The sequence below is a fragment of the Mesorhizobium sp. WSM4822 genome (assembly GCF_055811155.1).
This window is the reverse complement of record NZ_JBVVQM010000001.1, coordinates 333979-390777: the sequence shown is the minus strand read 5'-3', so window position 1 is coordinate 390777 and position 56799 is coordinate 333979. Positions and strand designations below refer to the sequence as shown.

Genomic DNA, 56799 nt, shown 5'->3' with positions numbered 1-56799 from the left:
TGGACTACGACAGCACGGCAAACAGGCTGGAACAACCGGCTAAGTGGCGGCGCGACGAGAAAGCATTTTTCGATCCTGGCGGACGAAAAAAAATTGATCGGTCGCTAAAGGACACCGCTCACTTCCGGCAGGTAAGCACCTGGGCAATTCTGCAGAATACGCTTGATTTCTTCGAGAGTCCGGCAGGCCTTGGCCGGCGCATCTCTTGGGCGTTCGAAGGAACGCGGCTCCTCGTTGCCCCGAATGCCGGCTACGGAGCAAACGCCTACTATGACCGCCAGAGCAAGTCCCTGCAGTTTTACTATTTTGACAATGCCAAAGGACATCGCATTTATACGTGCCTTTCGAGCGACATCGTCAATCACGAGCTCGGGCACGCACTTCTAGATGGCATCAGGCCATACTATCTCGAAGCGGTGTCGCCGCAGACCGCAGCCTTCCACGAATTCCTGGGCGACCTCACCGCAATCCTGATGACCCTGCGCAACAATTCGTTTCGAAGGGAACTCGCAAGAAGGACTGAGGGCGATCTAAGAACCAAATCTGGACAAGAGCTGCTCGCGGCCGTAGCCACCGAATTCGGCAATGCGGTTTCGGACCAGCCTTATCTCCGCAGCGCGGCGAACCCGCATACCTTGAGCGACTTCAAGGACAAGATCGAGCCACACGATCTTTCTCAGGTTATGACCGGGGCAATGTTCGATATCTTCGTGGCCCTGACCGAACAGTACCTAAAGAGGAAGCGGACTAGCGGAAAAACGCACAGCCCGGCTCAATCGCTGCAATATGCCGCGGCACGAATGCAAGTCATAGCAATCCAGGCGCTCGACCTCCTGCCGCCAGTGGAGGTGACGTTCAACGATTATGCGCGGGCTGTTTTGCGCAATTTGGCGATAGCAGACCCTACAGACCCTCATAATTACCGAGCTATGATCGCTGACATCTTCGTCAAGCGGGAGATCATGGCCGCTGACGAAACCAGCAAGCTGCTCGAGCCCGCTCCATTGTACGATCGCATGCCGGGTGCAATTGCCCACGATGCCGAGTTGATCGGAAGTTCGCGTGCCGAGGCCTACCGATATCTCGACGACAACCGCGACAAGCTTTTCATCCCGGACCGCGTCGACATTATCGTGGATGAGGTGTTCGCTGCTGACAAGATGATTGGGATGGGCCTCTTCCAGCCAAAGCAGATCATTCTTCAATATCTGTGGCGTGAGGAACTGGTGCTCGATGGCAGCCGCTTTGGCACATTCAACGGGAAGACAACGAGTCTGCTCTGCGGCGGAACCTTGGTGTTCGATGTCAATCGCAGCATGCTCTACTGGACGCGCAAGGCCGGTAGCGAACCTTCGGCGACTGCGATCGCGGCCAAGGAAAAGCGCGCCAGGGGCAAGGATCTTTTCGAAACCGAGAAGGAAGCGTTGGCAGAGCAGGACGCCGGTGAGGAGCGAAGGCGGCAATACTTGGATGCACTCGCCCGGCGCATTGAAGAAGGCATGGTCGGTGAGGAGCTCGCTGGACCGGACGGGATTGTCGGCAAGCTAGCGCCTCCCCTGATCGCTCGTGAAGTCGACGGGTCCGTCCACTTTGAGCTTTCACCGCACTTTCATATCCACGACGAGGATGACGCCGGGCAAGGAGAGGTGAGATGGCAAACCAGCTCCTGATCCGCCTCTACGATGTTGGCCTGGGCGACTGCATCTATGTCCGAATACCCGGAAAAACCGAAAAGGTCGAAGACGCATTCCATATGCTGATCGACTGCGGCACCTGGAGCGAGGAAAAGCTCCTCGCCGCGGCGATGAAGCAGCTCCACACGGAGCTGCCGGCAACGGCGAATGGCAGGAAGCGTCTTGATCTGGTGGTTGTGACGCATGAGCACAAAGACCACATTGCCGGGTTCGATCCCAGGCTGTTTGAGAATATCGATGTTGGCGCGGTCTGGATGAATTGCGCCATGAACCCGGATCATCGACAGGCCAAGAAGACGCGGAAGCTGCGCGCCGTTGCCGTGAAGGCCATGGAGAGGGCCGCAGCCCTTGGCCCAAATCTCAGCCCCAGGCTCAGCGAACTTTTGTCTGTCTTCCAGATCAACAACGCAGGCGCCATGAACACGCTGCGCAAGACACTTCTGAACGGCCGGCGGCCAACCTATGTGCAAGCCGGCGAAACGAATGAAACGCACGGCATCAAGCTCTTCAAGGCGAAGATTCATGTCCTTGGCCCGGAAGAGGACTTCGACCGCTTCTATCTGGGCGCAAGCGCGCAGCGAGCCTTGAAGGGTGTGATCGGCGCTGCCGCTTTTGATGCGGATGATGGGGATGTGAGCGCCAAAGCGGCTTCCACAAAGCCGGAGAGTGTACCCTACCCTCAAAACATCAGCCCAGCCGCTTTCCGCGCGCTACGCGCGCGTATGCAGTCGTCCGCACTGGCCTTCGCCGAACTGGACGGGAAGCTGAAGAACAATTCGAGCGTGGTGCTGCTTATTGAATGGAACAAGAAGCGGCTGCTCTTCGTCGGCGACGCCGAATGGCACGGCGACTTCAAACCTGGCAAGATGAATGGCTCATGGAACGTGATGTGGAACGAGCGCAAGAAACTTCTCGGCAAGCCCGTCGATTTCCTCAAGATCGGTCATCACGGCAGCGAGAACAGCACCCCATGGGGCATGGGCAAGAACAAACGGACGGAAGCGGTTGACATACTTGACGCGATCCTTCCGGTGCCGCGCGACGGAGAGCAGCCTAGCGCCAGGGCTGTCGTGTCGACTGAACGCGGCAAGTATCCGACCATCCCGCGGATGTTGTTGTTGACCGAAATCGCGCGACGGGTCGGCGGCACCCGCGCATACAAGAACGAACTGAAGCGCTTCAAACCCCAAAACCCCGCAAACTTCGAGACCTATGAGCGGGACTGGTTTGGCGAGGCTCAGCCCCTACGAACCGATTTCGAACGGATACGGGAGAGCAAGGGATTTGTTGACGTGATCTTCGAGTGACGACTGAGCTTGCCTAGCGCGGGCCAATAACACGGAGGGGCAGTCATGGTGCCAAACGCGCGCTTTGAGGAACTCCTCAGAGACATCGAGCCTAAGCAAGGCATCAAGGATGCGGCCTCTGAGGCGCATTATTCTATACGGGATTATCTGAGGGCTCATCCCGTGTTTTCTGAGCGCTTGAAATTCGATTTCCTTGCAGGAAGCTATTCGCGCCACACTGCAATCCGCCCGAGCTCTGTGGATGGAGAGAAGTTCAGGCCGGATGTCGATGTGTATGTCGAGCTCAGATACGGTTTTAGAGCCGATGCTCGACAAATTTTGAGCAACTTAGCGCGCGTTCTCAAACACGATTTTGACGTCGAAAGAACGAACAGGCGATCCGTTCGTGTGCGAACGCCGCTTATCGACGTCGACGTGGTCCCCCTTAGAAGCGTTGGCAACGGGTTCAGCATACCAGACCGGCTAAGTCAGGAATGGACGCAAACAAATCCGCTTTTCCATAACGGCTGGAGCGCGGGCATGAATGAAGAATTCGGGAACAGATTCAAGCCACTCGTGAAGCTTATCAAATGGTGGCGGCGGGTGAACTTTGGCTGCAGCCGCCCGAAAGGCTTCGCCCTGGAAATCCTAGCCGCCGAGCAAGCTCCTTGCGACGAAAGTCATTATGGTGAAGCGTTCGCCCAGTTTCTCGAGAACATTGAGGAAGAGTACGGGGACAACCTGGATGAAAGGCCAACGCTTGACGATCCGGCAGTGCCCGGCAACAACATTTTGTCCAAAGTGTCGCTTGCTGACTGGAGAGACTTTATGGGCCTGGCGAGTGAGCACGCGCGTACCGCACGTTTGGCCCAGGAGATTGACGACGAACGTCTTGCCATGCGTCTTTGGCGTCGCGTTCTGGGCCCAAGGTTCGGCTTGGGCTACTCCGCCTGAGCAGCAACACAGGGAGACTGCTTGATGATGGAATGGTCCCTGTCAACCCTCCTCTCCTCCCTTCATGACGACATTCAGCAGCGTCTTTCCAGGGTCCGGCGATCGTTCGAGCATCCTGGCACCATGGGGGACGCCAGCGAAAACGTCTGGATGAGTCTACTCGAGACATATCTGCCCAAGCGCTATCAGGCGGCCAAAGCGCATGTGGTCGACAGCCTAGGCAACTTCAGCCAGCAGATCGACGTGGTGATATTCGACAGACAGTATTCGCCCTTTATTTTCACCTACGAGAACCAGACCATCATCCCGGCCGAGAGCGTATACGCCGCTTTCGAGGCAAAGCAGACTGTTGATGCACAGCTGGTCGGATACGCCCAGGAAAAGTTAAGAACAAGAATGCGATTTCATCGATGCGGAATCTCGTTGTGATTCATCTCCCGAGCAATAGGTTTTTGGGAAATCACGGGCAGATAGGAGTGAAGGCAAGATGAGCAGTCCTTGGACCACCTCCGTCAAGAACTTAAAGCCTGTAGGCCACGTCGAGCCGCCCTCCAATACCGTTGTCGGAAGTTTTGGCCCGCCGAGCCTGGGGCGTGTCAGTATCGCTCCAGCTGACCTCTTCAAAAGCATCGCACGTTGTTCTGCCCTCTCACGCTCATCCGCTTCCCTGGTTGCAGCTGTTGTTGCCAGCAGCCAAGCACTTCTGGAGTTTCTCGTTGACGACGCGACCTCAGTCATCGCTTTCCTCGACGAGGTGGCGGACCTTGCTGACGCTGAGCGAACGGCGCTTTCCGGCAGGGTCGGAGCGGGGATCACCGACCAGACCATGGACATGCTGGGCTTTGTCTGGAGAGAGTTGGCGGAACAGCTTGTCAGTTCTTCAAAACCGTTGGCAGACTATGTCTATGAAGGTGCCACTGGCACCCTCGTTCTTGCGGAGGCAAAGGGCTCTATCTCTAGCGCAGCCGCACAGAGCGGGGCCAACACGCGCGCGCGAAATGCCTATCGCCGGCAAGTCGACCCGTACGTCTTCACACGACCGCCCGCGCCTGGCGGCGGTGCATCGATTGGATTGATTGAACATGGTTATGCAGTTGCTTTTGCCGCGCTGCCTGGGCCTGCGGTCGCAATATCGCCAGCAATTGGTGCAGGTGCCTTTCTCGCCGTGGCAGAGACGGATCGCTCGTCTGGCGGATCACTACCTGGAGGGCCAAGCACCAGCGGCGGAGGAACGACCGGCTCCTCTACTGGACCTGCCGGCTCACCCTCACTCAATCCAACAACTGCGGCATTGAGGCTCGGCAATTATCGAGCCGTTTTCTTGCTGGCGAATGCCCCCGCTGTCGTCGAGACGGTCGATGTCGCTCTTGGGAGACTTCCCCTTGAATATCGCCAGCAGGAATTTTTGCAGGTGCAATGTGGCGGCAACGAATTCCTCGTCGGACGTACGCCGGTTTATCACGAAATCAGCTCACTTGAGAGCTACCTCCATGGCTGGGTCTTCGCGATCGCCCTCGCCTCGGCGGAGGCTTTTCTTCAACAGCTCGCCAATCAATCCTTCCTCACCGGCCTGCCCATTCAAGCTCTTGTGCGGGCGGCTAGTAAAAAACTGCCACCGTTTCTGCTGTCACCGGACGGCTTTGCCATGCTCCGCCGTGATGCGGCCATGGTAACGCATGACGCTACATGGGACGCGAAAGCCGGTCTCAGCAGGCGTCCCGTTGCGCATCGAGCCCTATAGCAATGCATCGCGTCCTGGATCTAGCACTGCTTCCGATTCTTCTGCTCCAAGGAACAGGCGTGAACGTCTCACCTCGGGAGGTAGTCTAGCCTGCGAAGCTGCTTAGGACACCAAGGCAGACAAAACGAGGCTATCCACGTTGCCCGGCAAGGCCTTTACTGCATCCTAATCTTGTCAATAACGATGACGGAACTATCGCCTTTGCAGAGCGCCAAGCAATGCTGAGCGGAAGAAACGCCATCGGTCGCTTTCAGTATGCTGTTGGTGTTGGTGTCCCAGCGGTAGCCGCCGACCCATGAGTTGACTGTTCCGCTGGCCGAACCCCCCAGGGCTTGCGCGGCGCTGAATTCTGCTGCCGCGGATGTCCGGCCCATAGTCGTTGAAATCACCCTTTTTGAACACATAGGTGTCATTGCCTGCGCCCCTTGAGTGGCCCGGTGCCGACGTACGCGCCGATGTGCTTGTCGATCGCCTTCCATGGCGAGGTGTTGGACATAAGGAGCAGATGGCGCGGAAGCGAAGGGAAGGTCTTCGCCTTCCTCAAACGATCTTGCCGCGTTGGGATTGTGTCAGCGAGGTCTTGGGGATTGCAAATATTATGCCTGCGGGTAAACAAGCACAATTGTATAGTATGTCCAGAAAACAAGAGGAGAGCCCATGACCGTTTCCCGCGATCAGGAAGACCGTAGCGACCTCGTATCGATTGCCGCCGATATAGTCTCCGCCTATGTGTCGAACAATCCGCTGCCGGTCGGTGAGTTGCCGAAGCTGATCGGCGATATTTATGCTACGCTTCAAGGGGTCGGCACGCCATCGACTGACCCGGTGGTCAAGCAGGAACCCGCAGTGTCAATCAGGAGGTCGGTGACGACGGACTACATTATCTGCCTGGAAGACGGAAAAAAGTTTAAGTCCCTGAAGCGCCATATCGGAGTCCACTACAATTTGAGCCCTGACGAATACCGACAGAAGTGGAATCTGCCGACCGACTATCCGATGGTGGCGCCGAGCTACTCGGCCACCCGCTCGGCCATGGCGAAATCAATAGGACTCGGGCGCAAGGCAGTGGTGCCCAAACCTACACCGGCAGCAAAATCGAAACGACCTGCTCGGGCGGCTGCTGCCGCAACAATCCCAACGGCACTCAAGTCGTCGATGAAGACAGCGCGCAAGAAATCCGTCAAAGCGTAGCGTACTGAGCTGAGGTGCAGGGATATAGCGCGCCCGATCATGGTGAATCCTTGCCAGGCTTTTACCCCGGATGGTTTCTGTTGCGCCGGCTGCGGGACAAAGCCGTGAAGCATAACGCCGCGCTGACCGGGCTATCCATGGGCATGACCGGAGACTTCGAGGAAGCCATAGAGGAAGGCGCCACTGTCGTGCGCGTTGGTCAGGCCATCTTCGGCAAGCGGCCGACGCCTGACGGCCACTACTGGCCGGGTGTCGCCCCCACCGATCGAGGAATTGAACCATGATTTTTCGCAAACGGCCTGTCTGCTCTTTCGATTACCTACGCGTCAGGGAAACGGGTCAGCCGGCTGATCGCGGCTGAGGTCGCTTCCCGCGGTCTGCCAGCCCACGCAATCGTGCGACGCAAGCGACTTTCTGAGCGTCCCGCGCAAGCTTATAGTCACTTGGGCGGATTTCGACATGGCCGCCGCGCACCTATGGTACGACCTGCATTGAGGATCAGGGCAAGCTGGTCTCGAATTCCATCGGGCCACAGCACGCCGCCGATGTCCAGGGCGTGTTCGCCGTCCGATCAATCACCGTGATGGATGTCGCCGCACTCTGCTGGAACGATTCTGGTTTCCGCTCTGGAGCTGGCGAGCGCCATGGCCGTCCTACGTGAGCAAGTCCCTCGGATATTTCAGGTGAACCTGGCCCAGCTCTACGAGCGCGTGATCCAAGACCCAATGGATGGCCCGGTCCTCCATCCCGTCCTCGAACACGGCGAGGCAGTATGAGATGAGCAACGTCGGCCCGATCATCGGGACCGTCACGCGCGCACTTCGCCGAGACGATCACGTTCATTCGGCAAGCCGAGAATCCGAGCGATGAGGACCTGGATTCCGGGACTACATGAATTCACCCGACGTGGAGCCATGCAAAGGGTTAACCGTGAGCGAAGAGGACAGGTCCAAACAGCCCAAGAGGCAGAAGGCCTTCGAGACGCAGTCGCGAAGTCGGTGTGCTCGTGAGCAAGACCTAGGCTTGCCGACCATCGCAAAGCTCGCCGGTTGGTCAAAAGGAGACGATGTGGTCGTAATTGAGAGCTATACTCAGATTGGAGCAGATGCGCGATCATTGGCCCGAAGGAGCCCTTCGGTATGCAAATGGTCAAACGGCAGAAGCAAACTCAACGCGAAAGCTGCCTAGAGGCCGCGCCAGCGGATCGCCCCCTTCCGGTTCTACCGCACATTGAGGCGCGACAGGTCGTGCGAACTGTTCGCCGATCGCAATTGCGAGAAATCGTCCCGCTATCGGACACGACCATTTTTGAAATGGAACAGCGAGGCGAGTTCCCCCGACGGTTCAATCTGACCCCCCGCTGCGTCGTTTGGGACCTAGGAGAAGTCGAAGCCTGGATTCAGGAACGGCGGAACGCGTCCTTTGCTGGTTCGATCGAACTGGCCCCGGCACCAGACGTGCGGTCGCGGAAAACGAGGCCGGTCAAATCGGATCGAGGATGACGGCTGCCCCGGAAATCGGCTGCAGTGTGGGTGCGTGTTTATTGCCAGCTGCCCACGCCTCAATCATGTCGGCCCATTCCTGCAGCATGTGGCGCCGCTGCGGTTCGTATTCAGCCTTGTTATAAACGCCGCGGGAGGAGCGACTGTCCTCGTGTGCAAGGCATTTTTCGATCCAGTCGCGATTGAATCCGATCTCGTTTAGGAGCGTGGAGCCGGTCCGCCGTAGATCGTGCACCGTAAACGGAGCAAGCGGCAGATTTTGTTGTTTTGCGCGGTCCACGATCGCCATCGTAATCCGATTGAAGGTCGCGCGCGACATGGGTTCGTCGGCGTCATATCGAGATGGAAGCACGTATCGAGAGTTCGCAGCGCAAGTCTTGAGCGCAATCATGATGTCGAGGGACTGGCGGGACAGGTAGACGTTATGTGGCTTCTTCCGCTTCATTCGCCCTTTGGGAATGCTCCATACCGCGTTCTCGAAGTCGACCTCATCCCACGTCGCGTCCAGAAGCTCACTCTTCCGAACCATCGTGAGCAGGATCAGCTTTAGGCCCAGCCGAATAGTCGGCAAAGTCGGCACATTCTCCAACTCTTTCAGCATGATTCGAATTTCTACGGGTGACAACCCCCGGTCTTTCGCTTCGAAGGTGGCTATCGAAGATGGCCCGACCTCGTCTGCCGGATTGGCGATCTTCTCGCCGTGCAGAATGGCATAGCCATAGACCTGCTTAACAATATCCCGGACATGAATGGCGGTTGCTGGTGCGCCACGGTCCCGCACCTTTGCGCACAGCGCCCGCAAATCGTCCGATGTTATTTCTGTGAGGAGCCTTTTGTCCCAAATTGGCAAGATGTCTCGATCGAAGACGGCTTTGCGCATGGAGCGCGTGCTGTCCGCCATCTTCGCCTCTTTAAACCATCTTCTGCCGGCATCGCCGAACGTGCTCGTCTCAGACAGGCGCCTCTTGTCACGCTGCTTTTCCTGGGCTGGCGATTTTCCGGCTGCCACCATTTTTCGTGCGGCAAGACAGCGGTCACGCGCCTCTGCTAGCGAGATGCCTCCCTCACCATAGCGGCCAAGCGTCACTGTCTCTCGCCGACCATTCACTCGGTAGTCGTATCGGAACGATATCTGCCCTGTGGGAGCCACGGTCGCGTACATACCGTCACGATCAGTGACTTTGTATATTTTCTCTTTTGATTTCAGATTCTTAAGTGCGATGTCTGTGAGCATAGGAGGAGACGGACGGGCGCCTAGGATTGTGAAATGCCTAATTTACCGTCATTCGTTTTACCGTCAAGGCTCTGGGACAGCCCACTGAACTCAATGCCTTACCCCGAAATATGCCAACATGCTTGAGTCCGGCGCACTGACGGCATCAGTCTGCAGCGAAGATGACGCGAAAAGGAATGCCGTCAGGTATACCGTCAAATGATTCCGCTTAGGGGCGATAGTCAGCGATAGACGTAGCGAGAAAAGCAGATAAGATTCAGACGTTTAATGAAGTTTGTTCGATAGTCGCCGAATGCTGGCGAAAGACCGACCTTTATTCCCACTCGATTGTTCCCGGCGGCTTCGACGTCACGTCGTAGACGACACGGTTGATGCCGCGGACTTCGTTGATGATGCGGGTGGCGGCGGCGCCGAGGAAGGCCATGTCGTAGTGGTAGAAATCCGCTGTCATGCCGTCGACCGAGGTGACGGCACGCAACGCGCAGACGAACTCATAGGTGCGGCCGTCGCCCATCACGCCGACCGTCTGCACCGGCAGCAGCACGGCAAAGGCCTGCCAGATGGCGTCGTAGAGGCCGGCTTTGCGTATCTCGTCGAGATAGATGGCGTCGGCCTCGCGCAGGATCTCCAGCTTTTCGCGGGTGATCCCGCCTGGGCAGCGGATGGCGAGGCCTGGGCCGGGGAATGGATGGCGGCCGATAAAGCTTTCGGGCAGGCCGAGCTCCTTGCCGAGCGCCCTCACCTCGTCCTTGAACAGTTCGCGCAGCGGCTCGACCAGCTGCATGTTCATGCGCGCGGGCAGGCCGCCGACATTGTGGTGCGACTTGATCGTCACCGACGGGCCGCCGGTGAAGGAGACGCTTTCAATGACGTCGGGATAGAGCGTGCCCTGCGCCAGGAATTCGGCGCCGCCGAGTTTCTTGGCCTCTTCCTCGAACACCTCGATGAACAGCCGGCCGATGGTCTTGCGTTTTTTTTCCGGGTCCGACTCGCCCTCGAGGGCGTCGATGAAACGGTCCGAAGCGTTCACCAGAATGAGCGGCAAATTGTAATGCTCGCGGAACATCGCCACCACGCCCGCGGCCTCGTCCTTGCGCATCAGGCCGTGGTCGACAAGGATGCAGGTCAGCTGGTCGCCGACCGCTTCGTGGATCAACAGCGCCGCAACGGAAGAATCGACGCCGCCCGACAGCGCGCAGATGACCTTGCCCTTGCCAACCTGCTTGCGGATCGTCTCGACCGCGTGCTCGCGGTAGGCGCGCATGGTCCAGTCGCCCTCGATGCCGGCGATGTTGTGGACGAAATTCCTGAGCAGCCGGGCGCCGTCGGGCGTATGCACCACCTCGGGATGGAACATGATGCCGTACATCTTGCGCTCGATGTTGCCGAAGATGGCGAAGGGCGAGCCCTCGGACTTGCCGAACACTTCGAAGCCCTTGGGCAAGGAGATGACGCGATCGCCATGGCTCATCCACACCTGATGGCGCTGGCCGGGCGCCCACAGGCCCTCGAACAGCGGGCTGTCCTTTTGTATCTCGACGAAGGCGCGGCCGAACTCGCGATGGTCGGAGCTTTCGGCGACGCCGCCCATCTGCACGCACATGGCCATCTGGCCGTAGCAGATGCCGAGCACCGGCACGCCGGAATCGAAGACGATCTGCGGCGCGCGCGGGCTGCCGATATCGCCGGTAGAAGCCGGGCCGCCGGAGAGGATCACGGCTTTCGGATTGATGCGCTTGAATGCCGCTTCGGCCGACTGGAACGGCACGATCTCGGAAAACACGCCGGCCTCGCGGATGCGGCGGGCGATGAGCTGGGTGAACTGGCTGCCGAAATCGACAATCAGGACGGTGTCGGGATGATTGGCTGTTTTCATGGCGAGCGTTTAGAGAAAGAAACGAGTCGACGCAATGGGTTGCGTAGCCCGACTTTCAGGCTGGTCCGGCATCTTCATGGGGTGGTTCCGTCCGAAGGGCGCCGTCGCCGATCGCCCGTTCGAGCCGCATGACGGCGTCCGCCAGCTTCTCGTCGATGACTTCAAGATATTCGGTCCAGTCGCCGACATGCCTGAGATCCGCCGCCCCGTCGGAAATGCCGCGCAGACCGATCAGCGGAATGTCGAACAGCTGGCAGGCGCGCAGGCAGGCGAAGGTCTCCATGTCGACCATGTCGGCGCTAACAGCATCATACGCCGCGCCAGTGATGATCGCGCCGCCGGTCGACAGGGTCGCCTGCTTGATGTCCGGTATCTTGAAGGGCAATGGCACGGTTACCGGCAGGTCGAGGAAGGGGGTGGCGCCCTTCTCGAAGCCGAGCGGCGAAGCGTCGATGTCACGGTAGCTGACCGAAACCGCCTGGTAGATTTCCGTCTGCTGCAGCGTCCGACTGCCGGCTGAACCGAGCGAAACAACGAGATCCGGCAGTGCTTTTTGCGATTTCAGCCAGGAGAGTTCAGCACCCAGCCTGACGCCGGCCTCGACCGGACCGACACCGGTCATCAGCGGCGTGAACAGCTGCTTGAGGTGCGGGCCGTATTCGGCCTGCGCCGCCATAACGAAGAGGACGTCCTTGCCCGACAGGCGGGAGATTTTATCGGCCATGATGATTTATTCCTCTCCGCCCGATCATCTGCTTATCTGCACCGCCGCTCGCCGGGACCCGCTGCCTCCGGCAGCTCCCGGCGTTCGTGGCCTTTCATCGTGCCACCGGCACGATGAATTCGCCTGCGGCGAACCGGCCACTCACCCTTCAATCCCATCACGGCCAACCACCGTCATCATGGTGCCGGTCATGGTGGCGATCAGCTTGGCCTCGCCGTCGGCGGCAAAGGCGTAGGCCTGGCCGTCGGCGACGATGATGGTGCGGCCTGGCTTGGTCACCGAGCCGCGGAACAGGAAGCGCTCGCCCCTGCCCGGCGCCAGGAGGTTGACCTTGAACTCGATGGTCAGCACGCCGGAATTTTCCGGCATCAGCGAAAAGGCGGCATAGCCGCAGGCCGAGTCCAGCGCCGTCGAAATGACACCGGCATGGAGGAAGCCGTGCTGCTGGGTCAATGCCGCCGAATAGGGCATCTCGATCTCGATGATACCGGGCGTCACCAGCGTCAGTTCGGCGCCGATCGTGGCCATCGCCTTCTGACGCGCGAAGGAGGTCCTGACGCGATCCTCATAGTCCGGGGCGGGTACGATCTTTGCTGCCATTGCCGCTGCCTTCCTTTACGCGGATAAGCTTATTGCAGAGGCATGGACGGCAGGCAAATGCTTTTGCTGCACTGCACAATCGACCTGGCCTGCCGGCCGGCGCAACGCATCCGTCGGGAATTGGATTCAGGCCGATCTGCGTAACGCACAGAGATAAAACCCATCGGTGCCGCTGAGCGCCGGCGACAGCGAGATGTCGCCTTTGGCGCCGATACGTGCGGCTGCCTCATGGCCGGGAAAACGGCTGTCCCAGAGCTGGCGGTGGTCGACGGAAACAAAGCCGCTGTTACGGTTCCGAAAGGCCGCGATCTGCTCACCGTTTTCCTCATCAAACACCGAGCAGGTGATGTAGACCAGCAGGCCGCCTGGTTTGACATAGACTTTGGCCGCATCGAGGATCGCCGACTGCTCGCCCTTGCGTGCATCGAGCTGCCTCTGCGTCAGCCGCCATTTGGCATCGGGACGGCGCCGCCAGGTGCCGCTGCCGGTGCAAGGCGCGTCGACCAGCACGATGTCCATGTGGTTGCCGAGCGGCGCGAGTTCGGCCGGCTTGGTGACGATCTGGACATTGCGGTTTTCAGAGCGGCGGATGCGGTCGAAGATGGGCGCCAGCCGTGCTTTTTCGGCATCATGGGCAAAGATCTGGCCGCGATTTTCCATCGAAGCCGACAGTGCCAGCGTCTTGCCGCCGGCGCCGGCGCAAAAATCCAGCACCTGCATGCCGGCTTCGGCCCCGGCAAGGGCGGCCGCGATCTGCGAGCCTTCGTCCTGGACCTCGAACCAGCCCTTCTGGAAAGCCGGCTCGGCCTGCACGTTCGGGTGCCGGCCGTCGCCGTCGATCGGCGGGATGCGGATGCCGTGTGGCGCGATTGCCGAGGGTTTCGCGCCGGTTCCCGTCAGTTCGGCCAGCACCTTGTCGCGGTTGGCCTGCAAGGTGTTGACCCTGAGGTCGAGCGGCGGGCGCGTTGCCAGCGCGGCGCCCTCGTCGGCCCAGGTCGAGCCAAAGGCTCGCTCGAAAAGCGGCGCGCACCAGTCCGGAACATCCGCTCGCACCGCGGCCGGCGCATCGTCAAGCCGGCGTTCGGCGATGGCCTGAAGCTCGGCGGCGGTCAGCAGCGGCGGTGCGAACTTGTCGCCATCGAGCGCCTCGTTGAGCGATTGTGCCGTCTGGCGCCATTCGAGCAGCAGCGCGCCGAAGCCGATGGCGCGCGGCGTGTCCTGCCCCAGCAGCCAGCCGGCGGAACGCTTGTGGCGCAAGGCGTCATAGACGATGTTGCCGATCGCCGCACGGTCGCCGCCGCCGGCGAAGCGATGCGACAGGCCCCAATCCTTCAGCGCGTCCGCCACCGGCCGGTGACGCCGGCCGATGTCTTCCAGCACTTCGATGGCCGCAGCCAGCCGTCCGCCCAGTCGCATGGTCTTGTTCCGTCACGCAGAAAATTATTCCGGCCCTGCTCTAGAGCGCGCAACCGGCGCGCACAAGCAGGTCGGCCTGCACAACCGCTCTGCTTTCCAACTTTTCTGGTTGCGAATACTCTTCCGGTTGTGATTCGCGGCGCGCAAAAGGTGGACCGGCGGATCGACACGAGGAGAGGGCAATGAAGACTTATCTGGCGGAAGTTCTAGGCACATTTCTATTGGTGTTCATCGGTACGGCTTCTGTGGTGACGGGCGGCTTCGGCGGCGCGCTGCCGCTCGGCCAGGAAGGCATCGGTCTGGCGTTCGGCATCGGCCTCATCGCGGCGGCCTATGCGATCGGCCCCATTTCGGGCGCGCATCTCAACCCGGCGGTGACGCTCGGCGTCTTCCTTGCCGGCCGGCTGCCGGCCAAGGACGTGATCCCCTACTGGATCGCGCAGGTCATCGGCGGCGTCCTTGCTTCGCTGGCGTTGTGGATCATCGTTTCCGGCCAGGTTGGCGGACACACCACCGGCTTCGGCGCCAATGGCTGGGATGTGACGAAATGGGGTGTCAGCTCGGCATTCCTGTGGGAAGTGATCGGCACCTTCACCTTCGTCACCGTGATCCTTGGCGTCACGGCTGAAAAGCACTCGACGGCGTTCGCCGGACTGGTCATCGGCCTGACGCTGGCAGGATTGCACTTCGCCATCATCCCGGTGACCGGCACGTCGCTCAACCCGGCCCGCTCGATCGGTCCGGCACTGTTTTCGGGAACTGCCGCGATCGGCCAGCTCTGGCTGTTCATCGTTGCACCGCTGATCGGTGGCGCCATTGCCGGTGTCGTCGCCAAGGCGCGCATCTTCGAGAAGGACTGAGCTCTTTGGAAGGCTGAATATGAAAAGGCGCGGGCCATGGCCCGCGCCTTCGTGCTTGGCATAATGGAACCGCCAAGTCTTCTATTCCCCAATGACGACTTAAATAGGCTCGGCCTTAGATGGCAACTTTGTGCAGCATCGCTGACGTTGCGACCAGCTTTGCCATTTCTTGAACCGGCCATTGCATGAGTGCCGCAGATTGATTGGGACCGTAGACGGGCGCTGAGCTTGCTCGGATGCTCGGTTGCAGTCGTGTATGTGCTTTTCCGTGATCGCGTAAGTGAAGCTCCGGATTTTCAGGTGTTGAAGCCGCATTTGCGTAGGGCGACGGATAAGCCGGATTAGACCATTGCGAAGCGATTTCGCCGCCATGACTGAAACGGCTTTTCGACGAAGGTCCAAGACAGTGCGGCGATCGCAAGCGAAAGTACAAGCGTCACGACAAGGACCATGCGCCAGTCGTTGGTGTACATCAACGCCGCTCTGGAAATCGGATAGTGCCATAGATAGACCGAATACGAGATGATGCCGATATAGACGATCGGCCTCCATGCAAAAGCACGGGCTATCATCGTTTCATTGTTGAGCAGCGACACGACGAGGCCGGCCGACGCCATGTCGATAAGCGGTTGCAGATAGGCGGTCGATACAGGCTCTTGTGTTGCCACGAACGCAAGAACCACAAGCGCACCCAAAGACGACAGCCCTACGATATTGGCGTGCCGACCCTTGAGGCTGATGCCCGAAACAGACACTAATGCGCCCAACAGCAGACCAGAGAGCCGAGTGTCGAAACGGAAAGCAGTCATCTCGAACTCGGTGTAGTGATAAGCATTGCCCAGCCGCCAAAGCGTTGCCACGACGAACGCTATCGCAAGCGCCTTGATCCTTGACCTTTGGGCGAGCTTTGCCAGCCCCAGCACCGCCATCGGCCAGATCAGGTAGAAATGCTCCTCGACCGCAAGCGACCATGTGTGACCAAGCAGGGGAATGACGCCATGGAGCGCACTTACATAGTCCGCGAGATACAGAATCGAGATAGCGACGATCAGCCCAATAGGGACGTCCGGCCAGAATAGCGGCCCGATTATCAGGGCTGCGGCAAGCAACATAACAAGGGGCGGCATCAGCCTAACTGAGCGGCGCAGCAGAAACGCTCCGATCGCGATGGTGCCCGTACTGTCGGCCTCTCGCATCAAGAGCGACGTGATCAAAAATCCGCTCAAGACAAAGAAGATGTCAACGCCGATGAAGCCGCCAGGCATCCATGGGCTCTGGGAGTGATGCACGACAACCAGCATCGCGGCGAGTGCCCTGACGCCGTCTAAAGCTGGATTTCGTATCACTCAAGCATTACTCCCGCCAAGAAGACTTTAATCCTACCTTAGAACATCACGGCGGACCAGCCTTCTATGGCTGTCCGGCACCCTAAAAAGCAGGTTGCTTTCGCCCTACGACATTAGCTTTAACTAACTTAACAGATCGTTCAATGTGGAAAATTTTTCTGCATCTCCTTAGTATAGTTTTAAATGGTTCTCGATATTCACTTCGGACATCACCGTTCGAGTGCAAGGCATGCGCGGAATTCCTGCGGTTTCTTCCAGGCCAATCGCATCATTGGTTAGCGCCGCGACGGTGGGCTCGCTCACCTGGCTCGTATCGCTAATCAATCTCTCGGAGAAAAGGCTGCTTGTCATCCTTGGCCTTTGCGCTCTGTGGGCGCTTCTGTTGCTGGACCAGCAAAGCGCCAAGACAGATCAGCCAAGACGCAGGTGGTTCAGCATCTATCTATCGCTCATCCCCTGCTTCCTGTTTCTTGTCTATGTCTATCTCGAAAGCGTTTTCGGCTATTTCGATTGGGCTGCGATGTTCATGCATGTCGGTGCCGGGGTTCTTACCCCCGGCGTCGTTCTTGAATGTTTGATGAACACCGGAAACACGATACTGGTCATCTTGGTCGTGCTTCTCGGTCTCGGCGCGCTAAAGGCGCGCGGCACACTGACAAGGAGATTAGACGTCGCCCTGATGGCGTTCTTCCTGGCGGCAAACCCGATGCTGACGCGCCCGATCGCGGCGGCGGTCCATCTCAACCCGCTGCATGATTTCCTGTCCAAGCACTTCGTCGATATTACCTCGTTGACGAAACCGGCCGCGGGGGCGTCCGTGACCGCCGTGCCGAAGAACCTCATACATATCTTCATCGAGAGCGCCGAACGCACCTACATGAACGAGGCGACGTTTGGCGATGTCATGGGTCCGCTGCTCGAGTTCGACAGGCGTAGCCTCTCAGCGACCAACATGGTGCAGCTGGCCTACACCAACAATTCCATCGCGGGCATGGTCGCCGCGAATTGTGGAACGCCGCTGCTGATGTCGTATTTCACAACCCGCGAGTATCTGGAGGAGAATTCGCAGTTCCTGCCAGGCTTGACCTGCTTGGGCGACGTCCTGAAGTCGCGGGGCTATCGGCAGAGCTTCGTTTCCGGTTGGCCACTCGGCTTCACCGGTCAGGGGGCATTCTATGCCACCCATGGCTACTCATCGCTTTTTGGGGGATCGGAAGTCGTCGCTGCCGTCGCCGGGTCTGGCAGCACTTTTGGCGCCAGCGACGCCCAGGTTCTGGATATGAGTTTCGACATTTTGCGGCGCGCGCAGCGAGACGGCAAACCGCTCGCGCTGACGATCGCCGTCAGTGGTGGGCACGCGATGGACGGCTATCTGACGGACAAATGCATCGGCAAGACCGGACTTTCTCCGCAAACCCCCAATATTCTCCATGCCGTCAAATGCACGAACATGCTCATCGCGGACTTCATTCACAAAGCCGAGGCAGAAGGGCTGATGGCGAATACCGTTCTGGTGCTGCAAAGCGATCACCTCAGCGCGCCGAGCACGGTGACGGATCAGTTGAACAGGTTTGAAAGACGCAACTTTTTCTCCCTGTCGGGCGATGGCATTCGCCCCCGCACATATACCGGACTTTCGAGCGTGGTCGATATATTCCCGACTATTTTGGACGCTCTAGGCGTGCCGCTCCCGAATGGCAAGGCTGCATTTGGCGTCTCGCTGCTCGGGGATCGACCGACAATGGTCCAAGCGCTTGGGCAGGCCCAACTCGATGACGCGATCTATGCCGACGATGTTCTCGTCAGATCATTCTGGCAACTGAAGCCGGCACGGACGGCTGCGGCGTCCGAGGCTGAACCTCGCTAATGCGAAGCACATGCCGGCTGAGCACTCGACATCGGTTCGCCTCTTAGTGCTCCCCGTATTGAAACCGGACGTTCCACGATGTGCATCCAGCCGTCGGCATCATCCCCTCGCGGGTCTTGTTGTCGTCAAGGCTACCCGGACCAGCCGTCCCGATTGCCGTCACCTCAGTAACCTGACCGGGCGGGAAAGGAACTTCGAAGCCATTGCAGGATTGACTGGAGCCGCATGTCCTTCAGTCTCCGGAACCGTGCTAGAGATTGCTACCGATTGAATAGCGCCTGCTGTTTCGAGGTCCCCCTGCTGGTTCGAGGTCCCATTGACAAAACGGCTATCGGATTTCGACATTGGCTTGCTGCTGACACTCGACGCGCTGTTGAAGCACCAGAACGTCACCCATGCGGCGGCGAGATTGAACATTACCCAATCGGCTTTGTCGGCCCGCCTGACGCGGCTGCGTCAATTGCTGAACGACCCCCTCTTCACAACGGCGGCGTCCGGACGGGGAATGATCCCGACGCCTCACGCTCTGGCACTTGAGCCCGAACTCACCCGGCTGCTCGAACGGTTGAGCGATTTCGTGAATACTGCTCATCTGTTCGACCCCGCGACAAGCAAACGTGTCTATCGCATTGCCGCAACGGACAATCCGGCAGCGATCCTGGCGCCGGACCTCATTCCGCGGTTCAAATCCCAAGCTCCCAACGCAAAGGTCGCCTTTACGGTGCCCAACAAGCCGAGGATCGTCGAGCATCTGGAGCAGGGCGACATCGATCTCTTCATCGGAGCCGCGGAAGACGGTTCGAGTGGTCTGATCGGGCAGAAGCTGTTCGAAGAAGAATTCGTTACCGCCCAGCGGCACGGCCATCCGCGTGGCAAGGGGTCAATCACCCTGGACGAATTCTGTGCCCTCGACCATCTGCTCATTTCGACGAGCGGCGGGCATTTTGCAGGGATGATCGACGACGCGCTTGCCGAGATCAGCCGCTCGCGCAATGTGACGGTCTCCATCCAGAGCTACGCACTGGCCCCGCTCGTTCTGGAAAACAGCGATCTGATCTGCACCCTGCCCCGGCGATTCCTGAGGCGCTTCGCTCAAGTCCTCGATCTGTTCGAAGCCCCCTTGGAGCTCTCGCCGTTCGCAATGAACCTGTTCTGGCACCCACGAATGCGCAGCGACCCCGCCCACATATGGCTGCGCAAACTGGTGGTACAGAGCGCTCGCAGCGGTCACGAGGGGTAGTGGCCGAACACCACGCAATCGTTCCGGCTACCACATGCCGTGCAATCAGAGCTTCTGAAGCAGGTAGTCGCCAACCTTGTCGGCAGCCGGATCGAACAGCGTGTCGAGCCGCGAATTCAGTACGTAGACATCGTCGCCCAAGATCGCCGCGGCCGTCGGCATCGACATGATGCTGCGCTCCTGCCGGACGATCGTCGCCGATGCCCACCCGTCGGCGGATACCAGTTCGACGGTGCGATCTGCGCCCAGGTTCTGCACCACGATGAGGTGCTGGTCATCGATCAACTGAATGCCGTCGGCACCCGTGAGGGCCTCGGGCAGTTTAACCGGATCGATCTTGCGGGGGTCGGCGATACTGACGCGAAACAGCTCACCCGTATTGTATTTGCCCACGAGCAGATAGCCATCCTTGTGCCAGGCGATGCCGTTCAGCTTGAAGCCGTCGCCATTCGTGAAGCGTGGATCCTGCGCAAAGATCGCCGCCTCGCCCGCTGTGTCGATCCGATAGACGATCGGAGCAAAACTGTCGGTCACATAAGCGTTTCCGTCGGCATCGAGCGCGATGTCATTGGCAAAATGCGTACCTTCGCTGAGGCTGCCGAGATCGTAATAGGCCCGAGGCTGGCCGGTCGTGGCATCGTAGGTGGCCACCGCCGCAAGCTTGCCCTTGCTCGCCGCACCGGTGCGATCGCCGACGCCCGGATCGGAGTTCGTCACCCAAAGCGTGTTGCGCTTGTCGTCGACGAGCAGACCCGCCGTGGAAACCAGCCTCGCATCGTGCACGAACACCGTGTACTTCCCGGTTTTGTCGACCTTGGCCACCAGGCCATGACGCACCGAGCCGACCATAAAGGTGTCCTGCCTGGCCGACCATGTCATGCTCTCCGGTTAACTCTGGTCGGAGGCGAACGAAATCCCCTGAGCCGTGCTGCCGGCCATCGATGGCGATACAATGTTGAAGAGAATCATGGCTGCGACGCCAGACATTAGAGAACGAGAGATCATGATTGGTTCCTTTCGGTCGGTTGATGTCACCGCTCTAGAACTCTGAGCGCGCCTCGAGAAATCGCGTTTCACGATGAGACGAATCGATCGCGTTCATGGGTTTGGGACTTGTTAAAATCCAAACCCGTCCGATCGCCCGACCTGCCATGAACGGGCTCGATGCCACCAATCCGCAAGATCGATTGGCGTGTTGGCGGGCAGGCCAGCATGTTTCAGGCGCTCAACATCAGCAGACGCCGATCGGGCGGACTGGGTGGATGTTCAACGATGGAACAGAAAAAGATGCTCAATCTGTATTTTCACGCCACGCCGAATTCGATGAAGGTGGCGGTGCTGCTGCAAGAGCTGGAATTGCCCTTCGACGTCTCGCCGGTCGATATCTTCAAAGGCGAGCAGCACACGCCGGAATTCAGGGAGATCAATCCAAATGGCAAGGTGCCGGCGATGGTTGACGGGGAGGTGACGATATTCGACTCCCACGCCATCCTCCTCTACCTCGCCGAGAAGCACGGAAAATTCATTCCGGGCGAACTGAAGGCCAAGGCTTTGATGCTGTCATGGCTTCAGTTCGTGGCAACGGGCCTATCGCCGTTTTCCGGCCAGGCAATCCACTTTCTGCATTACGCGCCGGAAGATATCGCCTATGCGAAAAATCGTTACGTGAAGGAGCTCGAGCGCCACTACGCGGTTCTGGACCGTCGGCTTGGAAAGGCCCGCTATCTGGCCGGCGACGAGTACACGATCGCCGACATGGCGCTTTGGGGCTGGGCCGCCTCCGCCGGATATGCATTCGGCGAGAAGGGTCTTGGCGACTATCCCAATGTCGTGCGCTTCATGGACGAGGCGACCAAGCGCCCTGCGGTCCAGCGAGCCCTGGACATGAAGGCAAGGCATACCTTCAAGGCTGATCTCGATGCGGAATCACGTCGCGCCATGTTCCCGCAAAACGAGGCAGATGCCGTATGACCCGTGCCACCGGCAGTTTCTGCTGCCGGTGGATTCGAGCACCGCTGGCGGCCGGGTTCAGTGCGATGCTCGGATGCCCAACCAATGCAGTGCAATGTCAGCCTGGACGACCCAGCGCTATTAGACGCCAATCGAGTTCACGGCTCGACGTCGGCTCAGCTGCAGCGCGAGACCAGCCCTCAAGCCTTCTTCTGCGTCACCAGCCCCAGTTCCTCGACCATCGCCTCGCATCAAAAGCTTCTGCGGCTTGCTGACCGTCATCGGCAATTCGGTGCGGAAGCGGATGTGGCGCTGGATCTTGTAGTGGGCGATCTGGCCGGGCTTGAGCACGATCCGGGCAGCTTCAGCTTTTCCAGAACCGCTGAGCCGACAGCAACCGGTATCGCTCCCACTCCATCCGGGTTACGATGCGTTGCTGAGAACGGGCGCGGGCGCCTCGTCGAACCACCTACGTCAGGAGGGCAGCGTGAAGTCGCCGACAGTGAGAGTTATGGACGCAGCCGATGAAGATTCAGCGGTCGAGATAATCGTGCTGGCGTTTGCAGCGGACCCTATGGCGCGGTGGACCTGGCCGCATGCACACCCGTACCTTGCAGCCATGCCGCGAATGGCGCGTGCGTTCGGGCGCAGGGCATTCTCTAACGGAAGCGCCTTTTGCACCGACGGCTACGCCGGGACGGCGCTGTGGCTGCCGCCCGGCGTGCATTCCGACGAGGAAGAGCTTGGCGCCGTGATCGAGAGCACGGTTGAATCCTCTCTCGCCCCTGAAACCGCGGCCATATTCGAGCAGATGGCCACGTACCACCCGACCGAACCGCATTGGTACTTGCCCCTGATCGGCGTCGACCCGGCGCATCAAGGCGAAGGTCACGGCGATGCCTTGATGGCGTACGCACTCGCGCAGTGCGACCGCGATCACGCGCCGGCCTATTTGGAATCCTCGAACCCGCGTAACATATCATTCTACCAGCGGCACGGCTTCGAATCGCTCGGCGCGATCCAGGTCGGTTCGTCGCCGACGCTCATCCCGATGCTGCGGCGACCTCGTTGAGCGTCAGTTTGATCAGATAGTTTGACCCTTGGGACGTTCAGGGCGTCCACGGAGCTGTCGAGCACACCCGTCGAAGCCGCGCACCTGGCCCTTCTCGCCGGTGGGAAAGCGGATCGCGGGCACCTCTTGGCAACTGTGCCAACTTCGCGGGATGATAGGGCCGCTGCCCGCCTATAGATCAGCTTATGACAGCTATCTCGCTTGCCGCGCGGTGAACCGCCATTCTGCAGACGGCCCCCATTGAAATCACGTCACACTTGTAACTCCCATCTGGCCTCCGTCCGAAATAGCGTTTCCGGATCGCAACCGTTGGAAACGCCGAATTCGACCGAGGACCGGAAATGACGATGTTTGCAGCAACGGGGAACGCCCATGGCGGGAGACCGGCGAGGAATGGCCCGGCGTCAGCGCCTTCTTCAAGCACGCGGGCGAGGTCTTTCGCACCTACTCCACCTACGGGCGCGGCGTTGAGGTGATGATGGGCACCTACGCCATGCTCGACCTCATGCCGAAAGGCCGCAACGAGAAGGAGGGAATGGACTGGGTACGTCGCCACGATCGATACGAGTAGCCACTCCGGGAAGCCGTGGAATGACGCTCGGATGACAAATGAGCCTTTCTGCGTCACGGCTCACGGCCGGCAGCTTTGTGCGGAAGCCGCCCAAAGCCGCCAGTCCGCTCTCGGCCCGATTGAGACGTCATTACCTCGTCGCCGTCGTCGACAGTTGGCTCAAAGCAACCCAGCCGCACCGCGAAGCCAGCCCTCAAGCCGTCTTCTGCGCCACCAGCCCCAGTTGCTCCACCATCGCCTCGCGCATCAGGAACTTCTGTGGCTTGCCGGTCACGGTCATCGGCAATTCGGTGCGGAAGCGGAAACGCCATCTCAGGCAACGGGCTGCAGTTCGCTGTGGGCTTCCAGACTGAAGAACCCAAGCAGTCCGTTGACGACCAGTCGCGCCACTGTATCTAATTGCCAGCCTGGGCCAAGTTTTCATGGTACAAATATAAGAAATATATATGTAAGAAATACCACGATATGGACAGCGCCCGTCAAGAATGTTGTTCTTTCAGTGCTAAAACTCACATTGCATATGAAGAGCGCTAAAATCAAAAGCACTGTGTCAGTCGCTGGAAGCCCCAGGGTTAACCCTCTTCCCGTCAGCAGGCTGGCGGCCGCGACCGCCGGTATTGTCAAACCGATTGTGGCGCAAGCGGAACCCATCGCGACATTCAAACCGCGTTGCAGCTCATTGTTGAGTGAAGCGCGAACCGCCGAAATGGCCTCTGGCATCAAAACCAGCCCGGCGATCAATGCCCCCACAATGCTGTCAGCCTGGGTCACCTGATAGGCAACGAGCGTATCCTCGACGCTTGCGGCGACCTGCTCGGCGAGCATGACAATGCCAATCAGCCCGATCAAAAGCAGCAATGCGCCGGCAAAGACGCTTTCGTGAGGGGCAGTCCGCAGCGAAACGCCGTGGGCCTGCCCTTCGACAAAGTCTTCTCGGTGGCGGACAGTCTGCGCGAACACAAAACTTGCATAAAGCAGCACCGAAAGCACGCTCACAAAGCCAAGTTGAGCTGCCGAAAATGTGCCCGGCCCCGTAGCTTGTGTGTAGGTTGGCAGAATAAGCGTCATGATGGTCAGCGCGATCAGAACCGCGAGATATGCGCTGGTCCCTTGTCGAACAATTGCCTGCTTGCGATGACGCCAGCCGCCAAGCGCGAGACAGGTGCCGACGACGCCGGTGGATGCAATCATCACTGTTGAAAAGACAGACTCACGTGCAAGCGTAGGGTTGTTCTCTCCATGCAGCATCATGGAAACGATGATCGACACCTCGATTGCCGTCACGGCAAAAGTCAGCACCAATGTGCCGTAGGGCTCTCCTACACGCCGAGCCACCGCCTCGGCGTGGTCGAGGACCACGAAAATGGTGGTGAACATAATCGCACTCGAAAGCGCTCCGACGAGTATCCTGGCGCTCAGCGAACCTTCGTCCGCCGACAGTCCGCCGGCTCTGACGGCGACAGCCATCACCAAGGCGGCCAAGGGCATCGCATACGAAGTCACCGAACGTCCGAAACCGCTCATGCAGGCCCCTGCGCGCTGCTGCGAACCGTGGCTGCATTCGCGCACCGACAGATCGAAGCGTTCACCCGTTCACGCCGTCTTCTGCGCCACCAGCCCCAGTTCCTCCACCATCGCCTCGCGCATCAAGAACTTCTGCGGCTTGCCGGTCACCGTCATCGGCAATTCGGTGCGGAAGCGTATGTGGCGGGGGATCTTGTAATGGGCGATCTGGCCGGCGCAGAAGTTCTTGACCTCCTGCTCGGTGGCGATCTGGCCGGGCTTGAGCACGATCCAGGCGCACAGCTCCTCGCCATATTTGGCGTCGGGAATGCCGAACACCTGCACCTCCTTGAGCTTTGGATGGCGGTAGAGGAATTCCTCGACCTCCCTGGGATAGACGTTCTCGCCGCCGCGGATAACCATATCCTTGACCCGGCCGACGATGTTGCAATAGCCCTCGGCGTCTATGGTGGCGAGGTCGCCGGTGTGCATCCAGCCGTCGCTGTCGATCGCCTCGCGGGTCTTGTCGTCGTCGTCCCAGTAACCCTTCATCACCGAATAGCCGCGCGTGCAAAGCTCGCCCGGTACGCCGACCGCAACGGTAGCGCCATCGGCATCGACCGCCTTGACCTCGACATGGGGGTGAATGCGCCCGACGGTCGAGACGCGCTTTTCCAAGGGGTCGTCGACGCCGCTCTGGAACGACACCGGGCTGGTCTCGGTCATGCCGTAGGCGATGGTCACCTGTTCCATATGCATCAGCGACACCACCTTCTTCATCACCTCGATCGGGCATGGCGAGCCGGCCATGATGCCGGTGCGCAGGCTGGAGAGATCGAAGGCGGAAAAATCCGGATGATCCAGCAGGGCGACGAACATGGTCGGCACGCCATAGAGCCCGGTGCAGCGTTCCTGAGCCACCGCCTTCAACGTCGCGCCGGCATCGAAGCCCTCGCCCGGGAAAACCATCGTGGCGCCCTTCGTGACGCAGCCCATCGTGCCCATCGACATGCCGAAGCAGTGATAGAGCGGCACCGGGATGCACAGCCGGTCGTCGACGGTCAGCTTGATCGCCGAAGTGACGAAATTGCCGTTGTTGACGATGTTGTTGTGGGTCAGCGTCGCGCCCTTGGGGGCTCCCGTGGTGCCTGAGGTGAACTGGATGTTGATGGCCTCGCCCGGCTTCAGCTTCTCCGAGATGCGGTCGAGGCTGTCATGCTCGTCACGCCCGGCCATGGCCAGCACGTCGCCGAAATTGAACATGCCGGGCGAATTCTCGTCGCCCATGCGGATGACGATCTTCAGCGCCGGCAGTTTCTGCGCCTTGAGCTTGCCCGGTGTGGCCTTGGCGATCTCGGGCGCCAGCGTCTCGATCATGCCGAGATAGTCTGACGTCTTGAACTTGGCAGCGGTGACCAGCGCCTTGCAACCGACCTTGTTCAGCGCATAGTCGAGCTCGGTCAACCGATAGGCGGGGTTGATGTTGACCAGGATCAGGCCGATGCGGGCGGTGGCGAACTGCGTTACCAGCCACTCCCAGCGGTTGGGCGACCAGATGCCGACGCGATCGCCCTTTGCCAAGCCCAGCGCCAGGAAGCCGGCGGCCAGTGCGTCGACCGTGTCCGACAGTTCGCTCCAGGTGAAGCGCTTGTCCTGGTCGACGAAGACTGCGGCGTCGAGCGTGCCGTATTTGCTGACGGTGTCGGAAAACAGCGCGGGGATGGTCTTGTCGAGCAGCGGCACGCTGCGTTCGCCAGAGACATGCGCCCTGTTGTCGACGGGTGCCACGAAGACACCGCCAGCACGCGCGCCGCGTCCGCGCAGATTGCTGGCATTCTTCAGCTCGTCGAGATTGACCGGCATCGCTCTCTCCTCCCGGGACTAAGTGCGTCGCGCTGAAACAGAATCATGCGACGCGTTCTAGGTCCTTGCTTTTATGCATGTCGTTCTCCCAAAACCGAGATCACTTTGGGCGACATGCATTAGCCGAGCCTATCAGCCTGCCGGAGTGGAGGAAATCCCGCCGATGGTCGTGAAAGGGCAACGATCCGGTCAACGATGCTCCGGAGCTTCGCGTTGGCTGACGAAGCGCGCCAAAACGAAAAAACCCGCCTGGGCGGCGGGTCACCGGCGCAAATCAGCACCATGGGCAAAAATGTAGCATAGCTGCCCTCACCGGTCAAGGAAATAATTCCTATCCGGCCGCCGCCGCCATCTTCGCGGCAATGTCGCGCAAGAGCGCATCATCCGCCGCCGCCCGTGTCTTCTTCGACGCCACCAGACAGGCCTGCGAGCGCAGGACGAGGCCATCGCCCAGCACCTTGAGATGATTGGCGCGCAGCGTCGAGCCGGTGGTTGTGATGTCGACGATGACATCGGCCAGACCGGCCGCCGGCGCGCCTTCGGTAGCCCCCAGGCTCTCGACGATGCGATAGACCTGGATGCCGTGCTTCTGCGAGAAGAATTGCTGCGTCAGCCGCCAGTATTTGGTGGCGATGCGCAGCCGCCGGCCATGGCGCTGCCGAAAATCGGCGGCGACGTCGTCGAGATCGGCCATGGTGTCGACATCGAGCCAGATGTCGGGCACGGCAACCACGACATCGGCATGGCCGAAGCCGAGACGGGCGACGATTTCGGCACGAGTCTCCCAATCGGCGAGGTTTTCACGCACCAAATCCTCGCCGGTGATGCCGAGATCGACGGCGCCCTGGCCGATCTCGCCTGATATTTCGGAAGCCGACAGGAACACCACTTCGACATCGTCCAGGCCCTCGACGCGGGCGTGGTATTTGCGCTCGTCGCCGGGCAGGCTGACGGCGAGGCCGGCTTTGGCCAGTACTTCCAGCGCCTGTTCTTTCAGTCGGCCTTTCGACGGGATCGCCAGCGTGATCATGGCGCCGTCTCCCGCAATGCCTCGATGCGGTCGAGCCAGACGGAAAAGCCGACGCCGGGGATAGGCGTCTTCGCGCCAAGCAGGGTCAGCAGCCGGTCATAGCGGCCGCCGCCGACCAGCGGCCGGTCGCCATTGTCGGCCGCGATTTCGAAAACCAGGCCGGTGTAGTAATCGAGCGGGCGGCCGAAGGCGGCGTCGTAGCGGATTTTATCGGCCGGCAAGCCGTGCGCCTCGATCGCCTTGGCGCGGGCAGCGAACTTTTCCAGCGCGACATCGAGCGACAGCCCGGCGCCGGTGGCGAAGGTCTCCAGTGCCTGGGCCGCGCCATCAAGCGGAACGTCGATCGCCAGAAAATCCTTCAGCGCGGAAAAAGCCTCGCTCGACAGCCGAACGCTGCGCAATTCGGCTTTCTCGATCAGCCGCCGGGCAATGTCGGACGGCGCGCGTCCGGCGGACGCCGACAGGCCCGCCTCTTCCATGCCGCTGGCGATATGGGCGGAAAGACCGTCCAGATCACCGTCGAGGACGAGGGCGGCGACCGGACCGGAGAGCTGGCTGTTGCGCGGCGGGTTGGCGAGATCGGCGAGTGCCGCCTCAAGCATCGGCGCCGAGCCGAAGGCGCGGGCAAGGCGCATGCGCCAGCCGCGCGGCAGGCCAAGGGCGGCCAGCACCGCCTCGAAAATGGTCTGGTCGCCTAGCGTGATCGCCAGCGCCTGACCAGGCAGCACCAGCGACAGCAGCGCATGCGCGTCGGCCACCGAGCGGGCATCGGCTCCAGCGGTATCGCGGTCACCGAGATCCTCAATGCCGGCCTGGAAGAACTCGTTGCCGCCTTCGCGGCGCTGGCGAAACACCTCGCCCAGATAGGAATATCGGCGGGGTGTGCCGGCCTGCGAGCTTATGTGGTCGAGGCAGACGGGGATGGTGAATTCCGGCCGCAGGCACAGCGTCTGGCCGGTCTCGCTTTCGGTCAGGAAGATGCGGCGGCGCAAATCCTCGCCGGCCATGTCGAGGAAGGGGTCCGCCGGCTGCAATATGGCGACCTCGACGGCGTGCGTGTCGCGCGTGGCGAAGAGGTTGGTGATGTCGGTGGAGATGGCGGGGGTGCGGGAGGTCAACTTCCTGACCTCAGTGCTGCACGACCCTCTGGTCCCAAACCAGAGGCGCCAACGCGGCCTCTACTTGCCACGCGCCCTCTCCTCAGCCTGCGCCGCCAATATCTTCTTCACCTCGGCGACCAGTTCGCCCTCCGCCACCGTCACCTGCGCCGGGCGGGCGGCGCGCCATTCGGCGTTGTCGGTGATTTCGGCAGACATGCGCGCGCCTTCGATCAGGTCCTTGATCTGCAGTTCGCCCTTGGCGCGCTCGTCGCCGCCCTGGATGATGGCGACCGGGCAGCCGCGCCGGTCGGCATATTTGAGCTGCGCCTTCATGCCGGCGCCGCCGAGATACATTTCGGAACGGATGCCGGAGGCGCGCAGCTCCGCCACCATCTTCTGGTAGCGGCCGAGGCTGTCGGTGTCCTTGTCCATCACCAGCACGACGACAGGCGCGATCACGTCCGAGGCGTCGAGCTTGCCGAGGTTCTTCAGCGCCGTCATCAACCTGGAGACGCCGATGGAAAAACCGGTCGCCGGCACAGGCTCTCCACGAAAGCGCGACACCAGGCCATCATAGCGCCCGCCGCCACCGACCGAACCGAAGCGCACGATCTGGCCGTCTTCGTTGGGGATTTCGGCCAGAAGCTCTGCTTCGAGGACGGGGCCGGTGTAGTATTCGAGGCCGCGCACGACCGAGCGGTCCATGGCAATACGGTCCTCGCCATATCCCGCCGCCCTGACCAGCGCTTCAATCGTGGCGAGTTCGCCGACGCCTTCCTGGTAGATGGCGTTCGAACTGACCATGGAATCCTGGCCGGCCTGTATGGTCCTCGCGGTCGCGAGAAGAACCGCCTCGGCCTGCCCGTTGTTCAACCCGGCGCCCTTGGCGAAGTCGCCTTCGCCCTCCTTGCCGCCGTCCCAGCGGCCCGGGCCAAGCAAAAGCTTCACGCCTTCCGGGCCGAGCTTGTCCAGCTTGTCGATCGCGCGCAGGACCGTCAGCCGGCGGCCGCCATTCTCCTCACCGCCGAGGCCGATCGCCTCCAGCACGCCATCCAGCACCTTGCGGTTGTTGACGCGGATGACGTAGTCGCCGCGCTTGATGCCGAGCGCTTCCATGACGTCGGCCATCATCATCGCCATCTCGGCGTCGGCGGCCACGCCCGGCGTGCCGATCGTGTCGGCGTCGAACTGCATGAACTGGCGGAAGCGGCCGGGGCCTGGCTTCTCGTTGCGGAACACCCAGCCGGAGCGATAGCTGCGGTAAGGCTTGGGCAGGCGCTCGTAATTCTCGGCGACGAAACGGGCCGTCGGCGCGGTCAGGTCGTAGCGCAGCGACAGCCACTGGTCGTCATCGTCCTGGAAGGAGAACACGCCTTCGTTCGGCCGGTCCTGGTCGGGCAGGAATTTTCCGAGCGCATCGGTGTATTCGATCAGCGGCTGGTCTGCCGGTTCGAAACCGTAGAGCTCATAGACCGAGCGGATCGTCGCCATCATCTTCTCGACGGCGCGGATGTCCTCGGCGCTGCGGTCGGCAAAACCGCGCGGCAGTCGCGCTTTCGTCTTTTCCGATTTGTCGGCCATGAGCTGGGGTCTTTTTTGCTAAGTAATCGATGACATATTGCGAGTGGGCGTGTCCTAACCGAAGCGGCGAGGACCAGCAAGGGTTTGCACCCTCTCTACGAGGTGGCTAGGAACAGTTCGATAGCTTTGCAAGTACAGCGCCGCCCCTCATCCGCCTGCCGGCACCTTCTCCCCGTATAGTGACGGGGAGAAGAGAGCTGAACGCGGACTCGGGCATTCTCTTGCAACCTGGACGACTGGCGAAACCATCGACGAGGGCGTCCTTCTCCCCGTCGCTATACGGGGAGAAGTGCCCGGCAGGGCGATGAGGGGCGGCGCAGAACGACCAAGATTTGGGCCTACCACCCGAGCCAAGCTCTGAAACAAAACGCAGCGAAAATGAAACAATCCCGCCACGGGTACGGCATCGTGCCGACACAATCGTCGCCGATAAAGCGCGGGAAATGAGGGGTTCGCGGCCATGACCAGCACAGCAAGATTCCACGCCATCGACAGCGATGCCGAATTGCCCGCACGCCTGCGCCCGGCCGACATCAACGCCCCGAAAATGATCAGCCAGGCTGCCGGCCCGTTCGAAGTGCCCGGCGAGACCGGCAAGGGACCATCCATGCGCGACGCGTTGATGACCGGCCTGCTGGTGATCTATCCGACCGTGGCCACGGTGGTGGCGATCGTCGCCGGCCTGGTGCTGGCCAGCGCCAACGGCACCTGAGCCTATTTCGGCCGCCTGAAAGCCTTCCGCTGCTTCTCGACCTCTTTGCGGCAGACGCAGCCCTCGAGGTGGTCGTTGACCAGGCCCATGGCCTGCATGAAGGCGTAGACCGTGGTCGGGCCGACAAAGCTCCAGCCGCGTTTCTTCAGCTCCTTCGAAATCCGCACAGAGACGGCCGTTGTCGGGTTGGCGCGCAGATGGGCGAGGTCGACGATTTGCGGCCGCTCGTCCTTACCGGGTTCGAACTTCCAGAACCAAGCGGCCAGCGAGCCGAATTCGTCGGCCATTTCGCGGGCGCGCTTGGCGTTGTTGATGGTCGAGACGATCTTGCCGCGATGGCGGATGATGCCGGCATTGCCGAGCAGGCGTTCGACATCCTTGTCGGTGAAGGCGGCGACCTTGTCGAACTCGAAATTAGCGAAGGCTTCGCGAAAATTCTCCCGCTTGCGCAGGATGGTCAGCCACGACAGGCCCGACTGAAAGCCTTCGAGGCAGATCTTTTCGAACAGCCTGCGGTCGTCGGCCACAGGCCGGCCCCATTCATGATCGTGGTAGTGCAGATAGTCGGGCAGATTGCCGTGCCAGAAGCAGCGCGCGACACCGTCGGGACCGGCGAGCAGGCCGGTGTTTTCCTTGTCCATAAGCCAAAATCCGTTCGTTAACGCGCTTTTGCGCGGCATTTACTGCGGCTTTACCAGATTCCTGAACCCTGCGGTAACCACACCAAAAGGTTTACCGACAGTTCCGCATTTTACGCATTCCGATTCATGTTTCGGTTGCTGCTTGCGCGCCAATGATCGCCGAACCGGGAGGACGTTTCCACCCGTTTTGTATCAGACGATCAAGGTGCGTTACGATGAAGACAGTTCTGTTTCCCGTGCTCGGCGCCGTGGCTGTGTTTGCCGCCGGCGTCACACCCTCCACCGCCGGCGACCGCTATGCCGACAGGCCGCCGGTAATGGTGAGCCCCGACCTTTCCGCACCCTGGGTGCTGCAGCTTGGCCAGGCACCCGGCATCGTGCGCCAGAACCGCCAGGTGGTGCAGCAACAGCGGCGCCTGCGACTGGCGCAGCCCGACCGGGTGCAGACGGCGGCGGTGCAGCCGCCGGCCAAGCGCATGCTCGCGCGTCCTCAGATCAATCCGATCTACCTGCCGCAGGAAGTTGACTATGACGGAGGCCAGAAGCCGGGCACGATCGTCATCGACACCACCCAGAACTTCCTCTACCTCGTCGAGAAGAACGGCAAGGCAAGGCGCTATGGCGTCGGCACCGGCAAGCCGGGCTTCGAATGGTCGGGTACGCACAAGATCACCAACAAGCGCGAGTGGCCGGACTGGCGCCCGCCGGCGCAGATGATCAAGCGCGAAGCCGCCAAGGGCCGCTATTTGCCGACCTATCTTGCCGGCGGCGCGGAGAACCCGCTTGGCGCCCGCGCGCTCTACCTCGGCACGACCGAATACCGCATCCACGGCACCAATCAGCCGTGGACGATCGGCGGCGCGGTGTCGTCAGGCTGCATCCGCATGCGCAACGAGGACGTCGTCGACCTTTATGAGCGGGTCAATGTCGGAACCACGGTCGAGGTGATATAATAATCCTTGCGAATCACCTGGCCAGCAAAGCAGTCCGCTTTTCGGGCCGGTTTAGGGACAACGGGGGACGGGCCGTATGGGGATGCGGCCGGTCAGGAAGGGCAGCACGGGAAACCGCGCTGCCCTTTCCGTTTTTGAGCAGAAATCGAGGGCAAAGGTCACCGACGCGTCGCGCAACGGGCATAGCGGTTCGCTTTCATGCTGCCCTTTACCGCGTTCTTTTGCTATCTCGGTGGCTAGTTCCACAAAAGAGTTCACCCATGCCCCTGTCCGAAGACAGCCGTTATCTCAAGGGCGGCCCGGTCGCCCAGCGCATCATCGCCGCCGTTGCCGAGGACGCAGCGATCGCCAAAGCCGAGGGTTTTCCCCCCAAGCTGGTCTCAATCACCGTCGGAGACACCGATGCGGTGGATGTTTATGTGCGCAACCAGCGCGCCAAGGCTGAGCTCGCCGGCATCGATTTCGAGGAGCGGCGCTTTCCCGCCACCATCACGGCAGGCGAGTTGGAAGCGGCCATTCACGGCCTGAATGCCGATCCGCGCGTTACCGGCATCATCATCCAGCGGCCGGTCCCGGTGCATATCCCGATCAGGACATTGCAGGCGGCGGTGCATCCGCTGAAGGATGTCGAAGGCATGCATCCGGCCTCGATCGGCAACATCGTCTACAACCAGCTCGATCTCGCGCCTTGCACGGCGGCCGCCTCGGTCGAACTGCTCAAGGAAACCGGCCTCGACCTCAAGGGACTGGAAGTCGTCATCGTCGGCCATTCGGAAATCGTCGGCAAGCCGATCGCCTTCCTGTTGATGAGCGAAGGCGCGACGGTGACCGTGTGCCACCACATGACGCGGTCGGTCGCCGCCCATGCAAGGCGCGCCGATGCGCTGTTCGTCGCCGTCGGCAAGCCGCGGCTGATCAAGGCCGACATGGTCAAGCCGGGTGCTGCCGTCATCGACATCGGCATCAATTCCGAAATCGGCCCCGACGGCTCCAGCCGCATCGTCGGCGACGTCGACACCGAAAGCGTGCGCGAGGTCGCCTCCTGGATCACACCGGTGCCGGGCGGTGTCGGCCCGATCACGGTCGCCATCCTGCTGCGCAACACCATGGTCGCGCTCAGCCGCCAGCGTGCGCTTTATGAGGCGACCTACGGTACGGCCGACAGGCTCGCGGCGGAGTAGCTGCTTTCGTCACGTGTATTGCGGCACGTGGCATGTGATCCGGGATTCTTCGTCCCAGAAGACATAAAGCATGCCGCCGCTGCCCCAAAAGAAGCCTGCCAGTGAATCGAATTGCAGAAGAAATTTCATTTCCCGATCTGTTCCGGGAACCAACGGAAATTGCGGCCCTTGAACCCATGACGGCAGCCCGCCAAGCCGGAAGAGATTTTGCCGCGAATTGCTGATCCCCCACGACTGCCTGAGCCAGCGTGGCGGCGTAGGCGCCAGGCGGACGGTGCTCTCCTTCGAAGCCGGCTCGATTGCGGAGCCATAATCGGAATGAAACGGCGCGATCGGCGTCGGCATGCCCGCAGCATCGTGCGAATAATAGGCCGGTTCCAGCGAGCCGTCGCAGGTCTCGATGCGCAGCCGGGGAAAGGGCGGCATTATCCCGGCGCCGAACTCGTTCAGGGTGACGAGATGGACCAGCCGCCTGCCGCAAGCCGGACACAGGCCCCTTCCCTCACCGCCGATCGTGAACGGCTGTCCTGCCGTCGGCAGATGCCAGGTGGGATGATTGCGGTGCGTCGGGAACGGCGAGTCGTCTGGCGTGCCGCCTTCAAGGACGAGATGGTGACAGGCCGGCGGCAAGCGAGGATCGGCGTGGGTTTGCCAATCCTCAAAATCTGGAATGTCTGCCAACACTTCGTCCGGGAACAACTCGGGCGCCTGCAAGGCGGCGCGAGCCAACAGGTCTTCAACGTCAGCGCCGCCTTCCGCCGCATCTTGCAGGAGGGTTGCAAGGCGAGCCAGATCCGCATCGTCAAGGAACGAGACCGCGTCGTCGATAAGAGTGATCCGGTGGACGCCGGCTTCGACGGCCGCCTCGATGAGCTGAATCAAGAACGCCGATCCGTCTTTCAAATATCGGGCGATAATGACTTCGCAATCGGCATAGCGAGCCTGAAATGTCGAACGCGACTCCTCCGACAGAAGGCGAACCACGGTTTCGATATCTTGCTGTTGTGAGTTGGGCATTACGCATCGTCCTTAGCGGATGCTTCGCCGTCAACTCATTTTGGGCGGCTCGCCGCCATAGGCCCAGTCGAGCAGCTTGATCGTGTGCACCACCGGCATCTTCGCGGCGGAAGCGATCTGGGTGATGCAGCCGATGTTGCCGGTGGCGACGATCGAAGCCCCCGTCGCCTCGATGTTTTTCACCTTGCGGTCGCGCAGTTTGGCCGAGATTTCGGACTGCAGGATGTTGTAAGTGCCGGCCGAACCGCAGCAGAGATGTCCTTCACGCGGCTCTCGCACGATGAAGCCGGCCTTGGCCAGCAGTTCCTTCGGCTGGCGGGTGATCTTCTGGCCGTGCTGCATCGAACAGGCCGAGTGATAGGCGACAACCGTGCCCGGTTTGCGCACCGGTTCGGGCAGGTCGAAGGTCGAGAGATATTCGGTGATGTCCTTGGCCAGCGCCGAAACGCGCGCCGCCTTGTCGGCATAGGCTGGGTCTAGCCGCAGCATGAAACCGTAGTCCTTGATCGTCGTGCCGCAGCCGGATGCAGTGATGACGATGGCATCGAGCCCGCCCTGGTCGAGGGCGCGCGTCCAGGCGTCGACATTCTGCCTCGCCGAGGCAAGCGCGGCCTGCTCGCGCCCCATATGATGAACCAGCGCCCCGCAGCAGCCCTCGCCCGGTGGCACCACGACCTCGACGCCGAGCCGCGTCAGCAGCGAAATCGTGGTGTCGTTGATGGCGGGATCGAGCACCGATTGCGCGCAGCCGGTGAGGATGGCGACGCGGCCTCTTTTGCTCCCCTGCCCGGCATGGATGCCTGGCGAGCCCATCGGCGAAGCTGCCGGGATCGACGCCGGCGCGAGCTTGAGCATCGCACTGAGCGGCTTCAGCGTCGGAACCTTGTCGAACAAGCCCATAAACGGCTTGCCCAGCTTCGCAAGCTTGAGCGCTGCGCGAAAACGCTGGGGATAGGGCAGCACGAACGCCAGCATGGCGCGGGTCAGGCGGTCGAGCAGCGGACGCTTATAGGTCTCCTGGATATGGGCGCGGGCATGGTCGACCAGATGCATGTAGTTGACGCCCGACGGGCAGGTGGTCATGCAGGCGAGGCACGACAGGCACCGATCGATATGGGTGACGATCTCCTTATCGGCGGGACGGCCGTTTTCCAGCATGTCCTTGATCAGGTAGATGCGCCCGCGCGGTGAATCGAGCTCGTTGCCAAGCGTCACATAGGTCGGGCAGGTGGCGGTGCAGAAGCCGCAATGCACGCATTTGCGCAGGATCTTTTCCGATTCCGCGACATGCGGATCGGCAAGCTGGGCAAGCGAAAAATTGGTCTGCATCGCGTTGGATCCTAAGCCATTCGGCCGGGATTGAGGATGTTTTTGGGGTCGAATTCCTGCTTCAGGCGCTGGCTGAGTGCAGCAAGTGCGGGCGGCTGCGGTTCGAACACCGGCAGGGCGGCGCGATGCGAAGGTGCGGCGCGCACCAGCGTCGCATGGCCGCCGCCATGTTTCCTCAACAGCCCGCGCAGCAGGGCGGCTTCCGGGTCGCCTTGTTCCATGCGCAGCCACACCAGCCCGCCTTGCCAGTCATAGAAGGCGCTGACGGCGGCCTGCATGCGCAGCGTCAGGACCATCTGGTGGCTCTGTCCCGGCGTCATCGAGACACGCCAGACCGGTTTCTCGCTGTTGTCGGCGAAGGGCCTGCAATCGCGTACATCGCGCCAGATCAGCCGTGAAGCGTCACCGGCAATCTCCTGCAGCGGCCCGGCCTTGCCGAGCAGCGTTTTCAGCGCGGCGATGCGGTAGGCAACCGACGGGCCGAAGCCTTCGACACGCAGCAGCGTTGCAGCGTCGCTGCCGAGCGCGCTGCCAGCGACCCGTGCAGCGATGCGCTCCGGCAGATGGGCCGCACTCGACACTTCCGCGCTGGAACCGAGCGCCAGGGCCATGGCGGCGGCCGCGGCATCGTCGAGCAGGCCACGGATGGCGAGCGTGACTTCGGTCTCGGCTGCGGGCAGCACCTTGAAGGTGACGTCGGTGAATACGGCCAGCGTGCCCCAGCTGTTGGCCATCAGCTTCGACATGTCATAGCCGGTGACGTTCTTGACGACGCGGCCGCCCGACTTGAAGGACTCGCCACGACCGGACACCACATTGATGCCCAGGACATGATCGCGCGCAGCCCCTGCCTTGAGCCGGCGCGGCCCAGAGAGGTTTGCGGCGAGCACGCCGCCGATGGTGCCTTTGCCAGGCTCGCCACCAAGCAGCGGACCGTAGTCCATCGGCTCGAAGCCAAGTTGCTGGCCGTCTTCCGCCAGCAGCTTTTCGATCTCGGCCAGCGGCGTGCCTGCCTTGGCCGACAGCACCAGTTCAGCCGGTTCATAGAGCGTGACGCCCGAGAGTTTCGACAGGTCGAGCGTGTGTTCGGTTTGCAGCGGCCGGCCGATGCCACGCTTGGAGCCGTGGCCGAGGATTTCCAGCGGCGAGCCTTCCGCCGCTGCCCAGGCGACGGTGGAGAGAACTTCGTCTGACGTGGTTGGGGTGAAAGTAGTCAAAGCCTGTGCTCCCGAAGCCTTTCGAGCACGGCTTCGCCCCGTGGCGACAGCCGATAACCGATCTGGAGACTCTCGGTGAGTCCGAGTTCCCCAAGCTTGCGGACATCCTGCTTGAACTTCAGCTTTTCGACACCGGCCTTGTCGGCCAGGACAGCAGCCGGCACTTCCGGATGGGCGCCGATCGCCTGCAGGATCGACGGGAAGTAGCCGGGTGCCGTTTTGTCCCAGCGCGCAAAACGCTGGGTCAAGGCATGCCAGTCCTCATCGGAAAGCAAGGCGTCGCCGCGCAGGGCAACGCGTTCGTCGGGCTCGATGCCTTTGAGCTCGATGCGATAGACCGGGGTACCGTCATCGGGGCCAAGCATCTCCTGAAGGGCTCCTCGGGACGGAAAGCCGGCTGCGGTCGCGTCTTTCTCCGTCAATTCGGAGCCGCTCGCGATCGAGATGTCCCCGATCCTAACCGCACCTGACGCCGTTCTGACCCGCCCGCCGGCCTTGACGGTCGGCCGCTTCCAGCGGCGAAACGCGAGCGTCACTTCATTGCGCGCGATCTTGTCCAGCAAGGATTGTTTGAACAGCAACTCAAACCTCACTCGGGCATGGGTTCCTCGCCCCCGCAAAGCGGGGGAGAGGTGGCTCGGGCAAAGCCCGAGACGGAGAGGGGGCGAATTCTATGCCAGACGCGAGTTCGGATATGCTGAGTTCCTTGGCGCCCCCCTCTGTCCTGCCGGACATCTCCCCCTCAAGGGGAGAGATCGGATGTCGCATATGGCTTCGCCAATCTCCAATGGTGACAAAAGGGCGAGGCGCGCGAGCTGCCAATCTCCCCCCTTGAGGGGGAGATGTCCGGCAGGACAGAGGGGGGCGTTCAAGCACCGACATGTCCAGTTAAAACCTCGGAATGTCCGGAAACGGCAGCTTGCCGCCGGAAATGTGCATGCGGCCGAGTTCGGCGCATCGCCGCAGTTGCGGGAACACTTTTCCCGGGTTGAGCAGATGGTTGGGATCGAAGGCGCATTTGACGCGCATCTGCTGGTCGAGGTCGACCTGGGTGAACATTTCCGGCATCAGGTCGCGTTTTTCCACGCCCACACCGTGTTCGCCGGTCAACACGCCGCCGACCTTGACGCAGAGCCGCAATATGTCGGCGCCGAAGCTTTCGGCCTTGTCGAGTTCGCCCGGTACGTTGGCATCGTAGAGGATCAGCGGATGCAGATTGCCGTCGCCGGCGTGAAAGACATTGGCGACGCCGAGACCGTATTTTTCCGACAGCTCGCGCATGCCGGCGAGCACGCGCGGCAGCTCCTTGCGCGGGATGGTGCCGTCCATGCAGTAGTAGTCGGGCGAGATGCGGCCGACGGCCGGAAACGCCGCCTTGCGGCCGGCCCAGAAGCTCAGCCGTTCCTGTTCGGACTGCGAAATGCGGCAGGTGGTCGAGCCGTTCTTGTAGGCGATCGCCTCGACCAGACCGATCAGATGATCGACCTCGACGCCCGGCCCGTCGAGCTCGACGATCAGCAGCGCTTCGACATCCAGGGGATAGCCGGCATGGACGAAATCCTCGGCGGCGTGGATCGCCGGCCGGTCCATCATCTCCATGCCGCCCGGAATGATGCCGGCGCCGATGATGTCGGCGACGCACTGGCCGCCCTGCTCACTGGTCGGGAAGCCGATCAGCAGTGCGCGAGCCGTCTCCGGTTTCTTCAGGATGCGCACGGTGACCTCGGTGACGACGCCAAGCAGCCCTTCCGAACCCGTCATGACGCCGAGCAAGTCATAACCTTCCGCATCGAGGTGACTGCCGCCGAGCCGTACCACTTCGCCATTCATCAGCACCATCTCGATGCCGAGCACATTGTTGGCGGTAAGGCCGTATTTCAGGCAGTGCACGCCGCCGGAATTCTCCGCGACATTGCCGCCGATCGAGCAGGCGATCTGGGAGGATGGATCGGGGGCGTAGTAAAAGCCCTGCTGCTCGACGGCGGTGGTGATGCCGAGATTGGTGACGCCCGGCTGGGCAACGACGACGCGATTGGGGAAATCGATCTCGAGGATACGGTTGAAGCGGCTCATCACCAAAAGCACCGCGTCCTCGAGCGGCAGCGCGCCGCCCGACAGCGAGGTGCCGGAGCCGCGCGGCACGACGCGGATGTTGCGATCGTTGCAGTATTTCAGCACGCGCGACACCTGCGCCACGGTTTGCGGCAGAACAACAACCAGCGGCAGCTGCCGATAGGCGGTCAGGCCGTCGCTCTCGAAGGCGCGCATGGAATTGGCGGCGTCGACGACGCCCTCACCCGGCACGATGATGCGCATGTCGGCGACGATCTCGTCGCGCCGGCGCATCGTGGCGTCGTCTGGTTTCGGCATGGCCAGGCCGGACATCGGCAGCCTCATTTCGCTTGACTGGTCAAAATCTTTTACCAGTGAAGCGCGCTGGGTGCAAATCCTGTGGTGGTTGGGAATCCGGCATCAAGGCTGAGGCAAGCTTCCGCAGCGGCAATCTGCCGCTGTCTCACCCTCCCCCGCGCGGCGCTCTACGAGGACCCCGACCCCCACAAGGGGGAGGGTGAGCAGATCTATTCGCCGGGCGGCTTGCCGGGTTCGGAGTGCATCTTGCGCACGCGGCGTACGCCCCACCAGACCAGCAGGATGGCGACAGGCACCGAAGCCGCGGTAATGATCTCCGGCGCGAAGGCATGGCCGAAGATCGAGGCGCCCTTGGCGACATAGCCGACAAGGCCGACCACATAGTAGGAGACGGCGGCGACCGAGAGCCCCTCGACGGTCTGCTGCAGGCGCAGTTGCAGGCGGGCGCGGTTGTTCATCGAGGCAAGCAGGTCGCGGTTCTGCTTCTCGACCTCGACATCGACCCAGGTGCGCAGCAGTGTCGTGGCGCGGGTCAGTTTTCGCGACAGATTTTCCTGCCGCTCCTCGACCGAACGGCAGGTGCGCATTGCGGGCGCCACCCGGCGCTGCAGGAACCCGCGCCATGTGTCATAGCCGGGCACAGCCTCTTCCTCGAGCGCCTCCAGCCGTTCGCCGACGATGCCGTCATAGGCACGGCTGGCGCCGAAACGGTAAAGGCTCGACGCCGCGTCCGCCTCCAACTCCGCCGCAAGTTCGGTCAGATCGGCCAGCAAGGTCTGGCTGTCGCGAGTCCCGGCGACCTTCATCTCCAGCGTGGTCTGCGCCAGCCGGTCTTCGATGCGGCGGGCACGGCCGGACAAGGTCAACGCCAGCGGCAGGCCGAGCATGGCCAGCGTCCGATAGGTTTCGATGTCGATAAGCCGCTGCGACAACGCGCCGGTACGCGCCGGGGTCAAGCCGCGATCGAGCAGCAGCATGCGCGTCAGGCCATCGCCATCCTGGCGAAAATCGGTGACGATGGCGGCGTTTCCGCGCTCGACCAGCGAGTAGCACAGGCTGGTCGGATCGAAACCGGCTATCAGCTGCTCGCTCGCTTGCGTCCATTTGCGGATTTCGAGCCTGATGCCGGAGATGCAGGTTCCCGGCGGCGAAAACCCGTTGCCGAAGGGGGAGTCCTCCTGCGCCCTGCCGCTCTCGGAAAGCGGCCCTTCCCACAAATATGTCGAGAATTCGGTGTGCCGCTCCCAGCGCAGCGAGCCCTTGCCCCATTTCATGGCATGATGGCGGGCCTGGCGGTCGGGCGCGGCGACGCCGAGGCGCCGCGACAGTTCGGAAAGCACCGCGTGGTCGACGCCCGAGCCCCCCTCGGTCATGAAGGCGAGTTGCATCAGGACGCGTGGCTTTTCGATCAGCGGGTGCGGCCGGGCATGAACCTCGCCGAGTGCGCCGGGCCGGCCCTCATGCGCGGGAAAGCCCATCACGCTGCCCTTGGCGCGCGGCTGGAATTCGAGATCGGACGGGTCGTCTGACACGGCTTGTTCCCTGGGTTTCCTTGAACCCTCTTGCACGCGCGTCCCTCTAGTGCCAATGGCCTGATGACGCAAACGGCAAAGTTAGCCGAAGGTGATGGCATCGGGCGGAAAATCGGCCCGCTTTTGTCAATTGGATAAATAATTTGACCAGTTGGCGAGGCAGGCTCTATTCTGCGACACCGGTTCACCTTCCAGGCATTCTGTTGAGCGACATTTTTTCCAGGATCGAGCATTCGCGCACCGCCGACGAGGTGGTGCAGCAAATCGAGAGCCTCATCCTCGAAGGCGTGCTGCGCACCGGCGACCGGCTGCCGGGCGAGCGCGAGCTTGCACGCCAGTTCGACGTATCCCGGCCGATCCTGCGTGATGCGCTGAAGTCACTGGAAGGACGCGGCCTTTTGACGACAAGGCCCGGCGGCGGCACCCATATCGCCGATGTCATCGGCCAGCTCTTCACCAAACCGGTGACGGACCTGATCTCGATGCACCGCAAGGCAGTGACCGATTATCTGGAATATCGCCGCGAGATCGAAGGGGTCGCGGCTGAATACGCGGCACGGCGCGCCACTGCGGACGACATGGCGCTGCTCGACAAGATCATGGCACGTATGGACGATGCGCACCGGACCGGCGACTTCGACGACGAGGCCGAGATCGATGTCGAGTTCCACCACGCGATCTGCGAATGCGCGCACAACATCATCCTTTTGCACACGTTGCGTTCCTGTTACCGGCTGTTGTCGGAGGGCGTGTTCCAGAACCGGCTGCTGGTGTTCAGCGTGCCCGGCGCGCGCGACGCCCTGCTCGCGCAGCACCGCGCGATCCATGCGGCGGTGAAGGCCGGCGATCCGGATGCTGCCCGGCAAGCGGCGATGGACCACATCACCTATGTCGAACGGTCGATGGCGGAAGCCGAGCGCAGCGGCGACTGGCAGCGCGTTTCGCGACTGAGGCTGAAGCAGCGGGTCGAAGCCACCGATACCGAACCTGCACGCAAACGCTCCTAGCTATCGAAACGGGAAGCCCATGAGCCAGATCCTGACCATCGCCGACCTCAAGGACCTCGCCCGCCGGCGCGTGCCGAAGATGTTCTTCGACTATGCCGATTCCGGTTCGTGGACCGAAAGCACGTATCGGGCCAACGAAGAGGATTTCCAGAAGATCAAGTTCCGCCAGCGCGTGCTCGTCGATATGGACAACCGTTCGCTGGCATCGACGATGATCGGCGAAAAAGTGTCGATGCCGGTGGCATTGGCGCCAACCGGCATGACCGGCATGCAGCACGCCAATGGCGAGATGCTGGCGGCTCAGGCGGCGGAGGAATTCGGCGTGCCGTTCACCTTGTCGACGATGAGCATCTGCTCCATCGAGGATGTCGCCTCGGTAACCACGAAGCCGTTCTGGTTTCAGCTCTATGTGCTGCGTGACAAGGAGTTCGTGCTCAACCTGATCGACAGGGCAAAGGCGGCGAAATGCTCGGCGCTCGTGCTGACGCTCGATCTGCAGATTCTCGGTCAGCGCCACAAGGACATCCGCAACGGGCTTTCGGCGCCACCCAAGCTGACGCTGACGAACATCATCGACATGGCCATCCGCCCGCACTGGTGCGCCGCCATGGCCGGCACGAAGCGGCGGACCTTCCGCAACATTGTCGGCCACGCCAAGGGCGTCGGCAACATGGCCTCGCTGGCATCGTGGACGACGGAGCAGTTCGACCCGCATCTGTCGTGGAAGGACGTCGCCTGGATCAAGGAGCGCTGGGGCGGCAAGCTGATCCTCAAGGGCATTCTCGACAAGGAGGACGCGCTGATGGCGGCCAAGACCGGCGCCGACGCGATCATCGTTTCCAACCATGGCGGGCGCCAGCTCGATGGTGCGTCGTCGTCGATCGGCGTGCTGGAAGAGATTGCCGACGCGGTTGGCGACACGATCGAAGTGCATATGGATGGCGGCATCCGCTCCGGCCAGGATGTCCTGAAGGCGCTTTGCCTAGGTGCCAAGGGAACCTATATCGGCCGGCCATTTCTTTACGGCCTGGGGGCGCTTGGCAAGGAAGGGGTTACCAAGGCGTTGGAAATCATCCGCAAGGAGATGGACATTACGCTGGCCCTGTGCGGAAAGCGTCTGGTCACCGACATGGGCAAGGACCAGCTCCGGCGCTAAGCCCGTGACCGCGCGACCACGGAGACACCGAAAAATTGGCAGAACCCGGCATCCATTTTCTCGACGCGCATGGGCCGGAAGGTGTGCGTCTTTACGCGATCGGCGATGTCCACGGCCGGCTCGACCTGCTGGCCGCCATGCATCGGCGCATCAGGACCGAGATCGAGCAGGAGGCGCCTGCCGACTGGCGCGTCATCCATCTTGGCGACTATGTCGACCGCGGGCCGGACTCGAAGGGCGTCATCGATTTCCTGATCGAAGCGGAAGAGCGCGACCCTCGTCACCTGATGCTGGCCGGCAACCACGACATCGGTTTTCTCGACTTTCTCAAGACCCCTGACCCGGAAGGGCTTTTCATCCGGTTCGGCGGCATCCAGACGGCACAGTCTTACGGCGTGGCGATCAGTGAAGGCACAAGCGTGTGGTTCGGCAAGGCCGAATCGGCCGTGCGCAAAGGACATCAGGCCCTGGTCGAGGCCGTGCCGCAAAGCCACATCGACTTCCTGCGATCGCTGCCGTTCTCCGCGACTTTCGGGGACTTCTTCTTCTGTCATGCCGGCATCAGGCCGGGCAATCCTCTGGAGAAGCAAAGCCCGCAGGACCTGATCTGGATCCGCGACGTCTTCCACAACCACCCCGACCTCTATCCGAAGATCGTGGTGCACGGCCACACGCCGGTGCCGGAGGCGGAAGTGATGGCCAACCGCGTCAATGTCGACACGCTTGCCTGGCAATCAGGCATGCTGAGCGCGCTCGTCGTCGACGGCGCGGACAAACGCATCCTGACAATGACGATCAAGGAAGCTTGAGCGTCGCGCGTCGGAGGACGCGAAAGGCGCTTTCCGCCTTTAGCGCAGCGAGGCGGTGACGCCGTAACCGTCGACGGCGTTGTGGTTGTTGGCTGCGTCGGCGGCATAGATGCCGAGACCGCACAGCACGATGGCGGACAACATGGCAAAGGACAGAAGCGCTGCTTTCACGGAGGTCATCTCTTGTTGAGCTTTCTGCATCTGTGCACCAGGCGGTTACCAATGCGTTGAAACGGAGAATTCGCTTCAAAGTTTCGACGATTTTGCGCTTCTAGGCATGTTCTGTATCAACGGTGTGTCGCGCGGGTCACACAAAGGTTCATAGCCGTTGCACAGAAGATGCAGAGCGCGCGCCTTCTAGGATGGCGGGCGGACACAAGCCAAGAATGAAACGGTTTTCCCCAGGCGGTTTCACCGCCGCGTGCCAATTATGTCACGCTGGAGGGTACGGAGAGGCCAACACTCAGATGGTTGCTACCCAGGCACGGGCAATGGCGAGGCCAGCGGCATCCGCATCGGGCCCGTTGCGGGCCATTTCGCCATCGAGCTTGCCGGCCCAGTCGGGATGGCGCGCGGCAATGGTCGGGGCAAACGACGTGCTCCAGTCCTCGACCATCGGCCGGTCGGCCTCGAAATGGAACTGGAAGCCGTAGACGGCGCGGCCGACGCGAAATGCCTGGTTCTCGGCGACATCGTTGCCGGCAAGCCGCACGGCGGCCTCAGGCAGCACGAAGGTGTCGTCATGCCACTGGAAGATCGGGAATTTCTCCGGCAGCGCGCCCAGCACCGGATCGCCCTTGGCGTCCGCCGTCAGCGATACGCCGTGCCAGCCGAACTCATTGGCGCCGCCGATGCGGTTTTCGCCGCCGAAGGCACGGGCGACGAGTTGGCTGCCCAGGCAGATGCCGAGCACGGCGCGATCCTTGTCGGCAAAGTCGCGGGTCAGTTCGAGCAGTGCCGGGAAATAGGGGTACTCATCGTCGGCCAGCGCGTTCTGGCCGCCGCCGAGCACGATCATGGCATCATGCCCGGCCGCGTCATCCGGCAGGGGATCGCCTTTGTAAGGGAGACGCAGATCGAGATCGGCACCCGCCTCCGCAAGTGCTGCGCCGACCTGGCCGAGGCCGGTATTGTCGTAGTTCTGCACCACCAGCACCCGCATCACAAAACCCTGCTGACATGAAAAGATGCGAGGAGCGATATCATGCCGCTCGCATTGCAGCCAAGATGCGTGTCCGGAGAGAAAACTATGCCACTGCAGAACCGGGTCGATCCGTTCGGTACCATCCACGCTGTGCCCGATCGCGGCATGTTCACCGGCAATCGCGGCATCATCCACGATCCCGAGACCAAGACGCTCAAGAAGAAGCGCTGGGCGCTTCCGGCCTGGATCATCTGCGTCCGCCAATTCCGCGATGTGCGGCGCGAACCGATGGGCCGCAACCGGAAGGGCGGCAAAGCGGGCTGGACAGAACTGTTCTTCCTCGACGAGGTGACGGCATTGGCGGCCGGGCATCGCCCCTGCTTCTTTTGCCAGCGCGAACGGGCCAGGGATTTCGTCGGCCGCTTCGGCGACGCGTTCGGCATTGCCGAACCGCGCGCGCCGATGGTCGACAAGCGGCTGCACAAGGAGCGGCTGGCCTCGGGCGGCAGGCCGCCAGGGATTGCTGTTGAAGACCTTGCCGGCCTGCCGGACGGCGCCATGGTTGCGGATGGTCGCACTGTTTATGCCCTGCGTAGGGGCAAGACGCTGCGCTGGTCGTTTGCGGGATATGGCCCACCCGCAGATTTCGGCCTGCTCAAAGGCAGGACGCTGTCGCTGCTGACGCCGGCCACGACGCTCGCCGTGCTGCGGCATGGCTTTCGGCCGGTGTGGCATCCTACCGCCGAGGCTTGACGCCGGCGGCCGGCTCGCTCATTCCTCGGCGATGCGCGCCAATTACAAGATGCAACGTCTGTTCGTGCCCGACGATCTCGCGCCGGATGTCGAGTTCGACGCCGGCCAACAGCAGAGCCACTATCTCCTGCATGTGCTGCGGCTTGGCGAAGGCGCCGAAATCCTGGTGTTCAATGGCCGCGACGGGGAGTGGTCAGCGGCCATATCAGCGAAGACGAAAAGGGCGGTGCGGCTGAAGGTGTCAGCGCTGCAGCGGCCGCAGCCGCCGCTGCCTGATCTCGTCTACTGCTTTGCGCCACTGAAGCAGGGCCGGCTCGACTATCTCGTGCAGAAGGCGGTCGAGATGGGCGCCGGCATCCTGCAGCCGGTCATCACCCAGCACACGCAAGTGGCCAAGCCGTCGATCGATCGCCTGCGCGCCAATGTCGTCGAAGCCGCCGAACAATGCGGCATCCTGGCGGTGCCTCAGGTGCGCGAAGCCGAAAAATTCGACCGCCTGCTGACCGGTTGGGACACAGAGCGACGGCTGATCTTCTGCGATGAGGATGCTTCGACCAACAATCCGCTGGCCGCGCTGCAGGCGGTCAAGGAAAAGAAGCTTGGGCTGCTGGTCGGGCCGGAGGGCGGTTTTTCCGACGACGAGCGCAAGATGCTGCGCGCCCTGCCCTTCGTCACCGCCATTCTGCTCGGCCCGCGTATCCTGCGCGCCGACACCGCGGCGGTGGCCGCGCTCGCGGTGATGCAGGCAACTGTCGGAGACTGGTGAGACGTCATCCCTTGCAAGGGATGCAGAGTTCCAGCAACGTTCAATTCCTGTTGACCTGTGGCTCAGGATTTTTCGCTTGATCGTCTGCTGACATTTCGTCCATTTACCGCCGGCGGTCATCCGGCCGCCTCTGAGGGTACCATCATGGCGCGCGATACGACCGATTTCCGCCCGATCGAAGGTGTCGACGAACTCGTCGAGCATCTGGCCGAAGGCAACAAGCCGCGCGACAAATGGCGCATCGGCACCGAGCACGAGAAATTCCCCTTCTATGTCGACGGCAATGCACCGGTCCCCTATGGCGGTGAGCGCGGCATCCGCGCCATTCTCGAAGGCATGCAGTCAAAGCTCGGCTGGGATCCGATCGTCGATGACGGCCGCATCATCGGCCTGGTCGAGCCGACCGGTCAGGGTGCGATTTCGCTGGAACCCGGCGGCCAGTTCGAGCTTTCCGGCGCACCGCTGGAAACGATCCACCAGACCTGCCGCGAGGGCAACGCCCATCTGGCGCAGGTGCGCGAGATCGCCGAGCCGATGGGCATCCGTTTCCTCGGCCTCGGCGGCAGCCCGAAATGGTCGCTGGCCGAGACGCCGAAAATGCCGAAATCGCGCTATGAGATCATGACGCGCTACATGCCCAAGGTCGGCACCAAGGGCCTCGACATGATGTACCGCACCTGCACGATCCAGGTGAATCTCGACTTCGAGAGCGAGGCCGACATGCGCCGCAAGATGCAGGTGTCGTTGAAGCTGCAGCCGCTGTCGACGGCATTGTTCGCCAATTCGCCTTTCACCGAAAGCCACCCGAACGGCTTGCAGAGCTGGCGCGGCGATATCTGGCGCGACACCGACAACCAGCGCTCGGGCCTGCTCGAATTCTGCTTCTCGCCCGATTTCGGTTTCGCCGACTATGTCGAATGGGCGCTCGACGTGCCGATGTATTTCGTCATCCGCGACGGCCACTATCACGACATGACGCACATCACCTTCCGTCAGTTCATGGCCGGTGCCGCGCGCAATCAGGTGCCGGACGGGCTGCCGACAATGGGCGACTGGGCGAACCATCTGTCGACGCTGTTCCCGGACGTGCGGCTGAAGCGCTTCCTTGAGATGCGCGGCGCCGATGGCGGGCCATGGCGGCGCATCTGCGCGCTGCCTGCGTTCTGGGTCGGGCTGCTCTATGATGAAGCCGCACTCGATGCCGCCGAGGCGCTGACGTCGAGCTGGACGTATGAAGAAACGCTGGCGATGCGCAACGCCGTGCCGGAACAGGGCATTTCCGCACCGTTCCGCAACACCACGCTGCGCGAGATCGCGCGAGACGTGATGGTCATTTCCCGCATGGGCCTGAAGAACCGTGGCAAGAAGAACCGCGACGGCTACGACGAGACCTCGTTCCTCAACACGCTCGACGAAGTGGTGGCGCGCGGCACCACCAGCGCCGAGGAGATGCTGTCGGCCTATCACACGCGCTGGGGCGGTTCGATCGAGCCGGTGTTCATGGAATACGCCTATTAACCCTCGGATTTGACGCAGCCGATTGACCGGCAAAAGTCGCTTCAATCGGAAGTGGAAACAAACTAGGCTTCTTCGGCGAGGATTTCCGGAGGAGAGACCAATGCCTTCCTTGTTCGACATGCTGACACAGGCCCAGAACGGCAACGGCATGCAGGCGCTTGCCCAGCAATACGGGCTTTCGATGCAGCAGACGCAAGCCGCGGTTGCCGCATTGCTGCCGGCCTTTTCGCAGGGGCTGCAGCGCAACACAGCCGACCCTTACGGGCTCGGCGCCTTCATGACGGCGATGGCCAGCGGCCAGCACGCCAAGTATTTCGAGGACGCAACCCGGGCCTTCTCGCCGCAAGGCGTCGATGAGGGCAACGGCATTCTCGGGCACCTGTTCGGCTCGAAAGACCTGTCTCGCGCCGTGGCCAGCCAGGCGGCGCAAGCCAGCGGCGTCAATCAGCAGATCCTGCAGCAGATGCTGCCGGCCATCGCCTCGATGGTCATGGGCGGGCTGTTCAAGCAGACGACAAATCAGATGCAGGCCGCCGGCGGTTTTGGCGGCGGCGGCAACAATCCGCTGGGCGAGATCATCGAGCAGATGATGCGGCAAGGCGGCGGCATGCAGGCCCCGGCGCCGCAGCCGCGCCAGGCGCCGGCACCCCAGAACCCGATGGACAACCCGCTCGGCAAGGTATTGCAGGACATGTTCGGCGGCGGTGCGCCTCAGCCACAGCCGCAAAGCCAGCCGCAGCCGCAGCCCAATCCCTACGGCGAAAATCCACTTGGCAAGGTGCTGCAGGACATGTTCGGCGGTGGCGCGCCTCAGCCGCAGCCGCAAGGGCGGGCGCAGCCGCAGCAGACACAAAGCCCCTACGGAGACAATCCGCTGGGGAAAATCTTCGAGGAGATGCTGCGGCAAGGTGGCGGTGGCTTAGGCGGCATCCCTGGCGGACAGCCGGCGCCGCAACAGCCTCAAGCGCCCCCACAGCAGCGTCAGGCACCGCAGCCACAGGCCAATCCGAGCGGCAGGCCGAAAAACCCGTTCGACGACCTGTTCGGCAAGATGTTCGAGACCGGCGCCCAGCAGCGTGACGACTACCAGAAGGGCGTGGAGACGATCTTCGACCAGTTCAAGCGCGATATGGATCGGCGGTAAGACATGATGGACAGACTTGAATATCCGGTCGTCATTGCGCCACTTTCTGCAGAGGATGGAGGCGGTTTTTCGGCTTTGGTGCCTGATCTGCCAGGTTGCGTGAGTGATGGCGACACTCCTGAAGAGGCCATCGCTAATGTCCAGGACGCCATAGCATCTTGGATAGAGGCCGCGCATGAGCTCGGCAGATCGATACCAAGGCCATCGCGAAAGCTGGCATTCGCCTGACAGCCAAAGGAAAAGCCCGGTCCTGGGAGGACCGGGCAGAGTGCAGGCGGGCCGGGGGGATCCGGCAGGGAGTGGGAGCCTGCATACTCGTCAGTCGCGTCGAACCCCGAAAAGGTTCGCGGCAACCCAAACAACAAGCATCAGATCAGGCCACCTTGCGGGCGATGTCCTCGATCGTCTCGACGCGATCGCTGGCGATTTCGCGCAGCATCGCCGTCGGGTCGCGGCCAAACGGCACGTCGATGGCGACGTGCAGGTCGGCGCGCGTCAGGCCGATATCGGCGAGTTCGGCGTCCGACATCTCGCCAAGACGGTAGAAGGCGCGGCGGTTTTTCCAAGCGCGGTAGACGTTGGAGACGGTGTTGGCCACGCGCGTCGCAACGGCCGGACGCGAGGTGATGCGCGAGGTCTCGGTGGCGAAATCAAACGTGGTCATTGTCGGTCTCCTTCAGACTCGAACGGACAAAACCAGGCGATCGGCGCTGGCGACAGCGGCCGTTCCGGCTTCGATTCACATGCCTTCATGTGGACACTGCCAATTTGCCATTGAGTGATTGATTAATCCAACGAATGTTTCTAATCTTTACCATCAACGCTAGTGATGGATCATGTCGATGAAATCGCCGCTCGATCTCGATCAATTGCAAACTTTCATCTCGATTGCCGACACCGGCAGCTTCACCAGAGCGGCCGAAGAGGTGCACCGGACCCAGTCGGCGGTGTCGATGCAGATGCGCCGGCTGGAGGAGCGGCTTGGCAAGCCGCTGTTCGAAAAGGACGGGCGCACCAACAGGCTGACCGAGGAAGGTGACAAGCTGCTCTCCTATGCGCGGCGGCTGCTCTATCTCAACCGCGAAACGCTGGCCGCTTTCGACGACCGGCGGCTCGAAGGCACGATCCGCATCGGCACGCCCGACGACTATGCCGACCGTTTCCTGCCCGAGATCATGGCGCGGTTCACGCGCTCCAATCCGCGCGTCGAACTGACCGTCATCTGCGAGCCGACACCGGGGCTGGTCGAGCATATCAAGCGCGGCAATCTCGACCTCGCGCTGGTGACTCACAACGACGTACGCGGCCAGTCGGAGGTGGTGCGGCGCGAACCGCTGCTGTGGGTCACCTCGGCCAACCATGCGACGCATGAGCAGGAAACGCTGCCGATGGCCTTCGGCCGGCCGAACTGCATCTGGCGGCGCGCCGCCGTCGATGTGCTCGACCAGCAGAATCGCGACTATCGCATCCTGTTCACCAGTTTCTCGGCCACCGTCATCACCGCCGCGGTGCTTTCGGGCCTCGCGATCTCGGTGCTGCCGGAATGCGCGCTGCGGCCCGGCATGCGGGTGCTGAGCGAAGCCGACGGCTTCGGCGCCCTGCCCGATTGCCGCATCGGCATCATGCGCGGTCAGACGTCGCGGCCGGAGATCGTCGATGCGCTCGCCCGCCATATTTCGGAAAGCCTGGACAATATCTCCGTGCCGGTCGGCGAAGACCCCGGGACATTCGATTTCGCGGCACTCGCCTTCACCAAGCTGCGGCGAACCAAGCCGAACCAGATCCTGCCCGGCTGGTAGGCAGGGTCAGGTATGCAGGTTATGAACGGCTGGCCCGACGCAACCGCCTTGACGCGGGCGCCCAACCGTTCCCCAATCGACCGATGAGCGAAGCAGCATCCGAATCACGCACCAACGCCGCCGAATACACGGTGAGCGAGATTTCCGGCGCGCTGAAGCGCACGGTCGAGGACGTTTTCGGCAATGTGCGGGTGCGTGGCGAAATATCAGGCTACCGCGGACCGCATTCGTCCGGTCATGCTTATTTCGCGTTGAAGGACGACCGTGCCCGTCTCGACGCCGTGGTCTGGAAAGGCACGATGAGCCGGCTGAAATTCCGTCCCGAAGAGGGCATGGAGGTGATCGCCACCGGCAAGCTCACCACCTATCCCGGCAAGTCCAACTACCAGATCGTCATCGACAATCTGGAGCCTGCCGGCGCCGGCGCCCTGATGGCGCTGCTGGAGGAGCGCAAGCGGCGGCTACAGGCCGAGGGGCTGTTCGATGCCGGTCGCAAGCGGTTGCTGCCATTCATGCCGCGCGTCATCGGCGTCGTCACCTCGCCGACGGGGTCCGTCATCCGAGACATCATCCACCGCATCAAGGACCGCTTTCCGCTGCACATCCTGGTCTGGCCGGTGCGTGTTCAGGGCGAGACGTCAGGCGCGGAAGTGGCCGCCGCGGTCAACGGCTTCAACGCGCTGGCATGGGATGGCGCCGTCCAGCGTCCCGATCTGTTGATCGTGGCGCGTGGCGGCGGCAGCCTCGAAGACCTCTGGGGCTTCAACGACGAGGTGCTCGCCCGCGCGGTTGCCGTTTCCGGCATTCCGGTGATCTCGGCTGTCGGCCACGAGACCGACTGGACGCTGATCGACCTCGTTGCCGACGTGCGGGCGCCGACACCGACGGGTGCAGCCGAAATCGCCGTGCCGGTGAAGGCCGATCTCGAAGCAACGCTTGCCAGCCTCGGTGCGCGGCTGAAAGCGGCGGTCCTGCGCAATTTCGAACGCAAGCGGCAGGCCGCCCGTGCCGCCGCCCGGGCTCTGCCCTCGCCCGATCAATTGCTGGCGCTGCCGCGTCGACGCCTCGATGAGGCGACATCCAGGCTTGGTCGGGGCCTGTTGGTCTCCACCGAACGCAAGCGTGCAAGGTTTTTTGCCGTAAAGCTGACACCGGCAATGCTGTCGCAGCGCATTGCCGAGGCGCGGCGCACCAACGAACGCAATCTTTTGCGAGCACAAGGGGCACTGCGCGCGTTGGCAAGAGCCCGGCGTGCGGAGCTTAACCGAGCGGCGGATCAATTGCCAAAATGTGCCAGGGCATCGCTGCAGCGGCACAAGCAGCAATTGGCCATGCTGCAAGGCCGCATCACGATCGAGCCGACGGCACGGCGGCAACGCGTGCAGAGGGATTTGCTGACAGCTTTGACAAGACGCGGCACGCAAGCAGTGGTGCTCAGGCTGGAGCGCCTGCGCGGCCGCGTCGTCCAGGCCGACAGGCTGATGGCGTCGCTGTCGCACAAGGCCGTCCTGGCGCGCGGCTTTGCGCTGGTGAGGGATGCGGATGGCGCGGTGATCAAGCAGGCTGCCGAGGTGGCGTCGGGAATGGCGCTTTCGCTCGAGTTCGCCGACGGCATCGCCGATGCGGTGGCGATCACCGGCACGGCAAAACCGAAAGCCGTGGCCAAGCCGGCGGCCAAGGCCAAGGAGCCGGGCAATCAGGGATCCCTGTTCTGAGACCATGACCGACAATCCGCATCATCTGACAACACCCTCGGGCAAACCGCGCGCGCGAAATTTCGGCATCGGCTTCGATGGGCGGCCCGGACCGTTTAACGCGATCACCGATGTGCCCGGCGTGACGGTCGGCTACGCGACGCTGATTTCGGGCGATGGCGCGCTCGTCGTCGGCCAGGGGCCGGTGCGCACCGGCGTGACCGCGATCCTGCCCAGGCCGCTCGCCGACCTCGCCACGCCGGTCTTCGCCGGCATTTTCAGCCAGAACGGAAACGGCGAACTGACCGGCTCGCACATCGTCGAGGAAACCGGCGCTTTCAACTTCCCGATCACCATCACCAACACGCATTCCTGCGGTGTTTCCCGCGACGGCACGCTGTGCTGGATGCAAAGCGTGCTGCCGGCAGCGCTCGACAGCGGCTGGGGGCTGCCGGTGGCGGCGGAGACCTATGACGGCTTCCTCAACGACATCAACGGCCACCATTTGACGTCAGAGCATGTTGCGCAGGCTCTCGACGGTGCCGCCGGCGGGCCTATCGAGGAAGGCAGCGTCGGCGGCGGCACCGGCATGATCACCTTCGGCTTCAAGGCCGGCTCCGGCACGGCATCGCGCATCGTCGAATGGCACGGCCGTGCCTATACGGTCGGCGCCTTCGTGCAGTCCAACTTTGGCAAACGGCGCAATATTGCCATTCGCGGCCTGCGCGCCGGGCCGGAACTCGTCGAACCGGCTGTCCGCGAAGGCACACCGCGTGCCGAGAAAGGCTCGATCATCGCCGTCATCGCCACCGACGCACCGTTCCTGCCGCATCAGATGAAGCGGCTGGCCCGACGGGTGCCGCTTGGCGTCGCCTTGACCGGCGGCTTCGGCTATCACAGTTCAGGCGACATTTTTATCGCCTTCTCGACCGCCAATGCGAGCGCAGCGCTGGCGCCATCCGGCCGCATCGCCAGCGCCGATTTTATTCCGGACACCGATATCGATCCGTTTTTCGATGCAGTGATCCAGACCGTGGAGGAAGCAATCCTCAACGCGCTGGTTGCCAATGACGATATGACCGGACGCGACGGGAATTTCGTGCCGGCGCTGCCGAAGACGTGGCTGAAGGAGAAGTTTGGCTGAAGACAAAAACGCGGGCCACAAGCCCGCGCTGGAACACGTCGCCGCTATGCGATCATTCCGCGGCTTTGATCATTCCGCGGCTTTTCCGGGGGCCTGCTGGCTTTCCTCGGCCTCGGCCGCTTCCTCAAGCCGGGATGCGATAAGTTCCTGGATATCGCCGACTTCTTCCTGGATGTCCTCCAGCGGGATGCCGACCTCGGCCGCCTCGGCGGCGCACTCCTTGGCCAGGGTTTCGGCCTGCTTGTCGATCCTTGCCTGGGAGGACTGGCAATGGACCTTTTCGCCGATCCATCCCCGCAAGAATTCGATGGCGTGTTCACTCATACTGCTGTTCCCTGGCGGCAAAGCCGGTTGGTAATCACAAACGTCGACATCCCGCAAAGGATGCATGTCCCCATTCCAGCCGAGTCGCGGTCGTCCGGCAAGCCAATGCCGTCCAAGGTCCACAGAGCCATAGGAAATCGAGGGGTCAAGAGCATTTTCTGATTCTGGAGGGGTCGGTACCGTTGGCTGGGTCACGCCCAGCGCTGCGCCACTGTTTCTATTTGCTTTTTTCCGGTTTCCGAGCCGATTTCCGTCACAATAGATGGCGCAACACACTACACATTCACAGTTGCTTCGAGGTGCTGCCCTCGGGCGCGCAGGTCGAAGCCGCCGCTATATAGTGACATCCTCCTGCAATGTCGACTCCGCTCGCCATGCTGCTTCTTTCCGCCGCGCCGAAGGCTCCGCAACGGATCAAGAGCAAGTGACGATGGACGCGAACCGGGTGGAGCAAGCCTCGGCGGAATCGCTCAGACGTGCACAGCCACCACCGCCGCGCAGTCGCCGGCCTTGACCAGCCCGGGGAAATGCCGCGCCGCCAGCATGCCCGACATTTTTGCCCGGATCTCCTGCGGGGCGATGCCGGTGCGGCCGGTGGAATGGATGCGCGCCAGCACCGAGCCTTCTTCGACGGGCTCACCGAGATCGACCATGGTTTCGATCATGCCGTCATCTTCGGCGAAGGAGAAACAATCGCCCGACGGCATGTCGAGCCACTGGGTTCGAGTCTTCTCGACCGCACCATCTACAATGCCAGCATGGCGCAGTACGTTGAGAATGCCGCGCCGCGCGATCCGCACCGTCTGCGCACGCGACGTGCCGCCGCCGCCCAGCTCGGTGCTGACGAAGACCTTGCCCATCTCCTCGGCTGCCGTGTCATACATGCCGACGGCGTCGATCTCGATCATGCGCATCGAGAACGGGGCGGCGAAGGCCGCGACCGCGTCGAAGGCTTTCTGTTCCAGCGCCTTGTCGGGCAAAGTATGCGCGGCGGAGAACGGCACGAAGTCCAGCGTCTTGCCGCCGGAATGGAAGTCGAACACGATGTCGGCGCGGGGGAGCAGCTCACGCTGGAAATAGTCGGCGATCTTCTCGGTCACCGTCCCGTCCGGCCGGCCGGGAAAGCTGCGGTTCATGTTGCCCCTGTCGATCGGCGAGGTGCGCGTGCCAGCACGGAAGGCCGGATAGTTCATGGCCGGCACGATGATCACCGTGCCGCTGACTTGCTTGGGATCGAGGGTCCTGGCGAGATCGTAGAGGGCCAGCGGCCCCTCATACTCGTCGCCATGGTTGCCCCCGGTCAGCAGCGCTGCCGGCCCGTTGCCGTTGCGGATGACGCAGATCGGGATCATAACCGAGCCCCACGCGGAATCGTCGCGGCTGTAGGGCAAGCGCAGGAAACCGTGCTGAATGCCGTCGCGGTCGAAATCGACGGTCGGCGCGATCGGCGACGGGCGGGTGCTGGACATCGGGCTCAATCCTTCACCACCAGCTTGCGCGGCACATTGGCCAGGCACTCCACACCGGTTTCGGTGATCAGGATGGACTCGGTGATCTCCAGTCCCATCGTTTCCAGCCACAGGCCGGTCATGAAATGGAAGGTCATGCCGGGCTTGAGCTCGGTGCGGTCGCCGGGACGCAGGCTCATCGTGCGCTCGCCCCAGTCCGGCGGATAGGACAGGCCGATCGAGTAGCCGGTGCGGTTGTCCTTGACGATACCGTATCGCTTGAGGACACCGAAGAAGGCGTTGGCGATGTCCTCGCAGGCGTTGCCGGGTTTCGCGGCAGCCAGCCCGGCTTCCATACCTTCCAGCGTCGCCTTCTCGGCATCGAGGAATTCCTGCGTCGGCTTGCCTAGGAAGACGGTGCGCGACAGCGGGCAGTGATAGCGGTTGTAGCAGCCAGCAATCTCGAAGAAGGTGCCCTCGCCCCGCTTCATCGCTCTGTCATCCCAGGTCAGATGCGGCGCCGAGGCATCGGCACCCGACGGCAGCAGCGGCACGATCGCCGGATAGTCGCCGCCAATACCGTCGACGCCGCGCGTGCCGGCATCATAGATTTCGGCGACGAGATCGCATTTGCGCATGCCGACCTCGATCTTGTCGAAGATGCGCTGATGCATGGCCTCGACGATGCGGGCCGCCTTGCGCATATAATCGATCTCGGTCGGGCTCTTCACCGCACGCTGCCAGTTGACAAGCGCGGTGGCATCGACAAAGCGGGCATTGGGCAGATGCTTCTGCAGCGACGCAAAGGCGGCCGCCGAGAACCAGTAATTGTCCATTTCGACGCCGACTGTCAGCTTGCCCCAGCCGCGATCCGCAAGCACGCTGGCCAAAAAATCCATCGGGTGGCGCTCGGTCGACTGCACATAGTGATCGGCATAGC

52 protein-coding genes and 2 pseudogenes (2 of these 54 cut by a window edge) are annotated in these 56799 nt (G+C 61.9%); 28 read left to right on the top strand and 26 right to left on the bottom strand.

All coding sequences use genetic code 11. The annotated features are described in order from the left end of the window. The 8 genes and pseudogenes from AC0L3E_RS02025 to AC0L3E_RS01990 form a co-directional block, all read left to right on the top strand. Positions 1 to 1670, top strand: partial view of a serine protease gene (locus AC0L3E_RS02025; RefSeq protein WP_473604111.1) — the 3' portion only. 268 nt of this gene lie to the left of the window's left edge; only the last 1670 of its 1938 coding nucleotides appear in the window; its start codon lies beyond the left edge, outside the window; the stop codon is at positions 1668 to 1670. Continuing rightward, entirely contained in the window at positions 1652 to 3001 is a 1350-nt protein-coding gene (locus AC0L3E_RS02020; protein WP_473604110.1) for a ComEC/Rec2 family competence protein, read from the top strand. The genes AC0L3E_RS02025 and AC0L3E_RS02020 overlap by 19 nt, the downstream gene beginning before the upstream one ends. Positions 3002 to 3046: 45 nt before the next feature. Continuing rightward, positions 3047 to 3934: an SMODS domain-containing nucleotidyltransferase gene (locus AC0L3E_RS02015; RefSeq protein WP_473604109.1), complete on the top strand. Its 888-nt coding sequence runs from the start codon at positions 3047 to 3049 to the stop codon at positions 3932 to 3934. A 24-nt stretch (positions 3935 to 3958) separates the two neighbouring features. Then, complete coding sequence (locus tag AC0L3E_RS02010) at positions 3959 to 4363, top strand: DUF6602 domain-containing protein (protein WP_473604108.1); 405 nt, start codon at positions 3959 to 3961, stop codon at positions 4361 to 4363. Positions 4364 to 4421: 58 nt separating this feature from the next. Continuing rightward, positions 4422 to 5675 (top strand): hypothetical protein, encoded by a 1254-nt coding sequence (locus tag AC0L3E_RS02005; RefSeq protein ID WP_473604107.1) that lies wholly within the window; start codon positions 4422 to 4424, stop codon positions 5673 to 5675. A 657-nt stretch (positions 5676 to 6332) separates the two neighbouring features. Beyond that, positions 6333 to 6866 (top strand): Ros/MucR family transcriptional regulator, encoded by a 534-nt coding sequence (locus AC0L3E_RS02000; RefSeq protein ID WP_473604106.1) that lies wholly within the window; start codon positions 6333 to 6335, stop codon positions 6864 to 6866. Between the two features lie 77 nt (positions 6867 to 6943). After that, positions 6944 to 7150, top strand: a pseudogene (locus AC0L3E_RS01995) (YggS family pyridoxal phosphate-dependent enzyme); the annotation flags it as partial. 855 nt (positions 7151 to 8005) lie between these two features. Further along, positions 8006 to 8368, top strand: a complete 363-nt coding sequence (locus AC0L3E_RS01990) for a helix-turn-helix transcriptional regulator (RefSeq protein WP_473604105.1) — start codon at positions 8006 to 8008, stop codon at positions 8366 to 8368. Here the strand turns inward: AC0L3E_RS01990 and AC0L3E_RS01985 are convergent. The 5 genes from AC0L3E_RS01985 to AC0L3E_RS01965 all read right to left on the bottom strand — a co-directional run bounded on the left by AC0L3E_RS01985 (position 8349) and on the right by AC0L3E_RS01965 (position 14218). After that, on the bottom strand, positions 8349 to 9602 hold the full coding sequence (locus AC0L3E_RS01985) for a tyrosine-type recombinase/integrase (RefSeq protein WP_473604104.1): 1254 nt from the start codon (positions 9600 to 9602) through the stop codon (positions 8349 to 8351). The genes AC0L3E_RS01990 and AC0L3E_RS01985 overlap by 20 nt on opposite strands. 313 nt (positions 9603 to 9915) lie before the next feature. After that, positions 9916 to 11478, bottom strand: coding sequence for a glutamine-hydrolyzing GMP synthase (gene guaA, locus AC0L3E_RS01980; protein WP_023809008.1), 1563 nt, complete (start codon positions 11476 to 11478; stop codon positions 9916 to 9918). Positions 11479 to 11533: 55 nt separating this feature from the next. Continuing rightward, complete coding sequence (locus AC0L3E_RS01975) at positions 11534 to 12202, bottom strand: 5'-methylthioadenosine/S-adenosylhomocysteine nucleosidase (protein WP_127270410.1); 669 nt, start codon at positions 12200 to 12202, stop codon at positions 11534 to 11536. A gap of 141 nt (positions 12203 to 12343) precedes the next feature. After that, a complete protein-coding gene (locus AC0L3E_RS01970) occupies positions 12344 to 12802 on the bottom strand; it encodes a PaaI family thioesterase (RefSeq protein WP_013530371.1) in 459 nt (152 codons plus the stop codon). A 126-nt stretch (positions 12803 to 12928) separates the two neighbouring features. Beyond that, positions 12929 to 14218, bottom strand: a complete 1290-nt coding sequence (locus tag AC0L3E_RS01965) for an RsmB/NOP family class I SAM-dependent RNA methyltransferase (RefSeq protein WP_127807753.1) — start codon at positions 14216 to 14218, stop codon at positions 12929 to 12931. 182 nt (positions 14219 to 14400) lie between these two features. Here AC0L3E_RS01965 and AC0L3E_RS01960 point away from each other — a divergent pair, with 182 nt between their 5' ends. Then, complete coding sequence (locus AC0L3E_RS01960) at positions 14401 to 15078, top strand: MIP family channel protein (protein ID WP_013530368.1); 678 nt, start codon at positions 14401 to 14403, stop codon at positions 15076 to 15078. 341 nt (positions 15079 to 15419) lie between these two features. Here AC0L3E_RS01960 and AC0L3E_RS01955 read toward each other — a convergent pair whose 3' ends face one another. Beyond that, complete coding sequence (locus AC0L3E_RS01955) at positions 15420 to 16424, bottom strand: acyltransferase family protein (protein ID WP_024502339.1); 1005 nt, start codon at positions 16422 to 16424, stop codon at positions 15420 to 15422. A gap of 229 nt (positions 16425 to 16653) precedes the next feature. Here AC0L3E_RS01955 and AC0L3E_RS01950 point away from each other — a divergent pair, with 229 nt between their 5' ends. Then, positions 16654 to 18291, top strand: a complete 1638-nt coding sequence (locus AC0L3E_RS01950; RefSeq protein WP_128307968.1) for a sulfatase-like hydrolase/transferase — start codon at positions 16654 to 16656, stop codon at positions 18289 to 18291. Positions 18292 to 18607: 316 nt separating this feature from the next. Continuing rightward, complete coding sequence (locus AC0L3E_RS01945) at positions 18608 to 19531, top strand: LysR family transcriptional regulator (RefSeq protein WP_473604103.1); 924 nt, start codon at positions 18608 to 18610, stop codon at positions 19529 to 19531. A 45-nt stretch (positions 19532 to 19576) separates the two neighbouring features. On the opposite strand, the gene AC0L3E_RS01940 is transcribed toward AC0L3E_RS01945, so the two are convergent. After that, positions 19577 to 20380, bottom strand: coding sequence for a hypothetical protein (locus AC0L3E_RS01940; RefSeq protein ID WP_473604102.1), 804 nt, complete (start codon positions 20378 to 20380; stop codon positions 19577 to 19579). 438 nt (positions 20381 to 20818) lie between these two features. On the opposite strand from AC0L3E_RS01940, the gene AC0L3E_RS01935 reads away from it, so the two are divergent. After that, positions 20819 to 21502 (top strand): glutathione S-transferase family protein, encoded by a 684-nt coding sequence (locus AC0L3E_RS01935; RefSeq protein WP_127269670.1) that lies wholly within the window; start codon positions 20819 to 20821, stop codon positions 21500 to 21502. Positions 21503 to 21622: 120 nt separating this feature from the next. On the opposite strand, the gene AC0L3E_RS01930 is transcribed toward AC0L3E_RS01935, so the two are convergent. Then, complete coding sequence (locus tag AC0L3E_RS01930) at positions 21623 to 21832, bottom strand: hypothetical protein (protein WP_127330081.1); 210 nt, start codon at positions 21830 to 21832, stop codon at positions 21623 to 21625. A 136-nt stretch (positions 21833 to 21968) separates the two neighbouring features. Between AC0L3E_RS01930 and AC0L3E_RS01925 the strand changes: the two genes are divergently transcribed. Together AC0L3E_RS01925 and AC0L3E_RS01920 are read left to right on the top strand one after the other, a co-directional pair. Further along, positions 21969 to 22553, top strand: a complete 585-nt coding sequence (locus AC0L3E_RS01925; RefSeq protein ID WP_206517178.1) for a GNAT family N-acetyltransferase — start codon at positions 21969 to 21971, stop codon at positions 22551 to 22553. 373 nt (positions 22554 to 22926) lie between these two features. After that, a pseudogene (locus AC0L3E_RS01920) lies at positions 22927 to 23124 on the top strand (DUF899 family protein); the annotation flags it as partial. 420 nt (positions 23125 to 23544) lie between these two features. On the opposite strand, the gene AC0L3E_RS01915 reads toward AC0L3E_RS01920, so the two are convergent. From AC0L3E_RS01915 to hisS, 5 genes are all read right to left on the bottom strand, one after another. Further along, positions 23545 to 24648, bottom strand: a complete 1104-nt coding sequence (locus AC0L3E_RS01915) for a calcium:cation antiporter (protein ID WP_127269260.1) — start codon at positions 24646 to 24648, stop codon at positions 23545 to 23547. Positions 24649 to 24717: 69 nt separating this feature from the next. Further along, entirely contained in the window at positions 24718 to 26490 is a 1773-nt protein-coding gene (locus AC0L3E_RS01910) for an AMP-binding protein (protein ID WP_473604101.1), read from the bottom strand. A gap of 331 nt (positions 26491 to 26821) precedes the next feature. Then, positions 26822 to 27520 carry an ATP phosphoribosyltransferase gene (gene hisG, locus AC0L3E_RS01905; protein ID WP_128309576.1) on the bottom strand — a complete coding sequence of 233 codons (699 nt, stop codon included), beginning with the start codon at positions 27518 to 27520 and terminating at the stop codon, positions 26822 to 26824. Beyond that, positions 27517 to 28638 carry an ATP phosphoribosyltransferase regulatory subunit gene (locus AC0L3E_RS01900; protein ID WP_128309575.1) on the bottom strand — a complete coding sequence of 374 codons (1122 nt, stop codon included), beginning with the start codon at positions 28636 to 28638 and terminating at the stop codon, positions 27517 to 27519. Before AC0L3E_RS01900 ends, hisG begins: the two co-directional genes overlap by 4 nt. Before the next feature lie 60 nt (positions 28639 to 28698). Continuing rightward, entirely contained in the window at positions 28699 to 30201 is a 1503-nt protein-coding gene (gene hisS, locus AC0L3E_RS01895; RefSeq protein ID WP_473604100.1) for a histidine--tRNA ligase, read from the bottom strand. A gap of 460 nt (positions 30202 to 30661) precedes the next feature. Between hisS and AC0L3E_RS01890 the strand changes: the two genes are divergently transcribed. Further along, positions 30662 to 30913 (top strand): hypothetical protein, encoded by a 252-nt coding sequence (locus AC0L3E_RS01890; RefSeq protein WP_127268833.1) that lies wholly within the window; start codon positions 30662 to 30664, stop codon positions 30911 to 30913. 2 nt (positions 30914 to 30915) lie between these two features. Here AC0L3E_RS01890 and AC0L3E_RS01885 read toward each other — a convergent pair whose 3' ends face one another. Then, positions 30916 to 31554, bottom strand: coding sequence for a DNA-3-methyladenine glycosylase I (locus AC0L3E_RS01885; RefSeq protein ID WP_127268832.1), 639 nt, complete (start codon positions 31552 to 31554; stop codon positions 30916 to 30918). A gap of 215 nt (positions 31555 to 31769) precedes the next feature. On the opposite strand from AC0L3E_RS01885, the gene AC0L3E_RS01880 reads away from it, so the two are divergent. Then, positions 31770 to 32507, top strand: a complete 738-nt coding sequence (locus AC0L3E_RS01880; protein ID WP_292337430.1) for a L,D-transpeptidase — start codon at positions 31770 to 31772, stop codon at positions 32505 to 32507. Positions 32508 to 32767: 260 nt separating this feature from the next. Continuing rightward, on the top strand, positions 32768 to 33688 hold the full coding sequence (locus tag AC0L3E_RS01875) for a bifunctional 5,10-methylenetetrahydrofolate dehydrogenase/5,10-methenyltetrahydrofolate cyclohydrolase (RefSeq protein ID WP_127268830.1): 921 nt from the start codon (positions 32768 to 32770) through the stop codon (positions 33686 to 33688). Between the two features lie 9 nt (positions 33689 to 33697). Here the strand turns inward: AC0L3E_RS01875 and AC0L3E_RS01870 are convergent, their stop codons facing one another. The 6 genes from AC0L3E_RS01870 to AC0L3E_RS01845 form a co-directional block, all read right to left on the bottom strand. Beyond that, entirely contained in the window at positions 33698 to 34705 is a 1008-nt protein-coding gene (locus AC0L3E_RS01870; RefSeq protein ID WP_127318606.1) for a hypothetical protein, read from the bottom strand. 30 nt (positions 34706 to 34735) lie between these two features. Then, positions 34736 to 36034: a glycolate oxidase subunit GlcF gene (gene glcF / locus AC0L3E_RS01865; protein ID WP_292563981.1), complete on the bottom strand. Its 1299-nt coding sequence runs from the start codon at positions 36032 to 36034 to the stop codon at positions 34736 to 34738. Positions 36035 to 36045: 11 nt separating this feature from the next. After that, the gene (gene glcE, locus AC0L3E_RS01860) at positions 36046 to 37251 is read right to left on the bottom strand and encodes a glycolate oxidase subunit GlcE (RefSeq protein ID WP_473604098.1); all 1206 of its coding nucleotides are present in this window, start codon (positions 37249 to 37251) and stop codon (positions 36046 to 36048) included. Further along, entirely contained in the window at positions 37248 to 37844 is a 597-nt protein-coding gene (locus AC0L3E_RS01855) for an ASCH domain-containing protein (RefSeq protein WP_473604097.1), read from the bottom strand. Before AC0L3E_RS01855 ends, glcE begins: the two co-directional genes overlap by 4 nt. Before the next feature lie 295 nt (positions 37845 to 38139). Then, positions 38140 to 39636, bottom strand: a complete 1497-nt coding sequence (locus AC0L3E_RS01850; RefSeq protein ID WP_473604096.1) for an FAD-linked oxidase C-terminal domain-containing protein — start codon at positions 39634 to 39636, stop codon at positions 38140 to 38142. Positions 39637 to 39830: 194 nt separating this feature from the next. Next, a complete protein-coding gene (locus AC0L3E_RS01845; RefSeq protein WP_292337426.1) occupies positions 39831 to 41153 on the bottom strand; it encodes a DUF3422 family protein in 1323 nt (440 codons plus the stop codon). A 203-nt stretch (positions 41154 to 41356) separates the two neighbouring features. On the opposite strand from AC0L3E_RS01845, the gene AC0L3E_RS01840 reads away from it, so the two are divergent. The 3 genes from AC0L3E_RS01840 to AC0L3E_RS01830 are packed head-to-tail and all read left to right on the top strand — an operon-like array spanning position 41357 to position 44125. Continuing rightward, the gene (locus AC0L3E_RS01840; protein ID WP_292459768.1) at positions 41357 to 42160 is read left to right on the top strand and encodes a FadR/GntR family transcriptional regulator; all 804 of its coding nucleotides are present in this window, start codon (positions 41357 to 41359) and stop codon (positions 42158 to 42160) included. Positions 42161 to 42179: 19 nt separating this feature from the next. After that, a complete protein-coding gene (locus AC0L3E_RS01835) occupies positions 42180 to 43316 on the top strand; it encodes an alpha-hydroxy acid oxidase (protein WP_127382526.1) in 1137 nt (378 codons plus the stop codon). Between the two features lie 35 nt (positions 43317 to 43351). Then, complete coding sequence (locus tag AC0L3E_RS01830) at positions 43352 to 44125, top strand: metallophosphoesterase (protein WP_127807765.1); 774 nt, start codon at positions 43352 to 43354, stop codon at positions 44123 to 44125. Positions 44126 to 44164: 39 nt separating this feature from the next. On the opposite strand, the gene AC0L3E_RS01825 is transcribed toward AC0L3E_RS01830, so the two are convergent. Both AC0L3E_RS01825 and AC0L3E_RS01820 read right to left on the bottom strand, forming a co-directional pair. Then, positions 44165 to 44296 carry a hypothetical protein gene (locus AC0L3E_RS01825; protein WP_013893872.1) on the bottom strand — a complete coding sequence of 44 codons (132 nt, stop codon included), beginning with the start codon at positions 44294 to 44296 and terminating at the stop codon, positions 44165 to 44167. Between the two features lie 292 nt (positions 44297 to 44588). Next, a complete protein-coding gene (locus AC0L3E_RS01820) occupies positions 44589 to 45287 on the bottom strand; it encodes a type 1 glutamine amidotransferase (RefSeq protein WP_127267708.1) in 699 nt (232 codons plus the stop codon). Between the two features lie 87 nt (positions 45288 to 45374). Here AC0L3E_RS01820 and AC0L3E_RS01815 point away from each other — a divergent pair, with 87 nt between their 5' ends. The 5 genes from AC0L3E_RS01815 (at position 45375) to AC0L3E_RS01795 (ending at position 49678) form a co-directional block, all read left to right on the top strand. After that, positions 45375 to 46022 (top strand): hypothetical protein, encoded by a 648-nt coding sequence (locus AC0L3E_RS01815; protein ID WP_292337422.1) that lies wholly within the window; start codon positions 45375 to 45377, stop codon positions 46020 to 46022. 31 nt (positions 46023 to 46053) lie between these two features. Then, positions 46054 to 46788, top strand: a complete 735-nt coding sequence (locus AC0L3E_RS01810) for a 16S rRNA (uracil(1498)-N(3))-methyltransferase (protein WP_473604361.1) — start codon at positions 46054 to 46056, stop codon at positions 46786 to 46788. Positions 46789 to 46932: 144 nt separating this feature from the next. Then, positions 46933 to 48306 (top strand): glutamate--cysteine ligase, encoded by a 1374-nt coding sequence (locus AC0L3E_RS01805; protein WP_127330045.1) that lies wholly within the window; start codon positions 46933 to 46935, stop codon positions 48304 to 48306. Positions 48307 to 48406: 100 nt separating this feature from the next. Then, on the top strand, positions 48407 to 49450 hold the full coding sequence (locus tag AC0L3E_RS01800) for a DUF937 domain-containing protein (RefSeq protein ID WP_473604095.1): 1044 nt from the start codon (positions 48407 to 48409) through the stop codon (positions 49448 to 49450). Between the two features lie 3 nt (positions 49451 to 49453). Beyond that, positions 49454 to 49678 (top strand): type II toxin-antitoxin system HicB family antitoxin, encoded by a 225-nt coding sequence (locus AC0L3E_RS01795; protein ID WP_023756835.1) that lies wholly within the window; start codon positions 49454 to 49456, stop codon positions 49676 to 49678. A 145-nt stretch (positions 49679 to 49823) separates the two neighbouring features. On the opposite strand, the gene AC0L3E_RS01790 is transcribed toward AC0L3E_RS01795, so the two are convergent. Next, positions 49824 to 50114, bottom strand: coding sequence for a DUF1127 domain-containing protein (locus tag AC0L3E_RS01790; protein WP_023809037.1), 291 nt, complete (start codon positions 50112 to 50114; stop codon positions 49824 to 49826). A 178-nt stretch (positions 50115 to 50292) separates the two neighbouring features. On the opposite strand from AC0L3E_RS01790, the gene AC0L3E_RS01785 reads away from it, so the two are divergent. The 3 genes from AC0L3E_RS01785 to AC0L3E_RS01775 all read left to right on the top strand — a co-directional run bounded on the left by AC0L3E_RS01785 (position 50293) and on the right by AC0L3E_RS01775 (position 54087). Beyond that, positions 50293 to 51249 carry a LysR substrate-binding domain-containing protein gene (locus AC0L3E_RS01785; protein WP_027035580.1) on the top strand — a complete coding sequence of 319 codons (957 nt, stop codon included), beginning with the start codon at positions 50293 to 50295 and terminating at the stop codon, positions 51247 to 51249. An 83-nt stretch (positions 51250 to 51332) separates the two neighbouring features. Further along, on the top strand, positions 51333 to 52964 hold the full coding sequence (gene xseA / locus AC0L3E_RS01780; protein ID WP_473604094.1) for an exodeoxyribonuclease VII large subunit: 1632 nt from the start codon (positions 51333 to 51335) through the stop codon (positions 52962 to 52964). A gap of 4 nt (positions 52965 to 52968) precedes the next feature. Continuing rightward, a complete protein-coding gene (locus AC0L3E_RS01775; RefSeq protein WP_473604093.1) occupies positions 52969 to 54087 on the top strand; it encodes a DmpA family aminopeptidase in 1119 nt (372 codons plus the stop codon). A gap of 69 nt (positions 54088 to 54156) precedes the next feature. Here the strand turns inward: AC0L3E_RS01775 and AC0L3E_RS01770 are convergent, their stop codons facing one another. The 3 genes from AC0L3E_RS01770 to doeA form a co-directional block, all read right to left on the bottom strand. Beyond that, entirely contained in the window at positions 54157 to 54411 is a 255-nt protein-coding gene (locus tag AC0L3E_RS01770) for a DUF768 domain-containing protein (protein ID WP_127271474.1), read from the bottom strand. A gap of 470 nt (positions 54412 to 54881) precedes the next feature. Continuing rightward, positions 54882 to 55880, bottom strand: coding sequence for a N(2)-acetyl-L-2,4-diaminobutanoate deacetylase DoeB (gene doeB, locus AC0L3E_RS01765; RefSeq protein WP_473604092.1), 999 nt, complete (start codon positions 55878 to 55880; stop codon positions 54882 to 54884). Between the two features lie 5 nt (positions 55881 to 55885). Continuing rightward, a protein-coding gene (gene doeA / locus AC0L3E_RS01760) for an ectoine hydrolase DoeA (RefSeq protein ID WP_127271633.1) crosses the window boundary here: on the bottom strand, positions 55886 to 56799 show its 3' portion. 265 nt of this gene lie beyond the right edge of the window; 914 of the gene's 1179 nt are visible here — the last part of the coding sequence; its start codon lies off the right edge, out of view; the stop codon is at positions 55886 to 55888.

Bases quoted from the DNA above. Each gene is read 5' to 3' on its own strand.
- AC0L3E_RS02020 (WP_473604110.1), top strand. From the start codon at position 1,652: ATGGCAAACCAGCTCCTGATCCGCCTCTACGATGTTGGCCTGGGCGAC.
- AC0L3E_RS02015 (WP_473604109.1), top strand. From the start codon at position 3,047: ATGGTGCCAAACGCGCGCTTTGAGGAACTCCTCAGAGACATCGAGCCT.
- AC0L3E_RS02010 (WP_473604108.1), top strand. From the start codon at position 3,959: ATGATGGAATGGTCCCTGTCAACCCTCCTCTCCTCCCTTCATGACGAC.
- AC0L3E_RS02005 (WP_473604107.1), top strand. From the start codon at position 4,422: ATGAGCAGTCCTTGGACCACCTCCGTCAAGAACTTAAAGCCTGTAGGC.
- AC0L3E_RS02000 (WP_473604106.1), top strand. From the start codon at position 6,333: ATGACCGTTTCCCGCGATCAGGAAGACCGTAGCGACCTCGTATCGATT.
- AC0L3E_RS01990 (WP_473604105.1), top strand. From the start codon at position 8,006: ATGCAAATGGTCAAACGGCAGAAGCAAACTCAACGCGAAAGCTGCCTA.
- AC0L3E_RS01985 (WP_473604104.1), bottom strand. From the start codon at position 9,602: ATGCTCACAGACATCGCACTTAAGAATCTGAAATCAAAAGAGAAAATA.
- guaA (WP_023809008.1), bottom strand. From the start codon at position 11,478: ATGAAAACAGCCAATCATCCCGACACCGTCCTGATTGTCGATTTCGGC.
- AC0L3E_RS01975 (WP_127270410.1), bottom strand. From the start codon at position 12,202: ATGGCCGATAAAATCTCCCGCCTGTCGGGCAAGGACGTCCTCTTCGTT.
- AC0L3E_RS01970 (WP_013530371.1), bottom strand. From the start codon at position 12,802: ATGGCAGCAAAGATCGTACCCGCCCCGGACTATGAGGATCGCGTCAGG.
- AC0L3E_RS01965 (WP_127807753.1), bottom strand. From the start codon at position 14,218: ATGCGACTGGGCGGACGGCTGGCTGCGGCCATCGAAGTGCTGGAAGAC.
- AC0L3E_RS01960 (WP_013530368.1), top strand. From the start codon at position 14,401: ATGAAGACTTATCTGGCGGAAGTTCTAGGCACATTTCTATTGGTGTTC.
- AC0L3E_RS01950 (WP_128307968.1), top strand. From the start codon at position 16,654: ATGCGCGGAATTCCTGCGGTTTCTTCCAGGCCAATCGCATCATTGGTT.
- AC0L3E_RS01940 (WP_473604102.1), bottom strand. From the start codon at position 20,380: ATGGTCGGCTCGGTGCGTCATGGCCTGGTGGCCAAGGTCGACAAAACC.
- AC0L3E_RS01935 (WP_127269670.1), top strand. From the start codon at position 20,819: ATGCTCAATCTGTATTTTCACGCCACGCCGAATTCGATGAAGGTGGCG.
- AC0L3E_RS01915 (WP_127269260.1), bottom strand. From the start codon at position 24,648: ATGAGCGGTTTCGGACGTTCGGTGACTTCGTATGCGATGCCCTTGGCC.
- AC0L3E_RS01910 (WP_473604101.1), bottom strand. From the start codon at position 26,490: ATGCCGGTCAATCTCGACGAGCTGAAGAATGCCAGCAATCTGCGCGGA.
- hisG (WP_128309576.1), bottom strand. From the start codon at position 27,520: ATGATCACGCTGGCGATCCCGTCGAAAGGCCGACTGAAAGAACAGGCG.
- hisS (WP_473604100.1), bottom strand. From the start codon at position 30,201: ATGGCCGACAAATCGGAAAAGACGAAAGCGCGACTGCCGCGCGGTTTT.
- AC0L3E_RS01890 (WP_127268833.1), top strand. From the start codon at position 30,662: ATGACCAGCACAGCAAGATTCCACGCCATCGACAGCGATGCCGAATTG.
- AC0L3E_RS01885 (WP_127268832.1), bottom strand. From the start codon at position 31,554: ATGGACAAGGAAAACACCGGCCTGCTCGCCGGTCCCGACGGTGTCGCG.
- AC0L3E_RS01880 (WP_292337430.1), top strand. From the start codon at position 31,770: ATGAAGACAGTTCTGTTTCCCGTGCTCGGCGCCGTGGCTGTGTTTGCC.
- AC0L3E_RS01875 (WP_127268830.1), top strand. From the start codon at position 32,768: ATGCCCCTGTCCGAAGACAGCCGTTATCTCAAGGGCGGCCCGGTCGCC.
- AC0L3E_RS01870 (WP_127318606.1), bottom strand. From the start codon at position 34,705: ATGCCCAACTCACAACAGCAAGATATCGAAACCGTGGTTCGCCTTCTG.
- glcF (WP_292563981.1), bottom strand. From the start codon at position 36,034: ATGCAGACCAATTTTTCGCTTGCCCAGCTTGCCGATCCGCATGTCGCG.
- AC0L3E_RS01850 (WP_473604096.1), bottom strand. From the start codon at position 39,636: ATGTCCGGCCTGGCCATGCCGAAACCAGACGACGCCACGATGCGCCGG.
- AC0L3E_RS01835 (WP_127382526.1), top strand. From the start codon at position 42,180: ATGAGCCAGATCCTGACCATCGCCGACCTCAAGGACCTCGCCCGCCGG.
- AC0L3E_RS01820 (WP_127267708.1), bottom strand. From the start codon at position 45,287: ATGCGGGTGCTGGTGGTGCAGAACTACGACAATACCGGCCTCGGCCAG.
- AC0L3E_RS01815 (WP_292337422.1), top strand. From the start codon at position 45,375: ATGCCACTGCAGAACCGGGTCGATCCGTTCGGTACCATCCACGCTGTG.
- AC0L3E_RS01810 (WP_473604361.1), top strand. From the start codon at position 46,054: ATGCGCGCCAATTACAAGATGCAACGTCTGTTCGTGCCCGACGATCTC.
- AC0L3E_RS01805 (WP_127330045.1), top strand. From the start codon at position 46,933: ATGGCGCGCGATACGACCGATTTCCGCCCGATCGAAGGTGTCGACGAA.
- AC0L3E_RS01800 (WP_473604095.1), top strand. From the start codon at position 48,407: ATGCCTTCCTTGTTCGACATGCTGACACAGGCCCAGAACGGCAACGGC.
- AC0L3E_RS01795 (WP_023756835.1), top strand. From the start codon at position 49,454: ATGATGGACAGACTTGAATATCCGGTCGTCATTGCGCCACTTTCTGCA.
- AC0L3E_RS01790 (WP_023809037.1), bottom strand. From the start codon at position 50,114: ATGACCACGTTTGATTTCGCCACCGAGACCTCGCGCATCACCTCGCGT.
- AC0L3E_RS01785 (WP_027035580.1), top strand. From the start codon at position 50,293: ATGAAATCGCCGCTCGATCTCGATCAATTGCAAACTTTCATCTCGATT.
- xseA (WP_473604094.1), top strand. From the start codon at position 51,333: ATGAGCGAAGCAGCATCCGAATCACGCACCAACGCCGCCGAATACACG.
- AC0L3E_RS01775 (WP_473604093.1), top strand. From the start codon at position 52,969: ATGACCGACAATCCGCATCATCTGACAACACCCTCGGGCAAACCGCGC.
- AC0L3E_RS01770 (WP_127271474.1), bottom strand. From the start codon at position 54,411: ATGAGTGAACACGCCATCGAATTCTTGCGGGGATGGATCGGCGAAAAG.
- doeB (WP_473604092.1), bottom strand. From the start codon at position 55,880: ATGTCCAGCACCCGCCCGTCGCCGATCGCGCCGACCGTCGATTTCGAC.